The 55,568-nt window shown below is 45.2% G+C and carries 60 protein-coding genes, 1 tRNA gene, 1 rRNA gene and 1 riboswitch; of the genes, 23 read left to right on the forward strand and 39 right to left on the reverse strand.

The window, feature by feature from the left end:
- Window positions 1–75 (reverse strand): 5S ribosomal RNA (gene rrf / locus RG959_RS13565); the annotation flags it as partial.
- A gap of 256 nt (window positions 76–331) precedes the next feature.
- Here rrf and RG959_RS13570 point away from each other — a divergent pair.
- Window positions 332–1,030 (forward strand): MgtC/SapB family protein, encoded by a 699-nt coding sequence (locus tag RG959_RS13570; protein WP_342797560.1) that lies wholly within the window; start codon window positions 332–334, stop codon window positions 1,028–1,030.
- 72 nt (window positions 1,031–1,102) lie between these two features.
- Here the strand turns inward: RG959_RS13570 and RG959_RS13575 are convergent.
- The 8 genes from RG959_RS13575 to RG959_RS13610 all read right to left on the reverse strand — a co-directional run bounded on the left by RG959_RS13575 (window position 1,103) and on the right by RG959_RS13610 (window position 7,864).
- Window positions 1,103–1,175 (reverse strand) — tRNA-Ala (locus tag RG959_RS13575).
- A 92-nt stretch (window positions 1,176–1,267) separates the two neighbouring features.
- Window positions 1,268–2,623 carry a glucose-6-phosphate isomerase gene (locus RG959_RS13580; RefSeq protein ID WP_309088891.1) on the reverse strand — a complete coding sequence of 452 codons (1,356 nt, stop codon included), beginning with the start codon at window positions 2,621–2,623 and terminating at the stop codon, window positions 1,268–1,270.
- A 107-nt stretch (window positions 2,624–2,730) separates the two neighbouring features.
- Window positions 2,731–3,888, reverse strand: coding sequence for an iron-containing alcohol dehydrogenase (locus tag RG959_RS13585; RefSeq protein WP_342797561.1), 1,158 nt, complete (start codon window positions 3,886–3,888; stop codon window positions 2,731–2,733).
- Window positions 3,889–3,988: 100 nt separating this feature from the next.
- Complete coding sequence (locus RG959_RS13590; protein ID WP_251269730.1) at window positions 3,989–5,233, reverse strand: Glu/Leu/Phe/Val family dehydrogenase; 1,245 nt, start codon at window positions 5,231–5,233, stop codon at window positions 3,989–3,991.
- A 100-nt stretch (window positions 5,234–5,333) separates the two neighbouring features.
- Window positions 5,334–5,699: a S1 domain-containing post-transcriptional regulator GSP13 gene (gene yugI / locus RG959_RS13595; RefSeq protein WP_050183036.1), complete on the reverse strand. Its 366-nt coding sequence runs from the start codon at window positions 5,697–5,699 to the stop codon at window positions 5,334–5,336.
- 113 nt (window positions 5,700–5,812) lie between these two features.
- A complete protein-coding gene (locus RG959_RS13600) occupies window positions 5,813–6,997 on the reverse strand; it encodes an aminotransferase (RefSeq protein WP_342797562.1) in 1,185 nt (394 codons plus the stop codon).
- Window positions 6,997–7,497 carry an Lrp/AsnC family transcriptional regulator gene (locus tag RG959_RS13605; RefSeq protein WP_342797563.1) on the reverse strand — a complete coding sequence of 167 codons (501 nt, stop codon included), beginning with the start codon at window positions 7,495–7,497 and terminating at the stop codon, window positions 6,997–6,999. The genes RG959_RS13600 and RG959_RS13605 overlap by 1 nt, the downstream gene beginning before the upstream one ends.
- A gap of 103 nt (window positions 7,498–7,600) precedes the next feature.
- Window positions 7,601–7,864, reverse strand: a complete 264-nt coding sequence (locus RG959_RS13610) for a DUF1871 family protein (protein WP_342797564.1) — start codon at window positions 7,862–7,864, stop codon at window positions 7,601–7,603.
- Between the two features lie 52 nt (window positions 7,865–7,916).
- Between RG959_RS13610 and RG959_RS13615 the strand changes: the two genes are divergently transcribed.
- Window positions 7,917–9,086, forward strand: a complete 1,170-nt coding sequence (locus RG959_RS13615; protein WP_342797565.1) for a MalY/PatB family protein — start codon at window positions 7,917–7,919, stop codon at window positions 9,084–9,086.
- 35 nt (window positions 9,087–9,121) lie between these two features.
- On the opposite strand, the gene queE is transcribed toward RG959_RS13615, so the two are convergent.
- The 4 genes from queE to RG959_RS13635 form a co-directional block, all read right to left on the reverse strand.
- On the reverse strand, window positions 9,122–9,832 hold the full coding sequence (gene queE / locus RG959_RS13620) for a 7-carboxy-7-deazaguanine synthase QueE (protein WP_342797566.1): 711 nt from the start codon (window positions 9,830–9,832) through the stop codon (window positions 9,122–9,124).
- Window positions 9,829–10,266, reverse strand: a complete 438-nt coding sequence (gene queD, locus RG959_RS13625) for a 6-carboxytetrahydropterin synthase QueD (protein ID WP_342797567.1) — start codon at window positions 10,264–10,266, stop codon at window positions 9,829–9,831. Before queD ends, queE begins: the two co-directional genes overlap by 4 nt.
- Entirely contained in the window at window positions 10,263–10,928 is a 666-nt protein-coding gene (gene queC / locus RG959_RS13630; protein WP_315694665.1) for a 7-cyano-7-deazaguanine synthase QueC, read from the reverse strand. Before queC ends, queD begins: the two co-directional genes overlap by 4 nt.
- A 73-nt stretch (window positions 10,929–11,001) precedes the next feature.
- Window positions 11,002–11,045: riboswitch (PreQ1 riboswitch) on the reverse strand.
- A gap of 38 nt (window positions 11,046–11,083) precedes the next feature.
- A complete protein-coding gene (locus RG959_RS13635; protein ID WP_342797654.1) occupies window positions 11,084–11,287 on the reverse strand; it encodes a hypothetical protein in 204 nt (67 codons plus the stop codon).
- Window positions 11,288–11,420: 133 nt separating this feature from the next.
- Between RG959_RS13635 and kapB the strand changes: the two genes are divergently transcribed.
- Both kapB and RG959_RS13645 read left to right on the forward strand, forming a co-directional pair.
- Entirely contained in the window at window positions 11,421–11,813 is a 393-nt protein-coding gene (gene kapB, locus RG959_RS13640) for a kinase-associated lipoprotein KapB (RefSeq protein WP_342797568.1), read from the forward strand.
- 94 nt (window positions 11,814–11,907) lie between these two features.
- The gene (locus RG959_RS13645; RefSeq protein ID WP_342797569.1) at window positions 11,908–13,770 is read left to right on the forward strand and encodes a transglycosylase domain-containing protein; all 1,863 of its coding nucleotides are present in this window, start codon (window positions 11,908–11,910) and stop codon (window positions 13,768–13,770) included.
- 76 nt (window positions 13,771–13,846) lie between these two features.
- Here the strand turns inward: RG959_RS13645 and RG959_RS13650 are convergent, their stop codons facing one another.
- The 5 genes from RG959_RS13650 to RG959_RS13670 form a co-directional block, all read right to left on the reverse strand.
- Window positions 13,847–14,374, reverse strand: a complete 528-nt coding sequence (locus RG959_RS13650) for a 1,2-dihydroxy-3-keto-5-methylthiopentene dioxygenase (protein ID WP_342797570.1) — start codon at window positions 14,372–14,374, stop codon at window positions 13,847–13,849.
- A gap of 4 nt (window positions 14,375–14,378) precedes the next feature.
- On the reverse strand, window positions 14,379–14,990 hold the full coding sequence (locus RG959_RS13655; protein WP_342797571.1) for a methylthioribulose 1-phosphate dehydratase: 612 nt from the start codon (window positions 14,988–14,990) through the stop codon (window positions 14,379–14,381).
- A complete protein-coding gene (locus RG959_RS13660) occupies window positions 14,987–15,637 on the reverse strand; it encodes a 2-hydroxy-3-keto-5-methylthiopentenyl-1-phosphate phosphatase (protein WP_342797655.1) in 651 nt (216 codons plus the stop codon). The genes RG959_RS13655 and RG959_RS13660 overlap by 4 nt, the downstream gene beginning before the upstream one ends.
- A gap of 3 nt (window positions 15,638–15,640) precedes the next feature.
- Window positions 15,641–16,837 (reverse strand): 2,3-diketo-5-methylthiopentyl-1-phosphate enolase, encoded by a 1,197-nt coding sequence (locus RG959_RS13665; protein ID WP_342797572.1) that lies wholly within the window; start codon window positions 16,835–16,837, stop codon window positions 15,641–15,643.
- Between the two features lie 84 nt (window positions 16,838–16,921).
- Window positions 16,922–18,103 (reverse strand): pyridoxal phosphate-dependent aminotransferase, encoded by a 1,182-nt coding sequence (locus RG959_RS13670; protein WP_342797573.1) that lies wholly within the window; start codon window positions 18,101–18,103, stop codon window positions 16,922–16,924.
- 88 nt (window positions 18,104–18,191) lie between these two features.
- Here RG959_RS13670 and mtnK point away from each other — a divergent pair, with 88 nt between their 5' ends.
- Together mtnK and mtnA are read left to right on the forward strand one after the other, a co-directional pair.
- Window positions 18,192–19,361 carry an S-methyl-5-thioribose kinase gene (mtnK, locus tag RG959_RS13675; protein WP_483298888.1) on the forward strand — a complete coding sequence of 390 codons (1,170 nt, stop codon included), beginning with the start codon at window positions 18,192–18,194 and terminating at the stop codon, window positions 19,359–19,361.
- On the forward strand, window positions 19,358–20,389 hold the full coding sequence (gene mtnA, locus RG959_RS13680; protein ID WP_342797575.1) for an S-methyl-5-thioribose-1-phosphate isomerase: 1,032 nt from the start codon (window positions 19,358–19,360) through the stop codon (window positions 20,387–20,389). Before mtnK ends, mtnA begins: the two co-directional genes overlap by 4 nt.
- A 38-nt stretch (window positions 20,390–20,427) precedes the next feature.
- On the opposite strand, the gene RG959_RS13685 is transcribed toward mtnA, so the two are convergent.
- The gene (locus RG959_RS13685; RefSeq protein ID WP_342797577.1) at window positions 20,428–20,985 is read right to left on the reverse strand and encodes a DUF5366 family protein; all 558 of its coding nucleotides are present in this window, start codon (window positions 20,983–20,985) and stop codon (window positions 20,428–20,430) included.
- Between the two features lie 285 nt (window positions 20,986–21,270).
- Between RG959_RS13685 and RG959_RS13690 the strand changes: the two genes are divergently transcribed.
- From RG959_RS13690 to mnhG, 7 genes are read left to right on the forward strand one after another with little or no spacing between them, the layout of a single operon-like run.
- The gene (locus RG959_RS13690; RefSeq protein WP_342797578.1) at window positions 21,271–23,688 is read left to right on the forward strand and encodes a Na+/H+ antiporter subunit A; all 2,418 of its coding nucleotides are present in this window, start codon (window positions 21,271–21,273) and stop codon (window positions 23,686–23,688) included.
- Entirely contained in the window at window positions 23,675–24,097 is a 423-nt protein-coding gene (locus RG959_RS13695; RefSeq protein ID WP_242234020.1) for a Na(+)/H(+) antiporter subunit B, read from the forward strand. Before RG959_RS13690 ends, RG959_RS13695 begins: the two co-directional genes overlap by 14 nt.
- On the forward strand, window positions 24,097–24,438 hold the full coding sequence (locus RG959_RS13700; protein WP_242234021.1) for a Na(+)/H(+) antiporter subunit C: 342 nt from the start codon (window positions 24,097–24,099) through the stop codon (window positions 24,436–24,438). The genes RG959_RS13695 and RG959_RS13700 overlap by 1 nt, the downstream gene beginning before the upstream one ends.
- A complete protein-coding gene (locus RG959_RS13705) occupies window positions 24,431–25,912 on the forward strand; it encodes a Na+/H+ antiporter subunit D (RefSeq protein ID WP_342797579.1) in 1,482 nt (493 codons plus the stop codon). The genes RG959_RS13700 and RG959_RS13705 overlap by 8 nt, the downstream gene beginning before the upstream one ends.
- Before the next feature lie 5 nt (window positions 25,913–25,917).
- Window positions 25,918–26,397, forward strand: coding sequence for a Na+/H+ antiporter subunit E (locus RG959_RS13710; protein WP_342797580.1), 480 nt, complete (start codon window positions 25,918–25,920; stop codon window positions 26,395–26,397).
- On the forward strand, window positions 26,394–26,678 hold the full coding sequence (locus RG959_RS13715; protein WP_309088846.1) for a Na(+)/H(+) antiporter subunit F1: 285 nt from the start codon (window positions 26,394–26,396) through the stop codon (window positions 26,676–26,678). Before RG959_RS13710 ends, RG959_RS13715 begins: the two co-directional genes overlap by 4 nt.
- The gene (mnhG, locus tag RG959_RS13720) at window positions 26,662–27,015 is read left to right on the forward strand and encodes a monovalent cation/H(+) antiporter subunit G (RefSeq protein ID WP_242234025.1); all 354 of its coding nucleotides are present in this window, start codon (window positions 26,662–26,664) and stop codon (window positions 27,013–27,015) included. The genes RG959_RS13715 and mnhG overlap by 17 nt, the downstream gene beginning before the upstream one ends.
- 29 nt (window positions 27,016–27,044) lie before the next feature.
- Here mnhG and RG959_RS13725 read toward each other — a convergent pair whose 3' ends face one another.
- The 4 genes from RG959_RS13725 to RG959_RS13740 form a co-directional block, all read right to left on the reverse strand.
- Window positions 27,045–27,410: a DUF2188 domain-containing protein gene (locus RG959_RS13725; RefSeq protein ID WP_342797581.1), complete on the reverse strand. Its 366-nt coding sequence runs from the start codon at window positions 27,408–27,410 to the stop codon at window positions 27,045–27,047.
- A gap of 51 nt (window positions 27,411–27,461) precedes the next feature.
- Window positions 27,462–27,851 carry a hotdog fold thioesterase gene (locus tag RG959_RS13730; protein ID WP_342797582.1) on the reverse strand — a complete coding sequence of 130 codons (390 nt, stop codon included), beginning with the start codon at window positions 27,849–27,851 and terminating at the stop codon, window positions 27,462–27,464.
- A 49-nt stretch (window positions 27,852–27,900) separates the two neighbouring features.
- Window positions 27,901–29,229, reverse strand: a complete 1,329-nt coding sequence (locus RG959_RS13735) for a Na+/H+ antiporter family protein (RefSeq protein WP_342797583.1) — start codon at window positions 29,227–29,229, stop codon at window positions 27,901–27,903.
- A gap of 113 nt (window positions 29,230–29,342) precedes the next feature.
- Window positions 29,343–30,812, reverse strand: coding sequence for a leucyl aminopeptidase (locus RG959_RS13740; protein ID WP_342797584.1), 1,470 nt, complete (start codon window positions 30,810–30,812; stop codon window positions 29,343–29,345).
- A gap of 50 nt (window positions 30,813–30,862) precedes the next feature.
- Here RG959_RS13740 and RG959_RS13745 point away from each other — a divergent pair, with 50 nt between their 5' ends.
- Window positions 30,863–31,597, forward strand: a complete 735-nt coding sequence (locus tag RG959_RS13745) for a cobalamin-binding protein (RefSeq protein ID WP_342797585.1) — start codon at window positions 30,863–30,865, stop codon at window positions 31,595–31,597.
- Between the two features lie 13 nt (window positions 31,598–31,610).
- On the opposite strand, the gene RG959_RS13750 is transcribed toward RG959_RS13745, so the two are convergent.
- From RG959_RS13750 to RG959_RS13760, 3 genes are all read right to left on the reverse strand, one after another.
- On the reverse strand, window positions 31,611–31,928 hold the full coding sequence (locus RG959_RS13750) for a YuiB family protein (protein ID WP_309088832.1): 318 nt from the start codon (window positions 31,926–31,928) through the stop codon (window positions 31,611–31,613).
- A gap of 250 nt (window positions 31,929–32,178) precedes the next feature.
- Window positions 32,179–32,658, reverse strand: coding sequence for an NUDIX domain-containing protein (locus RG959_RS13755; protein ID WP_342797586.1), 480 nt, complete (start codon window positions 32,656–32,658; stop codon window positions 32,179–32,181).
- Window positions 32,659–32,719: 61 nt separating this feature from the next.
- Complete coding sequence (locus RG959_RS13760; protein ID WP_242234152.1) at window positions 32,720–33,937, reverse strand: NAD(P)/FAD-dependent oxidoreductase; 1,218 nt, start codon at window positions 33,935–33,937, stop codon at window positions 32,720–32,722.
- A gap of 272 nt (window positions 33,938–34,209) precedes the next feature.
- Here RG959_RS13760 and RG959_RS13765 point away from each other — a divergent pair, with 272 nt between their 5' ends.
- Window positions 34,210–35,163 (forward strand): NAD(P)/FAD-dependent oxidoreductase, encoded by a 954-nt coding sequence (locus RG959_RS13765; protein ID WP_342797587.1) that lies wholly within the window; start codon window positions 34,210–34,212, stop codon window positions 35,161–35,163.
- A gap of 51 nt (window positions 35,164–35,214) precedes the next feature.
- Window positions 35,215–35,856 (forward strand): SDR family oxidoreductase, encoded by a 642-nt coding sequence (locus tag RG959_RS13770; protein ID WP_342797588.1) that lies wholly within the window; start codon window positions 35,215–35,217, stop codon window positions 35,854–35,856.
- Between the two features lie 99 nt (window positions 35,857–35,955).
- Here the strand turns inward: RG959_RS13770 and RG959_RS13775 are convergent, their stop codons facing one another.
- Together RG959_RS13775 and RG959_RS13780 are read right to left on the reverse strand one after the other, a co-directional pair.
- The gene (locus RG959_RS13775) at window positions 35,956–39,204 is read right to left on the reverse strand and encodes a DUF6359 domain-containing protein (protein WP_342797589.1); all 3,249 of its coding nucleotides are present in this window, start codon (window positions 39,202–39,204) and stop codon (window positions 35,956–35,958) included.
- Window positions 39,205–39,609: 405 nt separating this feature from the next.
- Complete coding sequence (locus tag RG959_RS13780) at window positions 39,610–39,978, reverse strand: HesB/IscA family protein (RefSeq protein ID WP_342797590.1); 369 nt, start codon at window positions 39,976–39,978, stop codon at window positions 39,610–39,612.
- Window positions 39,979–40,142: 164 nt separating this feature from the next.
- Here RG959_RS13780 and RG959_RS13785 point away from each other — a divergent pair, with 164 nt between their 5' ends.
- Window positions 40,143–40,829, forward strand: coding sequence for a DUF2225 domain-containing protein (locus RG959_RS13785; RefSeq protein ID WP_342797591.1), 687 nt, complete (start codon window positions 40,143–40,145; stop codon window positions 40,827–40,829).
- Window positions 40,830–40,881: 52 nt separating this feature from the next.
- On the opposite strand, the gene RG959_RS13790 is transcribed toward RG959_RS13785, so the two are convergent.
- Window positions 40,882–41,118 carry a YuzB family protein gene (locus tag RG959_RS13790; RefSeq protein ID WP_242234037.1) on the reverse strand — a complete coding sequence of 79 codons (237 nt, stop codon included), beginning with the start codon at window positions 41,116–41,118 and terminating at the stop codon, window positions 40,882–40,884.
- Window positions 41,119–41,277: 159 nt separating this feature from the next.
- On the opposite strand from RG959_RS13790, the gene RG959_RS13795 reads away from it, so the two are divergent.
- Entirely contained in the window at window positions 41,278–42,345 is a 1,068-nt protein-coding gene (locus tag RG959_RS13795; protein WP_251269765.1) for an NAD(P)/FAD-dependent oxidoreductase, read from the forward strand.
- 39 nt (window positions 42,346–42,384) lie between these two features.
- On the opposite strand, the gene RG959_RS13800 is transcribed toward RG959_RS13795, so the two are convergent.
- Window positions 42,385–43,782, reverse strand: a complete 1,398-nt coding sequence (locus RG959_RS13800; RefSeq protein WP_342797656.1) for an NAD-dependent succinate-semialdehyde dehydrogenase — start codon at window positions 43,780–43,782, stop codon at window positions 42,385–42,387.
- A 202-nt stretch (window positions 43,783–43,984) separates the two neighbouring features.
- On the opposite strand from RG959_RS13800, the gene RG959_RS13805 reads away from it, so the two are divergent.
- Window positions 43,985–44,227: a NifU family protein gene (locus RG959_RS13805; RefSeq protein ID WP_242234039.1), complete on the forward strand. Its 243-nt coding sequence runs from the start codon at window positions 43,985–43,987 to the stop codon at window positions 44,225–44,227.
- Between the two features lie 35 nt (window positions 44,228–44,262).
- Here the strand turns inward: RG959_RS13805 and RG959_RS13810 are convergent, their stop codons facing one another.
- On the reverse strand, window positions 44,263–45,243 hold the full coding sequence (locus tag RG959_RS13810) for a 2-hydroxyacid dehydrogenase (protein WP_342797592.1): 981 nt from the start codon (window positions 45,241–45,243) through the stop codon (window positions 44,263–44,265).
- Between the two features lie 122 nt (window positions 45,244–45,365).
- Here RG959_RS13810 and RG959_RS13815 point away from each other — a divergent pair, with 122 nt between their 5' ends.
- Complete coding sequence (locus RG959_RS13815) at window positions 45,366–45,872, forward strand: phosphatidylglycerophosphatase A family protein (RefSeq protein WP_242234041.1); 507 nt, start codon at window positions 45,366–45,368, stop codon at window positions 45,870–45,872.
- Between the two features lie 23 nt (window positions 45,873–45,895).
- On the opposite strand, the gene RG959_RS13820 is transcribed toward RG959_RS13815, so the two are convergent.
- The 3 genes from RG959_RS13820 to RG959_RS13830 all read right to left on the reverse strand — a co-directional run bounded on the left by RG959_RS13820 (window position 45,896) and on the right by RG959_RS13830 (window position 48,710).
- Window positions 45,896–47,401, reverse strand: coding sequence for an FAD-dependent oxidoreductase (locus tag RG959_RS13820; RefSeq protein WP_342797593.1), 1,506 nt, complete (start codon window positions 47,399–47,401; stop codon window positions 45,896–45,898).
- A gap of 89 nt (window positions 47,402–47,490) precedes the next feature.
- Entirely contained in the window at window positions 47,491–48,258 is a 768-nt protein-coding gene (locus RG959_RS13825; protein ID WP_342797594.1) for a TIGR01457 family HAD-type hydrolase, read from the reverse strand.
- The gene (locus tag RG959_RS13830; protein WP_342797595.1) at window positions 48,255–48,710 is read right to left on the reverse strand and encodes a DUF86 domain-containing protein; all 456 of its coding nucleotides are present in this window, start codon (window positions 48,708–48,710) and stop codon (window positions 48,255–48,257) included. The genes RG959_RS13825 and RG959_RS13830 overlap by 4 nt, the downstream gene beginning before the upstream one ends.
- A 73-nt stretch (window positions 48,711–48,783) precedes the next feature.
- Between RG959_RS13830 and RG959_RS13835 the strand changes: the two genes are divergently transcribed.
- Window positions 48,784–49,050, forward strand: a complete 267-nt coding sequence (locus tag RG959_RS13835) for a DUF3055 domain-containing protein (RefSeq protein WP_342797596.1) — start codon at window positions 48,784–48,786, stop codon at window positions 49,048–49,050.
- 66 nt (window positions 49,051–49,116) lie between these two features.
- On the opposite strand, the gene RG959_RS13840 is transcribed toward RG959_RS13835, so the two are convergent.
- The 4 genes from RG959_RS13840 to RG959_RS13855 form a co-directional block, all read right to left on the reverse strand.
- Window positions 49,117–49,431 (reverse strand): YutD family protein, encoded by a 315-nt coding sequence (locus RG959_RS13840; RefSeq protein WP_251269771.1) that lies wholly within the window; start codon window positions 49,429–49,431, stop codon window positions 49,117–49,119.
- Complete coding sequence (gene lipA / locus RG959_RS13845; protein ID WP_242234047.1) at window positions 49,432–50,346, reverse strand: lipoyl synthase; 915 nt, start codon at window positions 50,344–50,346, stop codon at window positions 49,432–49,434. It lies immediately after the preceding gene.
- Between the two features lie 164 nt (window positions 50,347–50,510).
- Entirely contained in the window at window positions 50,511–51,341 is an 831-nt protein-coding gene (locus RG959_RS13850) for a phosphosulfolactate synthase (protein WP_342797597.1), read from the reverse strand.
- Entirely contained in the window at window positions 51,338–52,024 is a 687-nt protein-coding gene (locus RG959_RS13855; protein ID WP_342797598.1) for a 2-phosphosulfolactate phosphatase, read from the reverse strand. The genes RG959_RS13850 and RG959_RS13855 overlap by 4 nt, the downstream gene beginning before the upstream one ends.
- 356 nt (window positions 52,025–52,380) lie before the next feature.
- On the opposite strand from RG959_RS13855, the gene RG959_RS13860 reads away from it, so the two are divergent.
- Window positions 52,381–53,460, forward strand: coding sequence for a sulfate permease (locus RG959_RS13860; RefSeq protein ID WP_342797599.1), 1,080 nt, complete (start codon window positions 52,381–52,383; stop codon window positions 53,458–53,460).
- Between the two features lie 75 nt (window positions 53,461–53,535).
- Here the strand turns inward: RG959_RS13860 and RG959_RS13865 are convergent, their stop codons facing one another.
- The gene (locus tag RG959_RS13865) at window positions 53,536–54,792 is read right to left on the reverse strand and encodes an MFS transporter (protein ID WP_342797600.1); all 1,257 of its coding nucleotides are present in this window, start codon (window positions 54,790–54,792) and stop codon (window positions 53,536–53,538) included.
- A 132-nt stretch (window positions 54,793–54,924) separates the two neighbouring features.
- On the opposite strand from RG959_RS13865, the gene RG959_RS13870 reads away from it, so the two are divergent.
- A complete protein-coding gene (locus RG959_RS13870) occupies window positions 54,925–55,551 on the forward strand; it encodes a YitT family protein (protein ID WP_342797601.1) in 627 nt (208 codons plus the stop codon).
- The last annotated feature ends 17 nt before the right edge of the window (window positions 55,552–55,568 follow it).

Raw genomic sequence — 55,568 nt, forward strand, 5'->3', positions numbered from 1 at the left:
ACCATCGGCGCTGAAGAGCTTAACGGCCGTGTTCGGGATGGGAACGGGTGTGACCTCTTCGCTATTGCCACCTGACTTTTTTACGACATTTATTATTATAACATATTAAACAAATTTAGCAATCCATTTTTCAAAGGAACTTGTAAGCAATTTGTTTTTATTGCTAACGACAAAAAATAATATATCATAACTTTTTGTCTTTATGCAAGTATTTTAAGAAGAATATTTTCTTCTTTTTCAAACTGAAAAGAAACTCACGTTTAATTACCTATCCTGTATAATACGAAACAAACACCTAAAGACTCTCCTTTATAGGAAGGCGGCAGATTGTATGGAATGGATAATTGATACTTCTTTACTGCTTAAGCTTGGGTTATCCGGCGGACTCGGGGTCATTATAGGGTTAGAACGCGAATTAAAAAGCAAGCCGGTCGGCTTAAAAACAAGCATCGTGATCTCCGTTATCAGCTGCCTGTTAACCGCTGTTTCAGTGGAATCTGTTTATCTTTATCATGGAGCTGCCGATGTAAATGTGACCATGGATCCTTTAAGATTAGCCGCCCAAATTGTTTCCGGCATTGGTTTTCTCGGTGCAGGTGTAATCCTGCACCGGGCAAATGACACCATTTCCGACTTAACGACTGCGGCCATGATCTGGGGCGCTGCAGGTATTGGTATTATTGTCGGTGCTGGCTTTTATGCGGCGGCACTTGCAGGTGTAATCCTTATTATCCTGGCTGTAGAAATGCTGCCTGTTGTTCTTCGGTTTGCCGGTCCAAGCCGCCTCCAGGAAAAAGACCTGCACATTAAATTAAGAACTGCCTCGCATCATTATGTTGAAGAAATTTTAAAAGACGTAGAAAAAGGCAAAATTACCGTTAAAGAAATTCGTATTTTATATGATGAAAAACGCCATACTCATTTACTGGTTTTTACCGCAGGTGTACATTTCAAAAGACGAACTACGGAAGTTTATTATACCCTATCTGAAATTCCCCATGTGCAATCTGTTGAGCTTGAAAGCACATAAGCAGACTTCCTTCTTCTTTTAAACAATAAAAAAAGCCGTTCCAATCGGAACAGCTTTTCATTCATCAATGTATGGAGACTATCGGGATCGAACCGACGACCTCTTGCATGCCATGCAAGCGCTCTCCCAGCTGAGCTAAGCCCCCGCCTTTAAGATATATGTATTTCTTAGCGTCTAGATTAAATTATAAAGATTTTTTCAGTTAATGCAAGTCTTTTTTAAAAAACTTCGGGGGAATTATTCCCCGCGAAGTCGTTTTTCAAGCTCAGCTTTCTTTTCCTCAAAACCTGGTTTGCCAAGAAGCGCAAACATATTCACTTTATATGCTTCTACGCCCGGCTGGTCAAACGGATTCACACCAAGAAGGTAGCCGCTGATTGCGCATGCTTTTTCAAAGAAATAAGCTGTGTAGCCGAATGTGTACGCGTCCATAGCTGGAATAGAAACGGTTAAGTTCGGTACACCGCCATCCGTATGAGCCAGAAGTGTGCCTTCAAATGCTTTATTATTCACGAAATCCACTGTTTCACCTGCCAGGTAATTTAACCCATCCAGATCATTTTCTGCTTTTTCAATCGTTAAGGACTTACGCGGGTTTTCAACACGAACAACGGTTTCAAACAAGTCGCGGCGCCCTTCCTGCACATATTGGCCCAATGAATGAAGATCTGTTGAGAAATTGGCAGATGATGGATAAATACCTTTAAAGTCTTTTCCTTCACTTTCACCAAATAACTGCTTCCACCACTCAGAGAAGTATTGAAGCCCTGGCTCATAGTTAATCAACATTTCAATTGTTTTGCCTTTGTTGTACAAAATATTACGAACTGCTGCGTACTGGTACGCTTCATTTTCTTGAAGTTCAGACGAGCTGTATGCTTCACGAGCATCGCGCGCTCCCTGCATCATGGCTTCAATATCCGCCCCTGCTGCTGCAATTGGCAGAAGGCCTACGGCTGTCAAAACGGAATAACGGCCGCCGACATCATCAGGAATAACAAATGTTTCGTATCCTTCTTCATCCGCAACGGTTTTTAAAGCGCCGCGTGCTTTGTCCGTCGTTGCGTAAATACGGCTCTTCGCTTCTTCTTTTCCATATTGTTTTTCAAGCAGGTCACGGAACAAGCGGAATGCAAGTGCCGGCTCTGTTGTAGTACCAGATTTGGAAATAACGTTAATTGACCAGTTTTTTCCTTCCAGCACTTCGATAAGGTCACTCATGTATGTAGAACTAATGTTATTTCCGGCAAAGAATACTTGCGGGCCGTTGCGCTTTTCAGATGAAAGCACGTTGTAGAAGCTGTGGTTCAGCATGTCAATTGCTGCACGGGCGCCAAGGTAAGAGCCGCCGATACCGATTACCACTAAAACATCAGAGTCCTGGCGGATTTTTCCGGCTGCTTTTTGAATACGGGCGAATTCTTCTTTATCATAATCAACCGGAAGGTCGATCCACCCAAGGTAGTCGCTTCCCTGGCCTGTTTTTTCATGCAAAGAATGGTGAGCTACTTTTACAGCGTCTTTTAAATAATCGATTTCATGTTCTCCGAAAAAAGGCAGTGCATTTGAGTAATCAAACTTAATATGCGTCATTCTTCATTACCCTCCATCTAAACGGTATTTTTCCACTTAACTGTATACGACTGTACGCGGTTTCGCAAGGAAAAAAACAAGGAAAAACCGGGCTTAATTCTGCCCGGTTAAAGTGATGCACGTAAGATCGCAACCACGTCTTCCCGGTCCAATTTAGTAAAATTCCCAAATGGACCATTAAATAACGTTTTTTCCGCCATTTCCTCAAGACGGCTGTCATCAATATCGTAGTCAGCAAGGCGTGACGGAGCTCCGATCGATGTCCAGAATGTACGAAGTGCTTCGATCCCTTCCAAGCCTGCTTCGCGATCTGATTTCCCTTCTGGGTCTACATCAAAAACACGTACGGCGAGCTGCTTGAAGCGTTCCGGTTTCACCTCGATATTGTGTTTCATCCAATTTGGAAAAATAATCGCCAGGCCGCCGCCATGCGGTATGTCGTACACAGCTGACACTGCATGCTCAATGTTATGGGTTGCCCAGTCGCCGCGGTACCCCATTTGCAGCATACCGTTTAATCCAAGCGTACCGGCAAACATTACTGTTTCACGCAGCTTTTCATCCTGAAGGTTATTCATAAGCGCCGGTGCTTTTTCTATCAGTGTTTTCATTGTCCCTTCAATTAAACGATCCTGCACATCGGTTTCCTCTGCATTGTGGAAGTATTGTTCCAACATATGTGACATCATATCTACGATCCCATAGATGGTTTGATCAAGCGGCACCGTTAACGTCCATTTCGGATCACAAATAGAAAATTTCGGGAAGGTGTGTGGGCTTCCCCACCCAAGTTTTTCATTTGTATCCCAATTTGTAATAACGGATCCTGAATTCATTTCAGAAGCAGTCGCTGCGTGGGTTAAAATTGTTCCAAATGGAAGCGCTTCTTCCACAGTGGCTTTTCGTGTAATAAAGTCCCATGGATCTCCTTCAAACTTCGCGGCTGCTGCAATCGCTTTGGTACAGTCAATCACACTGCCGCCTCCAACCGCCAGAATAAAAGAAACGTCATTTGCCCGGCACAGTTCTGCACCGCGCTTGACCGTTGAAAGGCGAGGATTCGGTTCTACACCGGAAAGCTCCGTAATATTAAAGCCGTCAAGCTGCTCAATGACTTCATCGTAAAGACCGCTTTTTTTTATGCTGCCGCCTCCATAAACGAGAAGGATGTTTTCACCAAACGGAGCAACATTATCCCGTAATTGCATCGCTGTATCTTTACCAAAAATCCACTTTACCGGGTTCCAGTACACAAATTGATTCATTTATTTCAGCTCCTTTTCTTTTTCATTATGCGAAAGAAGCTGTTTGTTTTTCAACTGATTGACCTTGAGGCATAAAAAAACCGGCTGATGATCAGCCGGTTTATACCCACCCTCTAAACTTGGAAGCTTCTGCCGCGCGGCGCACGCCGACCATGTAGGCGGCAAGACGCATATTGACACCGCGTGTTTGCGCAACTTCATAAATATTATCAAATGCTTTCGTTAAGTTGTCATGCAATTTTTTATTTACTTCTTCTTCCGTCCAATAGTAGCCCTGGTTGTTTTGCACCCATTCAAAGTAAGATACCGTTACACCACCGGAGCTTGCCAGAACATCTGGAACAAGCAAAATATCGCGTTCTGATAAAATCTTTGTTGCTTCAAGCGTTGTTGGTCCATTTGCCGCCTCTACTACAATGGATGCTTTAATATTATGTGCATTGTCAGCGGTAATTTGATTTGAGATAGCCGCCGGCACCAAAATATCACACTCCATCTCTAAAAGCTGCTGGTTTGTAATTGTATTATCAAACAGTGTCGTAATCGTCCCAAAACTATCACGGCGGTCTAATAAGTAATCAATATCAAGACCGTTTGGATCATAAAGTCCGCCATACGCATCTGAAATACCAACGACTTTCGCCCCGGCATCATGCATAAATTTCGATAAAAAGCTTCCGGCGTTTCCAAATCCCTGAACGATCACACGAGCGCCTTTAATATCAATGTTTCGCTTTTTAGCAGCTTCGTGAATACAAATCGTTACACCTTGGGCAGTCGCTTTTTCACGGCCATGTGATCCTCCAAGTGCAAGCGGCTTTCCGGTAATAAATCCAGGTGAATCAAATTCACGAATCCGGCTGTATTCATCCATCATCCAGGCCATAATCTGGGAATTTGTATACACATCCGGAGCTGGAATATCTTTTGTCGGGCCGACAATCTGGCTGATCGCCCGAACATAGCCACGGCTGATATTCTCAATTTCACGCATAGACAGCTGACGAGGATCACATACAACGCCACCTTTTCCGCCGCCATATGGAAGATCTACAATACCAGCTTTTAGCGTCATCCACATCGACAGCGCTTTCACTTCTTCTTCATTGACTTCAGGGTGAAAGCGGACTCCGCCTTTTGTCGGGCCAGGTGCGTCATTGTGCTGCGCCCGGTAGCCGGTGAAAATTTTAACCGATCCATCATCCATTTTCACCGGAATGCGCACCGTCATCATCCGGAGCGGCTCTTTCAACAGCTCGTACATTTCTTCTGTGTAACCGAGTTTTGTCAGCGCTTCTTTAATGACATTCTGGGTTGATGTGAATAAGTTTAAGTTCTCAGCCATGTACCTTCGCCTCTTTTATTCTCATTTTTTCAATCTTGCTTTTTGCTTCCGTTTTCATTTTCATTTTACGCCGGTGCAAGGATGATTCGCAAGCAATCCGTCACCCTTTTTTTCGTTCTTCTTTCATTGATTGCTCGATCCACTCCTGCAGCTTGTCCTGAAGTGGATGAAAACCGTCTCCGTCATCATCAATACGAATACCGCGCCGATGGTTTCGGCCTCCTTCGTCTGTTGCCCGGATCGACAAGCTGATCTTGCTTTCGTCCTCATTTACCGATAGCACTTTTACCGTAATTTCATCGCCCACCGTTAAATAATCATGGACATCACGGACAAATCCATGGGTAATTTCCGAAATGTGGACAAGTCCCTGACGGCCATGATCCAGCGCTACAAATGCACCATATGGCTGGATGCCGGTAATTTTCCCGGTCACAATTTGTCCCGGTTCAAATTTTGGTTCCATCAAATCTCTCCAGTTTTTTTGTGGTTTCTTGTTTTATGCGTCGCGATATTATATCACACTTTTGATTGACATAACATTATCTGCCGGTTTTTTAACAAAAAAAGAAGTGCCGTTTACACGGCACTTCTTTTCTGCTTCTCTAAAAAGCGGCTAATTCGTTTGATGGCTTCCTGCAGCTGGCTCATAGAGGATGCATAGGAACAACGAATGTATCCTTCCCCTCCCTTACCGAACACGGAGCCCGGCACTACAGCGACTTTTTCTTCAAGCAGCAGCCCTTCGGCAAACTGTTCAGAAGTTAAACCTGTTGATTGAATGGATGGAAACACGTAAAAAGCACCGCCCGGCAAATGGCAGTCAAGACCGATTTCTTTAAACGACTGCACCATGTAATTACGACGCTGCCGGTAATCTTTTTTCATGCTTTCCACGTCCGTCATTCCGTTCTGCAAAGCTTCGACGGCTGCATACTGTGCAGGTGTAGAAGCACACATCATCGTATATTGATGAATTTTCAACATGGCCCGTGAGATTTCTTCGGGCGCGCACGTAAAGCCAAGCCGCCAGCCGGTCATGGCAAATCCTTTGGAAAAGCCGTTAATTAAAATCGTCCGTTCTCGCATTCCGCTGAGTGATGCTATCGATGTGTGTGACTGGTCGTATGCCAGCTCTGCGTATATTTCATCCGCAATTACAAGCAAATCGTGTTTTTTCACAATCGAAGCGATCGCTTCAAGATCCTCCCGGTCCAGCTGTGTGCCGGTCGGATTATTTGGATAGCAAAGCAAAACGGCTTTCGTTTTCGGGGTAATCGCTGCTTCAAGCTGCTCCGGCTGCAGTTTAAAGCCGGTCTCTCCCGTTGTGCCAATCGTTACAGCATGACCGCCTGTCAACTCTACCAGGGGAGCGTAAGACACAAAGCAAGGCTCTACCACAATGATTTCATCACCTGGGTCAATAATCGCACGCATCGCAATATCGAGTGCCTGACTTGCCCCTACCGTAACAATCACTTCTTCTTTCGGAGAATAACTTACTCGAAACCGGTCTGCCATATAACGGGCGATCTCAGTCCGCAGTTCTATTAAACCGGCATTCGCCGTATAAGAGGTAAAGCCTCGCTCTAATGAATTGATAGCAGCTTCCCGTACAGACCATGTAGTGACAAAGTCGGGCTCCCCTACACCGAGAGAAACAACTCCTTCCATTGTCGCAGCCAGGTCAAAAAATTTCCGGATACCGGACGGGCGCATTTTTTCCACAGACTTTGCAACATAACTTTTTTTAGTGAGTGTCATTATGGCGACACCACGATTCGGTTATCTTCACGCTTTGATGCATAAATCTTGCCATCATGCTTATATTTTTTCAATTGAAAATGAGTAGTTGTGGAAACGACTGAATCGAGCGTAGATAATTTTCCGGAAACAAAGCGGGCAATTTCATTCATGGACTGCCCTTCAACGGTTACCGATAAATCATAAACGCCTGACATTAAATAAACAGAGCTGACTTCTTTGAAGCGGTAAATCCGTTCTGCCACTTCGTCAAAACCGACACCTCGTTTCGGCGTGACTTTCACGTCGATCATCGCCGTTACACCTGTGAAATTGTCCATCTTCGCCCAGTCAACGAGTGTGGCGTAGTGAACAATCACCTTTTCTTCTTCCAGGCGGCGAATCGTCTCCGCGACTTCAGTTTCTGACGTACCGATCATTTTGGCAATGTCCGCTGCCTCAAACCGTGCGTCTTTTTGCAGAATTTCCAGAATTTCCACTTCTTTTTCATTCAGCTTCATTACGAATCCTCCTCAACGATATCAAAAGCTACATGGATCATTATAGCAAAAAACGAAACGATTTGTGTACTTCACTAAAAAAAACGATTATATTTGTGTTTTTTCACAAAGAGCAAGAAATGGTTTGTTTAATAGAAAGCAGTTTTTTTGCGAGATGAATAGGGTCTCCTCCCGGCATTGGAGCATCAAACGAATGCTCATAAATACGGCGAATCTCTGCCGCCAGCTTTTCAGCATCGTCCTCCTGGTGAACCGCATAAATCGCATCCGCCATTTCTGTATCGTAAAATCCTTCTCCTGCTTTATAAGGGTCAAACGTCTGCAGTACGTCTGCAAGCGCAAAGTTTAGTTGAGCAGTTTCATTCATTTGTATCACCTTCCAACTTGATGTATGTTTATTGTCAAGGAGAGTGAAAGGCATGTCAAGATTTGATGAAGTCATTGAGCGCCGCGGAACAAACGCGGTAAAATGGGATGGATTAAAAACCGTATTTGGCCGCGAAGATGTCTTGCCGATGTGGGTGGCAGATATGGATTTTAAAGCACCGGATGTTGTGATTGAAGCCATTAAACAATCAGCGGAGCATGGCGTGTACGGCTATACGATTGTACCAGACTCTACGCGGGAGGCTATCGTCAACTGGATGCAAGACCGGCATGGCTGGGCCATAAAAAAAGAATGGCTGCTGTTTAATCATGGTGTGGTTCCGTCTATTGGTGCAGCTGTTGAAGCGTTGACCGAGCCGGGAGATGGGGTGATTGTGCAGCCGCCTGTTTACAATCCATTTTTTGATATGATTCAGCGAAACGGGCGCACGCTTGTGTACAATGAGCTGCTTCTTCAAGACGGGCGTTACGAAATGGATTTCGCGGATCTTGAACAAAAAATGGTTCAAGAGAAAGCAAAAATGATGGTGCTCTGTTCCCCTCATAATCCAGGCGGCCGTGTCTGGACAGCGGAAGAGCTAGCAAAAACAGCGGACCTGTGTGAAAAGCATGGCATTATCCTTGTTTCAGATGAAATTCATTCTGATTTAACACGTGCGCCTCATAAACACGTCCCCGCTGCATCACTGAAAGAAGAATATGCTGCTTTTACGATTACACTTATCGCCCCAAGCAAAACGTTTAACTTAGCCGGCCTGCAGGCTTCCGCTCTTATTGTGCCGGATAAAACCATTCGCACGAAATTGCAGACGCTGTTTGCGAAACAAGGTCAGTTTACACTGAATCAGATGGGCATTGTCGGCATGGAAGCGGCTTATCGATACGGCCATGAGTGGCTCGATGAAGTGTTGGAATATATTCATGGAAATGTACAGCTAGTAAAAGAATATGCAGATGAACATATTCCCGCTCTTTCTGTTATGAAACCGGAAGGAAGCTATCTCGTTTGGGTAGACTGCCGAACACTTGGCCTTTCAGACAAAGAGCTGCTGGATCTTTTTCTCAAGCATGGTGTAGCTCTTGGAAACGGCGCTAAGTACGGACCGGGCGGAGAAGGCTTTATGCGGATTAATGTCGCCTGCCCGCGCTCTGCTGTGGCTGAAACGATGGAACGAATGAAAAGAGCCGTAGAATCCCTTTAATCGAAAAAAGCCAGGCCGCAGAACGGCCTGGCTTTTTATACACCCTTTTTGTTTCCCCACACAAATGTATGCAGCTGCGGAAGCACCCGCACTTGTTTAAAATCAGCATCCGGCATAACAAGGTTAATCAGCCATTCGTACCGGCCTGCTAAGTGAGCAAGCAGCCGGCTGTCATCTTCTTCATCAAGCCGGTCGTTGCCTACCTGCAAGTAAAACGGCACATTCGGAAACCGTTTATGCACACTCTTTGCATAAGCTAAGTCTTCTTCATTAAAAACAACCACTTTTAAGCTGACAGACTGGCCGGCTGTCTGCGTCACAATATGAGCCAGTTTATCAAAGTCCGTCACCATGCCAGAGCTCGGCGGCTTTGGCGAAATCGTCAGTTCATCAATGTCTTTAAACCAGGGCTGATACTTTGTTCCCTGCGTTTCAAGCGCAGATGTGATGCCTTTTTCTTTAAACAGCTCAAGGAGCCCATCAATATGCGGCAAAAGCGCAGGGTTGCCTCCTGAAATCGTTACATGATCAAACGTATTTCCTCCAACACTGCAAAGCTCCGCCCAAATTTCTTCCGGTGTCATTTTACGAATCTCGTCTTTTGCACTTCCATCCCACGTAAAAGCCGAGTCACACCAGGAACAGCGATAATCACAGCCGGCCGTCCGGACGAACATTGTCTTGCGGCCAATGACGGCTCCTTCCCCTTGAACAGTCGGACCAAAAATCTCTAATACAGGAATCATACAAAATCACCTTTTTTCGGACGGAAAACCACATAGCTTGTTGGTGTTTCACGCACAAACACCTGAAGGCATTTTGGCTTATTGGCCATTTGATCGAGTTCTTTTTGGATCACTTCCCAAATTGTGCGGGCTACCACTTCCGTTGTGGGAAAGCGTTCCGAAAGATCCTCGGAAAAAAGCCCATCTTCGTTTAAAAGAGTATGGTCAAAACGTTTGTGCACAAGTGACTTGATCAGCTGAAAATTCACTAAAAAGCCCGAATCGTTCAGCTGGTCCCCAGCAACCGTAATGTTGACGAAGTACGTATGTCCATGTATGTTCCGGCAGGCTCCCGCTTCTTCATGCGGCACATAGTGCGCTGCGGCAAAATGAAAATCTTTGTTTAATTCATAGCGGAAATCATGCGCTGGCGCTGGATAAATCTGCTGCATCATTGCACGCCGCCTCCTTTTTCCTCTATAAACTGATCAAGGCCGTTTTGACGCAGGCGGCATGCCGGGCATTCGCCGCACCCCGACCCCTTTATTCCGTTATAGCAGGTGAGCGTCCGATCCCGCACATATTCAAAAGCGCCCAGTTCATCGGCAAGCTTCCATGTTTCTTTTTTATCCAGCCACATAAGCGGGGTATGAATCACAAAATCATGGTCCATTGATAAGTTAAGCGTGACATTCAATGATTTCACAAAAGAATCACGGCAATCCGGGTAGCCGCTAAAATCTGTTTCACACACGCCTGTTACAATGTGACGGGCTCCAGCCTGCTTTCCAAGAATCGCCGCAAACGAAAGAAACAGCAGATTGCGTCCTTCCACAAATGTAGATGGAAGCTCCCCTTCTTTGATTTCAATATCGATATCAGAACGAGTCAGTGCACTCGGTGCCAGCTGGTTTAGCAATCCCATATCAAGCACATGGTGCGGCACCCCTAAATCAGCGGCAATTTCTTTTGCTACCTCAATTTCAGCATCATGCCGCTGTCCGTAATTAAACGTTACTGCAATCACATCTTTAAAGGTTTGTTTAGCCCAGAACAAGCATGTAGTACTGTCCTGGCCGCCGCTGAAAACAACAACGGCTTTTTCATTTTTTAACATATAGTCTTCCTTCTTTCTTATTCGAAAGAAATGGAACGCGAAGACACGAGAAAAAAACCGTCATCTGCCGGTTTTTTCCTTAGTTTTTTATAGAGGGAATTCGCGAACCTCTCCCGCCCTGGGGCGGAATGTCTTCTTTCATTTATTGATAACGCTTATCGCTTCGTTTTGTTGGCTCTTTGAATTTGTTCTTCCAAATGCTTTGTCCGCTCTTCTTCTTTTCTCGATATACGTTTAATTAGAAGAAACGCGCCGATTGCCATCAGCACAAACACACTCATTGAGATGGCTGCTGGAATGTACTCGCTTTTGTCTTCTGGGAAATACAAAAAATTACCAAATCCGATCAAAAGATTCATCCACACAGGCCATGCCTCCATTCATTGTTCCCGTCTATTATAGCAGGACACTTTCATAAATCCAACTGTACGATAATGTTATTTCCATTCACACAGGAATATTGATACAATAATCCATTAAGGAGGGAAAAATATGAACATTGGTGATTTAGTAACAGCCCATTATAAATCAGGCAAATATATTGGAACGATTACTGGCATCCGCCCCGGTATCTATACAGTGAAAATTTCATCTGTTTTACGTCACCCTGCCCAGGGAGATCTGCACAATCCAAACGAAGCGGATGTGCCGTTTTTTCATGAGCGCAAAGCATTAGCGCATCACGAGCAGGCGAATATTCCGGAATCAGCTGTCCACTCTTACGAAGGAGTTCCCCTGGAGTACAATGAATCTCTCATTGCAGCTGTTCACAAGCTTGAAACAAGATTAAAAGACCGGGAAAATGCTTTTTCTGCCCGCAGCCTCGAGGCACTTCAGTCTGTGAAAAAAGAATATGAACTTATGTACAAAGTTTCGTTCAAATAGCCCACTTTTGTGAAGAAGAGCCCTTTATTTCCAAAGTTATTTCCTTTATTATGGTACATATGCACGTTTAAACCTCGAAAAAGGCGGTTAGTGAATGAGAACGGTTTTAGGATATGTACTCATTATTTTACTGATTCCCCTCTCTGTTTTAACATTTTATTATGCGGATGCAGAAGCGGGAAAAGTGCAAAATTTTGATGATTACGTAGAAGAAAAGATAGTCATTAACGAAGTAGATCTGCCTCAGGCAAGCAAGATAAAAGACACAAACGGGGATATTTACGTTGAGTTATATCAGCCTAACCGAATTGTAGTCGATGGGGAAAAAATCCCTTCTTTTCTAAAAGAACTCTTTCTTCAGTCGGAAGACAAGCATTTCTATGAACATTCCGGTATTGATGCGGCAGCTGTGATTCGTGCATTCATGGTTAACGCTCAGTCAGACGAAATTGAACAAGGCGCCAGTACGATTACCCAGCAGGTGGCACGCAATATTTATCTGACACAGGACCGGACGTTAGCACGGAAAATTGCCGAAGTGCTGTATTCCTATCAGATCGAGAAAAAACTAGAAAAAGAAGAAATACTAGATTTATATTTAAACGTTATTTATTTCAACCACAACACATATGGTGTTGAAGCGGCTGCGCAGTATTACTTCCAAAAGCCGGTGGACAAGCTGTCCAAAGCACAGATGGCTTTTATTGCAGCCATCCCAAACAATCCAACTCTTTATGATCCTGAAAGAAACTTTGAAAATACGAAAAAGCGTCAGGAACGGCTGATTGATATTATGGCCCGTGAGGAATTTATTACTCCTGAAGAAGCGGAACAAATCAAAAGTGAAAAAATCACGTTAAAAGTAAGGGATCGTTTAGATAAATATCCAGACTACTCAACTTACGTGATGCATGAATTCAGAGAGCTGATTTCAGAGTCGGAAGGCTTTGACCAGCAGCTTTTAAACGCTGAGGGCGACGCCCGTGAAGCGATCCAGCAAAAGCTGAGCGACCGCGTCGCAGAAGTACTGGCGTCCGGTATTGTCATTCACACAGCGCTTGACCCGGACATTCAATCAAAAGCAGTAAATGCCGTCAATAACGTGCTGGCCGGCTCATCAGTCCAGGCATCTGCTGCCGTGATTGGCAATCAATCTCATGATATTGTAGCGATGTCCGGCGGAAAAGACTTCCAAAAAACAGATTTTAACCGCGCTTTCCAAGGATACCGCCAGCCAGGTTCAACAATTAAGCCGCTGCTTGATTATGCGCCTTATCTCGATACGTATGGAGCGGGCATCAATGACATGGTTTCAGCGGATAATTACTGCTATCAAGGCTACTGCCCATCCAATTACAGTAAAACAGAGTATGGAATGGTGCCTATCAAAGAAGCGCTGGCCAAGTCACATAATACAGCCGCTCTGCGCCTTCTAACAAAAACAGGCATGGAACGGGCTTACAGCTACCTGGATAAGTTTGAATTTGAAAAAGTAACAGAAACCGATCATAACGCTCCTGCAACAGCACTGGGCGGCTTTGATTACGGGATGACCACATTAGAAATGGCAAGCGCCTATACATCCTTTATTGATGGCACGTATACAAAACCTCATGCGATCAAACGTGTTACGGACTTTAACGGCAATACGCTGTTTACATGGGACGAAGAGCCGGTCCGAGTCTGGTCAACGGCCACTTCTTACAAAATGCGGGCGATGCTGGCCAATGTTGTAAAAAATGGTACCGGAAAAAAAGCGAACTTTGCTACGTCGTATATTGGCGGGAAAACCGGTACAACAAACAGCTATCGTGATCTTTGGTTTGTCGGGTTGACAGAAGGCTACACAGCTGCTGTATGGACCGGGAAAGACAAATACGAAAACAAGTGGGATAATATTCGCTTTATGGAATCCTATGCCCCGCACCAGCTGATCTGGAAACGCATTATGAGATAATGAAAACGCACATCCGAACCGGATGTGCGTTTTTTTTTGCAAAGAAAAACCGGACGCAGGGTCCGGTTCTGATTCATTATGCATTTGTTTCGTCGTAGATTGGCACCCAGCCTTCTGTTGTTACGAAAATACGGACGGCAACCACTTTACGATCGTCCATCAACGTAAAGTAATGGCGCGTGTTGACCGGTACAGAAATCAAATCCCCCGGCTCAAGTTCAACATTAAAGAACTGGCCGTCTTTTGCCTGGATCGCAAAAATTCCATGGCCGCTGACGATAAAACGAACTTCGTCATCTGTGTGGATATGGATTTTTTGAAAGTTTGTTAAAAGCTCATCTAAATTAGGTGTGCTGTCAGACAGGGAAATCACGTCGTGCGCCTGGTAGCCGCGGCGCTCTGAAATATCACGGATTTCTTCACCGAACACATCAAGGATTTGCTGCTTTTCTTCATCTGACAACGCATAGTTTTCACGAAGGTTTTCCGGAAGTTTGGAAATATCCCATTTTTCATAAATAACTTCCTGTGCTGCTAAAAATGCATCAATTGCATTTTTATCGGTAATACGTTCGCCTGTTTCTTGGAATTGAATGACTGCCATTTTGTTATCTTCCTTTCAACATCTGTAGTTTAATATGCCATGAAAACAAAAATTCATAGGCTTCTAAAAACTTTTTCGCTTCGAATGCATCTTTGCCCCATACCGTAATACCGTGATTACGGATCAAAACGGCACCAGCATCCTGTGTAACATAGCGGCCGAACTCTTTGGCGAGAGCCGGGATATGGGCATGATTCGGAATAATAGGTACCGTAATCGATGCATTTTCTTCCCAAATGCCAAATGCTTTAATGATTTCCTGGCCGCTGAATGTTACTGCTCCTTCTTCAGCGCACAGCTCAGAGATGACATTATTGTCCACCGTGTGCACGTGGAGGCTGCAGCCGGCAGCCGTTTTCCCATACACTTCTACGTGAAGAAGTGTTTCAGCGGACGGCTTACCGGTAAATCCTTCAATCGCTTGACCTTGAAGGTCTACAAGCAAAAAATCCTCATCCGTTTCTTTTCGCTTGTCTTTGCCGCTGGCTGTTACTAAAAAAGACTCGTCGTCTACTTTAATAGATAGATTTCCACTTGTGCCGGGAAACCAATCACGGGCAGCAAGCTCTCTTTTAACCTCCGCCAGATCATTCCATCTTAATTGTAATGCATTCATTTCACTACCTCTTTCACATGGTCGATAACATCCCAAAACGTTTCAAATGGCTTGTGAGGAAGGCCCAGCTCTTCGCTTTTTTGCAGCAGCAAATCTCTGGCAATCACAAAGCTGGCAAGCTTGGCTGCTTCAAGGTCGGTCACGGAGTCCCCGATCACAATCATCTCCTGTCCCGGCGCAATATGACGGACAATCGACGGTTTGCAGCAGCCGCACTCGTTTGTACAATGCTCGTCACAGGAATGCGGCCATTTAATATGAATATGGCTGCCTGAGAAATCAGCTTCATTGCAGTAAATATGGTCTTCCGGCACAAGGCCCTGTAAAATTGGTTTCACGAAAAAGTCCATTCCGCCGCTGACTACGTAAAGCGGAATACCTGCCTCTTTTGTATACGCGACAAACTCAGTAAATCCTTCCCGAATTTTTGCATCTGCCAGAATAAACTCTGTAATTTCACTTCTTTGAGAAGACGGAAGCAATGAAAACATTCGGCCGACGCCTTCCTTAATCGAGATTTTCTGGGAAAGGACGTCGTCTTTCAACGCATTCCATTCTGGAGGAGCGAATTTCTTCATGATGGCAATAATATTGTCATTCTTTGTAATAGTGCCATCAAAGTCACAAATAATAACGGGGTTTTGCATCATTTATTTGCTCCCCCATAAATCAAGTGCCACACGCAGCTCTTCATTTTCTTCTGCTGCCTGCTCAAGAGTCCGGCCGGCTAAAACCGCATCAATGGCCTGTCGGAATGCACGCCCGCCGCCTTCTGCACCACTCGGGTGGCCGTGAACCCCGCCTCCTGCATTAATGATCGAATCTTTTCCAAAGTCATTATACAGAACAGGAACAAGCCCTGGATGAATGCCCGCTGATGGAACCGGAAAAGCGGGCTTATGCACACTTGTCTGGAGCGCCATTTCTGCTGTTTTAAGCGCTGCTGATCGCTCAAGTGCCACCGATCCATATGGAGATGGAAACAGTGTAAAATCAGCTCCCGCCATTCGCACAAGCTTGCCAAGCATAAGCTCAGTTGAAAAGCCGTGATATGGTGCAGATGTGAAGGCGCCTGAGACAGCAGGGTGCGCCATGATCGGCACGCTGATCTTTGAATCCTCAGCGAGCTCCTGCAGCACATCAAGCCCATAAGCAAATACATTAAACAAAAACGCAGAAGCGCCAAGCTCAATGCCCCGATACGCTTTTTCTTTCAATTCGCTTGTACGTCCTGACAGGTTTACGGCATACAGCGCTTTTCGGCCGCTTTGTTCAATAACCCGTTTTCCAAGCTTTACACGCTCTTCAAACGGTGTCAGTGGATTATCAAATAAAATTTCATCATCTTTGACGATATCAATACCGCCGGCGATTTGCGCTCGCAGCTGTTCTTCCATATACGCCATATCGCGGCCAATCACGCCTTTGAAAATACTCATGAGAAGCGGACGCCCGTAAGCACCGGTCTGTTCGCGAATGCCTTCGACACCAAACTTTGGCCCCGGGAAACGACGGGCAAGATTATCTGAAAGGGATAAATCGACCAGCTGGACCGCACCGTCAAGTGACAGTTTGCCAAACACCGTCACGAGAATCGCCGGCAAATCCGCGCTGAAGTTGGCAGCAGGATAGGCAATTTTCACTTCTGCCCCGCGCCCATAAACCGTTTCTTCTCCGGTTTCCTGAACAGACAGAACACGCCCTTTATGCTGCTTTAGCTGCTCCTGTTCCAGAAGCGGCAAATCGGTCCAAGAACCAATCGTTAAACCAAGTGCGATTCCTTCTGCTTTTTTTTCAAAAGCGCCTTTTTGATCAAACAGGCGGTACGTTGCGATCACTTCGTTCATATAGCTTTTCTCCATTCTAAATACCTACTAGTTTACTAGGATTGTGTCATTTTTCAGTTAATTTGTCAATGAAGCGGACCTTCATTAAAGAGCGGAAAATAAGCCAAGGCGGCCAATGCGCCGGATGGCTTCTTGCAGCCGCGCTTCCTCCGTCAGCAGTCCAACACGGACATAGCCTTCCCCATGGGCACCAAATCCAATACCCGGCGCTGTGACAACATGTGCTTTTTCCAGCATTAAATCGGAAAACTGAACGGATGTGTAAGGCTTTGGCACTGGGAGCCAGGCGAAAAATGAACCAGCCGGAGCCGTCACATCCCAGCCGATTGACCGGCAGGCATCAACAAGTGCGTTACGGCGCTTTTCGTACCGGTTTGATAATTCCCGCACACAATCCTGCGGCCCTGAAAGTGCAGTAGCTGCAGCCTGCTGAATGGCACTGAAAAGACTTACATACATATGATCCTGCAGCAGGTTGACCGCAGAAATCACACTTGGATTCCCCGCTAAAAATGCGACCCGCCAGCCAGCCATATTATAGGTTTTCGACAATGTATACAGCTCTACGCCAACTTCTTTGGCGCCTTGTGACTGCAGAAAACTTGGCGGCTTCTGTCCATCAAAACCAATTCCTCCATACGCAAAGTCGTGTACTACACAAATATCATGCTCATGCGCAAGAGCGACGGTTTCATCAAAAAATGCCCGGGTCGCCTGTGCACCAGTCGGATTGTTTGGATAGTTCAGCAAAAGCATTTTTGCCCGTTCGAGCCGGGCTTTCCCGATGTCCCCGTAATCCGGCAAAAAGCGGTTTTCTTCCACAAGCGGCATGTAATCCATTTGAACGCCGGCAAGCGCTGCTCCCGACCAATAATCCGGATAGCCGGGGTCAGGCACGAGCATATATTCGCCTGGATTCATTAAACACATTGGCAGCTCAACGAGTCCCGCTTTGCCGCCGAATAAAATAGCGATTTCCGTCTGCGGGTCCAGGTCTACATCATACTCCCGCTTATAAAAGCCGGCTGCTGCTTCCTTTAAGAAATTCTGTCCTTGAAACGGCGGGTATTTATGAAAAGCCGGCCGCTCTGCTGCTTCTTTTAAAGACGCTACAATATGCTCCGGAGTCGGCTGGTCTGGATTGCCTTGTCCTAGATTAATAACATCGTGTCCAACGCTGACATATTGGGCGGCTTTTTTGGTAAGCGCCGCAAAAAATTGGTCGGGCAGCCCGGATAACAGCTGTGATTGTTTAAATTGCTTCATTCGTTCACCTACTTAAAATTTTCTTGCAATTTCAGTCATAAATATATATATTATTGAACAAATTGTAAATATATTTGGAGGAATGACCATGTCTTCATATGAACCCTTAACGATAGATTCTGCGGTTGCCCTCGTTAAAAAGCTTGGTTTGCTCGCGGAAACCGACACCGTTTCTGCAAATGAAATCGGAGATGGCAATTTAAATTACGTGTTTCATATAAAAGGAACAGAAAAAAGTCTTATTGTTAAACAAGCCCTTCCTTATGCAAAAGTAGTAGGAGAAAGCTGGCCGCTGACGCTTGAACGGGCTGACATTGAAAACCGTGCTCTGCGCCTGCAAGGAACATTTGCGCCTGACTATACCCCTAAAGTCTACTATTCTGATAAAGATTTAGCGATTACAATTATGGAAGATTTATCTCATTTAACCATTGCCCGGACAGGCCTGATTCATGGAGAAGATTATCCGCTGATTGCCCGCCATACCGGTGAGTTTATTGCACGCACGCTGTACGGAACCTCGGATTTCGCACTCGGTCCGCAGGAGAAAAAAAAGCTGCAGCACACATTCAGCAATCCTGAGCTGTGCGATATTACGGAAGGACTTGTGTTTACCGATCCGTTTTTTAATGCTGAGACGAATGATTTTGAAGAGAGCTTGCGTGCCGATGTGGAAAAGCTTTGGCAGGATGATGAACTGAAACTTCATGCTGCCCAGTTGAAGCGCTTGTTTTTAACAGCGGGTGATGCGCTTTTGCACGGAGACCTGCATACAGGAAGCATTTTTGCGAGCACTGCTGAAACTAAAATCATCGATCCGGAATTTGCTTTCTATGGACCATTCGGATTTGATATTGCTCATTTTACAGCGAACCTGCTTATGAATGTTCTATCCCGCGAAGAGGGTCGTCGCGAGCCGCTTTACGAGCATATTGTGACTGTTTGGGATGTTTTTAACCGTGAGTTCAGCCGTCTTTGGAACGAACAAAATACGGAAGCATTCGCAAAAACAGAAGGCTATTTAGAGTGGCTGCTGGCGGATATTTTTGAACAGGCTGCCGGCTTTATGGGACTTGAAATGATTCGCCGGACAATTGGACTTGCTCACGTAAAAGATTTGGATGGCATCGTGGATGATCAGCAGCGCCTGCAGGCGAAACGCCACTCTCTGTCACTTGGTGCTCACTTTGTTAAAGAGCGGGCTTCCTATTCATCTGCCGATCAGTTAGTTGCAGCTATAAAGGAGGCACTTCAATGAATATTCCACAATCCGTTTTCTGGGAGAACGATGCGATTCAACTGCTTGACCAGCGAAAATTGCCTCATGTAACTGAATATTTAACGTTAGAAACGGTTCCGGCTGTGTTTAACGCAATCAAGTCTCTCGCTGTTCGCGGGGCACCGGCTATTGGAATTGCGGCCGCTTTTGGTGTCGCATTGTCGGCACTCCGTCACCCATCTGATGACCTTGATGAACTAAAGGAGCAAGTACTAATCGACAGCGGCTATCTTTCACAGTCCCGCCCAACAGCTGTTAATTTATTTTGGGCATTGAATCGGATGAATGACGTGGTCGTTAAATCTGAGACAGCCGCCGCACTGCGCGAAAATGTGCTTGCTGAAGCACTTGCTATTCAAAAAGAAGACGAAAATGTGTGCCGGACGATTGGCGAACACGCTCTTCCTCTTTTCAACGACGGTGACCATGTCATGACGATTTGTAATGCAGGCTCTATTGCAACCGCGAAATACGGAACGGCGCTTGCCCCTTTCTTTCTTTCAAAAGAGCATGGAATCAACTTGTCCGTTTTTGCTTGTGAAACACGCCCCGTATTTCAGGGAGCCCGTCTCACTACGTGGGAGCTTATGCAGGCCGGTGTAGATGTCACACTGATTACGGACAGTATGGCCGCACACACGATGAAAACGAAAAACATTTCAGCGGTGATTACAGGAGCCGATCGTGTAGCAGCGAACGGGGACTCTGCTAATAAAATCGGAACCTTTGGCCTTGCTGTTTTAGCCAAATCATTTGGCATTCCGTTTTATATTGCTGCCCCCCTATCAACTTTTGATTTGGATACGCCAAATGGCGATGCCATTCCGATTGAAGAGCGGGATCCGACCGAAGTTACCGAAGTGAATGGCATGCGCATTGCACCGGAAGGTATTTCTGTTTTCAACCCAGCTTTTGACGTAGCGCCAGCCGAATTGATTACAGGTATCATTACCGAAAAAGGAATTGTAAAACCAAACAAAGAGGCCATTGCGGCACTGTTTGTGTAAAAAAAAACGAGCTTCGTTTCGAAACGAAGCTCGTTTTTTTAAAGCGGTATAGCAGCCAGCAGACCATTGTATAACTTCATAAAAATAAGAGCGAGTAATAAGCCGAAGAAAATCCAGAAGACCGCTTCAAACACGATAATCCCAATCATTTGCGGTGTTGAGATATGCGGGCTCAGCTTATAAACAAAGTACACAACATACACTATAGACGTTACCAGAAAAATAATGATCGTCCCGACAGCAGAAGAAAAGCTGACCAATGAAACCAGTCCGCCCAGAAAATAGATCACCGCGCCGAAGCGGGTTTTTTTCAGCAGCTCTCCTTCTGCATCTTTAGAGAAAAAAAGCAGCGCCAGCTCGTTTGCTGTATTCGCCAGCAGCTTAAGCGTGGCAAAAATCATAGTGAATACAACCATCAACCCGCCGATTACGACGAGATTTACTTCTGTTTTGGTAAAGATATCGAGCATGGTATTATACAAGTTTGCTTGTTTCAGCATATCTACAATAAAGGCTTGTCCAAACATCGAAAGTGATAAGCTGAATAATAGGATGGATAAGAGCGGCATATAGCCGGTTAAATACGAGTTTTTCATCAACATAATTCTCCCCTGTCACAATCAGTCACTGTTCATTATGCAAGAGGTTGGTTGCTATGACAAGTCATTTCTAATCTTTTTTTGGAAAAACCCCACAATTTCTGTCAAAATCCGCATAGTTCTTTTGTCGAACTTTTATTTTTTTTTGCTCGGAAAATGCCGTTACTCTTCATATTTATTACGAGAAGGAGCAGTTCGACTGTTCTCCCGTTTTGGGCAATGCACGAACATTTTTTTTACGTTATAATTTGAATTACGCATAAAAATATGGGAGGGATTTATTTGTCTTTGCTTCACTGGGCCATTCTCGCTCCTTTTTTGATGGCTGTATTCGTTCCGCTTATTCATAAAAGAGCAGCGGCCATCCATACCGGGTGGTTTGTACTGATTCTGCCCGTGCTTTTGTTCGGGATGTTTCTGCAATACCTTCCCGTCACAAGAGAAAACAGCTCTATTACCGAAACGGCTTCCTGGATTCCATCACTTGGAATCAACTTTACCGCATACATAGATGGCTTAAGCCTCCTGTTTGCCCTCTTGATTACCGGAATCGGCTCGCTGGTTGTGTTATATTCTGTTTTTTACTTGTCTCAATCAAAGGAAAAACTGGGTCACTTTTACGTATACTTGCTCATGTTTATGGGTGCAATGCTTGGCGTTGTCCTGTCTGACAATGTGATTACGCTGTATATGTTTTGGGAATTTACGTCTATTTCTTCTTTCCTGCTGATCGCGTACTGGTATGACCGCGAACGCTCCCGCTACGGGGCTTTAAAGTCGATGCTCATTACCGTATTCGGCGGATTGATGATGCTTGGCGGGTTTCTCGTTTTATCGCTTATGGGTGATACATTCAGTATTCGCGAATTAGCGGCTCAGGCCCTTGAGCTGAACGAAGATCCGCTTTTTGGGCTTGCGATGATCCTTGTTCTGCTCGGCGCTTTTACAAAGTCCGCACAGTTCCCATTCTACATCTGGCTTCCAGATGCGATGGAAGCACCAACGCCGGTTAGTGCGTATCTGCACTCGGCTACAATGGTGAAAGCGGGGATTTACCTTGTTGCCCGTTTCAGTCCGATCTTTGCCTTTTCCGGCTACTGGTTCTGGATTGTTGGAGCCGTCGGATTGTTCACCATGACATGGGCTTCCTTTAATGCTGTGAAACAAACCGACTTAAAAGGAATTTTAGCGTTCTCAACAGTCAGTCAGCTTGGATTGATTATGTCGCTGCTCGGCGTAGGCGCAGCATCGCTTCATGTTGAATCGCTGGATGATAACTTGTTTATCACAGCGGTTATTGCGGCGGTTTTTCATTTAATCAACCATGCAACCTTCAAAGGAAGTTTATTTATGGCGGTCGGCATTATTGACCATGAAACAGGCACGCGGGATATCCGCAAGCTTGGCGGATTAATGAGCTTGATGCCGGTTACCTTTACGCTGTCTGTCATCGGTGCTTTTTCAATGGCTGGCCTGCCGCCATTTAACGGTTTTTTAAGTAAGGAAATGTTTTTTGCTTCTATGGTTCATTTACTGGAACTGGATTTGTTCCAGATGGATACATGGGCGATTCTTTTCCCAGTTATGGCCTGGATCGGCAGTGTATTTACATTCATTTACAGTATGATGATTATATTTAAGGTCTTTACGGGTCGGTTCCAACCGGAAAAATTGGAGAAAAAACCGCATGAAGCACCCGTTGGCATGCTTGTTTCACCGATTATTCTAGCCTTGCTTGTCGTTGTATTCGGCTTGTTTCCAAATCTGCTTTCCTACAGCTTGATTCAGCCGGCTGCAGCAGCCATTGTGCCGTCTATTCTGCCGCCGGGTGGTCAGCTCGACGTTCATATTTCCTTTTGGCACGGCTTTAAGCCTGAGCTCTTTATGACCATCGGAGTGATTGTCATTGGCATTCTACTTTATAAACTCATGCCAAAATGGATCAAAATGTATGACTATATGCCTGGAAAGGTTACTCTGAATCGGTTTTACAATGCCAGCTTGTACGCAGCAGAACGCGGCTCAAATGCGATTACAAACGCGTATATGACCGGCTTTATCCGCAGCTATCTCTTGTACATTTTTGTGTTTTTCATCGGAATACTTGGCTTTACCATGTGGGCAAAAGACGCATTTCATTATGATGCTTCTACCGCTGCGCCGATTGGCTTGTATGAAATAAGCTTAATCATTGCCCTGGTTGTCACAACCATTACCATTTTACTGGCAAAATCGCGACTCACATCCATTATTGCGCTTGGCGGGGTCGGCTATACGGTATCACTGTTTTTTGTCATTTTCCGCGCACCGGATTTGGCTTTGACACAGCTTGTAATTGAAACCGTCTCAACCGCCCTGTTTCTTCTTTGCTTTTACCATCTTCCAAAATTATCGCGGCATGAAGAAAAACGGCGCTTTCAGGCAGGTAATGCCCTTGTCGCAGCCGGTGTCGGTATTATTGTGACATTGCTTGGCATTTCTGCTCACAGTTCAAAGTTTTTCACTTCTATTAATGACTATTACGTGGAGAACACATATAAAAAAGCCGGCGGCGAAAACATGGTCAATGTAATCCTCGTTGACTTCCGCGGCTTTGATACGCTGTTTGAGATTGCTGTGCTGGCTGTTGCTGCACTTGGTATTTACGGATTGATTAAACTAAGGCTTGAGAAAGGCGGCGAAACGAATGAAAACAAATGATGTGATCTTCCAAACCGTCGCCAAAGTCGTTTTTTTCATGATTATCTTTTTTGCGGTTCACTTGTTTTTTGCCGGACATTATTATCCGGGCGGCGGTTTTGTGGGCGGCCTGCTTACATCCGGCGCGATTGTTCTTTTGCTTTTAGCTTTTGATATTAAAACGGTACGACACGGGTTTCCGCTTGACTTCAAATGGCTGATCGGCCTGGGCCTCCTTTTTTCAGTCGGGACGGCTGCCGGATCTCTGTTGTTTAATGTACCGTTTTTCACTCACGCTTATAATTACTTTCAACTGCCGCTGTTCGGCAAAACATCGCTTCACACCGCAATGTTGTTTGATTTAGGCGTGTATCTCGTTGTCATTGGTGTAACCATGACCATTATTCAAACGATTGGAGAGAGTGAATAATGGAAATTTTAATGTGTATCATTGCCGGCCTGCTTTTTGCAGCCGCGGTTTACTTAATGCTTTCGAAAAGCCTGCTTCGGATTATTATCGGCACTGGGCTTCTCAGCCACGGAACCCATTTAATGCTTTTAACAATGGGCGGGCTTAAAACGGGAGCTGTCCCGGTTCTCGGGGAGCATGCCTCCACTTATACAGACCCGATTCCGCAGGCACTTATTTTAACGGCTATTGTCATTAGTTTTGGTGTTACAGCCGTGTTTCTTGTGATTGCCTATCGTGCGTACCAGGAGATTGGCACAGATAATATGGAGCAGATGAGAGGAATGGAAACGGATGATTAATTTACCTATTTTGCCAATCCTGATCCCTCTTATTTCGGCTGTGTTACTCCTGTTTTTATCAAAGCGTGTCTATGCCCAGCGAGTGGTATCCGTGGCTGCTTCTTTTGCTACGGTTATTGCAGCGGCTGTTGTTTTAATGAAAGTGAAGACGGATGGGATTCAAACGGTTGACATGGGCAGCTGGCCGGCTCCATTTGGCATTACGCTTGTGTCAGATATGCTGAGCATCCTGCTCGTTTTAACGTCTTCTGTCATTACGCTTTGTGTGGTCCTTTATTCATTCCGCTCCATTGGCAGCGGCCGGGAAGCATTTTATTACTACCCAATTGTCCAATTTTTGCTTGTTGGCGTAAATGGGTCGTTTACAACGGGTGATATTTTTAATCTATTTGTTTTCTTTGAAATTATGTTAATGTCGTCGTATGTGCTGATTGTGATCGGCGGAACAAAAGTACAGCTGCAGGAATCCATTAAATATATTTTGATTAATGTGATTTCCTCCGCTATTTTTGTTATCGCAGTTGGATTTTTGTACTCCGTTACCGGTTCGCTGAATATGGCGCACATTTCCGCCCGCCTCGCTGACATTGGCGGCGAGCCGATTGTCACCGTGCTGGCGCTTCTTTTCTTGATTGTGTTCGGTTTAAAAGGCGGTATTTTTCCGCTTTACTTCTGGCTGCCGGGTTCGTACGCGGCACCGCCTGCACCTGTTTTGGCCCTGTTCGGTGCCCTACTTACAAAAGTAGGTGTATACGCCATCTTACGAACTTACACGCTATTTTTCTATCATGACCAGCCATTTACACATGATATTTTATCTCTGCTGGCTTTGCTGACCATGGTTGCAGGTTCGATTGGCGCTCTTGCATACAAGGATGTAAAACAAGTTTTGATCTACAATATTGTAATAGCGGTTGGCGTCCTATTATTCGGCATTTCCATTATGACGGAGGAATCGATCGCCGGCACCCTCTTTTATTTTATTCATGACATGATTATCAAAGCGGCTCTGTTTATGCTGGGCGGCATCATGATTTGGATTACAGGTACATCAAAGATGGATAAAATGGGTGGGCTGATCCGCCAGTACCCGGCACTTGGCTGGACCTTTCTTACAGCATCTTTTGCACTCGCCGGCATTCCACCGCTGTCTGGTTTTATCGGCAAATTATTGATTGTCCGGGCAGGATTTGAAGCGGGTGAATATGTTGGAGCCATCGTTGTGCTTCTGTCGAGCCTGGCTGTGTTGTATTCGGTTGTTACGCTATTTATGGAGGTTTTTTGGAAAAAGCCAAAATTGCCGCAGCTTCATGCAAAAAAACAAACATCCTCCTTGTTCCTTCCGGCTGCGGCTCTTGTTGTTCTTTCTGTTTTATACGGTGTCGGAACAGAAGCGGTTTATCCTTATGTGATGCAGGCTGTTGAAGCGCTCATCCATCCGGAAATCTACATTGACGCCGTATTAAAGGAGTAGATCTTATGGCTTTTCAAATTTTACTCAATGTGTTTCTCGCATTTCTTTGGATGTTTTTGCAGGTGTCTTTCAGTGCACGGACTTTTATTATTGGATACTTGCTTGGATTGATTGTGATGGCTGGAATGCGCCGCTTTTTTAAAAGCCGCTTTTATCTGCATCGTGTCTGGGCCGTGGTCTACTTGTTCTTGCTGTTTTTAAAAGAGTTAATCAAAGCGAATTTTGACGTATTAAAGCTGGTACTCCGTCCCAAACTGGACATTCGTCCGGGTATCTTTGCACTTGAAACTGAACTAGAGTCGGATTGGGAAGTAACCCTGCTGTCGAATTTAATTACGCTGACTCCCGGCACACTTGTGGTGGATGTATCGGATGATAATAAAACCCTTTATATTCACGCTATTGATATTGAAGATGTGTCAGAAGCAGTAGATAGTATTAAAAACTCGTTTGAAAAAGCCATTATGGAGGTGAGCCGCGGATGATGGAGACTGTTTTACAAATTTCTCTTTTGCTGCTGGCCGTTTCTATGATTGGGCTCGTTTACCGGCTTGTGAAAGGGCCAACCGTTCCAGACCGTGTTGTTGCCCTCGATGCAATGGGCGTCAATCTTGTATCGATTACAGCCGTTTTGTCTATGCTGCTTGATACGCATAATTATCTCGATGTTATTCTCTTGATTGGTATTTTGGCATTTATCGGAACCGTTGCTTTTGCCAAGTTTTTAGAAAAAGGCGAGGTGATTGAATATGACCGTGATCAGTGAAGCTGTCATTGCCGTTCTATTACTTCTAGGAGCGTTTTTAACCCTTGTCGCAGCATTCGGGCTAATCCGCCTTCCAGACGTTTATACACGCAATCACGCCGCTTCTAAAAGCGCAACGCTCGGAGTGATGTGTATTCTGCTGGCAACGTTTGTTTACTTTTTTGCGAAAGACGGATTTTTCAGCTCACGGCTCCTGCTCGGTATTGCTTTCTTTTTTATTACCGCACCTGTTGCAGGCCATTTAATCAGCCGTGCCGCCTACAATTCCGGCGTGAAAATGTGGGATCAAAGCGTGCGTGATGACTTAAAGAATAAACAGGCACAAAAAAAGAACTAAAAAAGCTGTCCGCAACTGGACAGCTTTTTTTATTCATACAGCGTTTGGGCCTTCTCGCCATTTTCCTGATAAATCGTAAGAATTCCTTCATGCTGTTTCACATATTCCTTCGCTTCATCTAAAAGCGCCTGTTTTGTGCCCTCTGAACGGATGGCCCGTTTGCCATTTTCTTTTTTTAATACCCATCGGTCTCCCTCATGCTTTACTTCATAACGCGGCCGTCCTTCATCCTTTTTTCCTTCTGCGCTTCTCGCACGGTCAATGGCAATGGCAATAGAACGCCCTTCCTCATACCCTTCATCTAAAAGTGCATTGGCAATTTCGATCGCTTTATCGCGTATATGATCGGGCAGATTTTTCATCGAAGCCGGGTAATCATTTTTATTCCAAGGCATGAAAACCACTCCTTTTCCAAAATTGTTCCCGCCCTGTGAAAAAACCAAACGTTACTTTTTCGCTTTCACAGCAATCGTACAGCGTGAAAGACAAATCAGCTCCCCGTTTTCGTCCTTTATTTCAATAGACCATACCATTGTTGATTTTCCACGGTGAACGTTTAAGGCGGTAGCCGTCACAATCCCATCTCTTTTCGACTTGATGTGGTTAGCATTAATTTCAAGGCCAAAGCAGACCTCCGTGTCCAGGTCAATCATCGCTGCAGCACCAATACTTGCCGCTGTTTCCGCAAGGGCAACAGAAGCGCCTCCGTGCAGAAATCCGAACGGCTGGCGCGTGCGTTTATCCACAGGCATTGTCATCACTACACGGCCTGTTTCAATCGTCACCACTTCCATTCCGAGTGCGGCAAGCAGTGTATGATCAGTTTGAATGTTCATAAAATCCTCTCCTTCAAAAAAAGGTGCCTCTTAAAGAGGCACCTTTTTATTATAACGTCATGGCTGCAATCCAGCCGAAAATAATAACAGGGATATTATAGTGAAGAAATGTCGGTACAACTGTATCCCAAATATGGTCGTGCTGTCCGTCTGCATTTAATCCGGACGTTGGACCAAGCGTACTGTCCGAAGCAGGCGAACCAGCATCACCAAGCGCGCCGGCTGTTCCCACAAGCGCAATTGTTGCCAGCGGGCTGAAGCCAAGTTCCAAAGCAAGCGGCACGAAAATAGTCGCAATGATCGGAACCGTTGAAAAAGATGAACCGATACCCATTGTAACAAGCAGCCCGACTACAAGCATCAGCAGGGCACCAAGTGCCTTGTTTCCGCCGATTGCTGCAGCAGAGTTTTGCACTAATGTTTCTACATCACCTGTAGCTCCCATAACACTGGCAAATCCGGAAGCGGCAATCATGACAAAACCAATAAAGGCCATCATGCGCATACCGTTTGTCAGCAGTTGGTCTGCCTCACTCCAGCGAACCGCCCGAAACACATACAGGATCACAATTCCGGCGAGCGCGCCAAATACCATAGAGTCTGTTAATAGCTGTGCAGCCAGGGCAGCGACGATAGAAATGCCTGCCGTAATCAACCCAGAAGTTGTATAAAGGGGGCCGCTGACCTCTGATTCTCCTGAAGTTGACAACTTGGATTCTGCATATTCCCGCGGCTTCCGGTACGTAAAAAAGACCGCGATGAGTAAACCGACAAGCATGCCGGCAGCTGGCAGCAGCATCGCTCTTGGCACCTGGTCGATAGCCACTTCAAGTCCACTGTCAGTCACATTAGTTGCAATAATCTCGTGGAAAATCTGTCCGAAACCGACTGGCAACAGCATGTAAGGCGTTACAAGCCCGAATGTTAGCACAGATGCTGTCAGGCGCCGGTCAATCCGCAGTTCATTCATAATTTTCAATAATGGTGGAATCAAAAGCGGAATAAACGCAATATGAACAGGAATTACGTTCTGTGAAAAGCAGGCCATAATTAAAATCACAAATAAAATAAGAGCTTTCGGCAGCTTTTTCGAACGCGCTTCCTCTTTATTTCCAATAAACTTTAATACAAACGCAACAAGTGCTTCTGGAAGCCCCGTGCTTGAAACCGCAACGGCGAATCCGCCAAGCATTGCATAGCTGAGCGCAACATTTGCACCGCCCCCGACTCCTTCAGAAAACGCCGCAATGGTCCCATCCATTCCAAGTCCGCCTATTAACCCGCCGACAAGAGCACCCGTAATAAGGGAAAATACCACATTGACGCGGAGCAGGCTGAGGATGAGCATTACAATGACAGCAAAAACAACTGCATTCATCTCTTCTTATACCTCCAACACTTTAATCTGCTAAATTACTAAAGAACCGCTTAAAGATAGCAAATTGCCTGCCCGCTTGTCAATATACTTTTCTAATATAGTTAATAAACAAATTATTCAGACTGATCTGACAGTGCCAAAATCGCCAATGTCCGTGTCATGACTCCCGGTGTCAACTCTGCACTGCCAGCGATATCGAGATGCACCCAGGGCGTGCTTTCTGCAAATTCGCCGATAAAGCCTCCTCCCATAATGGCATGGCCTTCCCGTCCAGGCGAGTTGTTTAAATCCGCTACATCGCTTGTTCGAATTCTCTTTTTATCGTGTTCAGTCAGTGGCAGCTGCCAGATCATTTCCCCCGCTTCGTGTGACGCTTCAAGCACCTGCTCAAAAAACGGTTCATTATTTGTGATCGCACCTGTTTTATCTTTTCCAAGTGCAATGATTACTCCGCCTGTCAGTGTGGCCACGTCCACAATTTTACCGGCACGCTGCTGTTTGGCATACGTAATCGCATCCGCTAATACAAGGCGGCCTTCTGCATCCGTATTTTTCACTTCGATCGTTTTTCCTGACAAAGAGGTAATCACATCGTCCGGTTTAAAAGCATTGGCACTAATCACATTGTCTGTCGCAGGAATCACAGCCATAACCGGCTGGTCCGGCTGCAGCTCTCCAATAATCTCCATCGCACCAAGCACAGCCGCCGCGCCGCCCATATCCGTTTTCATGCCGACAATGCCGTCTTTCGGCTTAATAGAGTAGCCGCCTGTATCGAAAGTGACTCCTTTGCCGACAAGTGTCAGTACATCCTCCCAGGCATCTGTTGGGTTATGTTTGAGCGTAATCATTTTGGGCGGTTCAGCCGATCCTTGGGCAACAGCTAAAAAAGCACCCATGCCGATTTTCTCCATATCTTCCCGTTCCAGTACTTCCAGTTCAAAACCATACCGCTCGGCCAATTTCTCTGCATGAAGAGCAAGATCACCGGCTGTCATCATATTCGGCGGAGTAGCAGTTAAACGAATCGCTGTGTTCGTGCCCTCTGCCATCGTTTTTCCTACTTTACATGCCGCCTGGATTTCGTCCGGATCTGCCTCCGTATATACGACAACTGTCGTTAACTGCTTTTCCGGCTCGTTACCCGGCGTGCGGTATCCCGTGTATTCAAAGCGCGCTAAAAACAGTGCTTCGGTAACAGCCTCTGCCGCTTCAACGACTGTCACGTTCTCTGTGATAAAAGAATCGAGTACAATGGCAATCGATTCCAGACCGTATGGCTTGGACTGCTTGGCTGCTTTTTGGACAGATCGGTGAATGGCATGAAAATCCGCTTCCTTTTCTTTACCAAGCCCAACTGTGACCATTCGCTTAGCTGGAATATGGCCAAGAGCTGGAATAACAGAGGTATGTCCCTCTTTCGCGGAAAGATCACCGTTTTTCACTAGTTCTGTCAGCTGCCCGGAAAAAGCTTGATCGAGCGGTTCGAGCACTTCCTCAAATTTCAATGGCTTATCAAACAGGCCGATAAGCAGCGCATCTGCTTCAGTTTCCAAAAAGGGTTCGTTTTTGACTACAAACATTTTCATCACCTCACGTGTTATTATAGGGGAAAATGGATAGGAGTGTTGGAATGAGGATTGTATCGCTTTGCCCAAGCAATACTGAAGTGTGCCAGTACCTTGGTCTGGAAGAGCAAATTGTCGGTGTAGACGACTTTTCCGACTTAGAACGAACCAGGCTCGGACCTGATTTAGCTATTGATATGAAGAAGGTAGCCGCTCTTCAGCCGGATATGGTGCTGGCATCGCTCAGTGTACCAGGAATGGAGAAAAACATAGAAGCATTGGAGCAGCTTGGCATTCCGAATATCGTGACAAATCCCCATTCACTTGACGATATCGGACATTCCATTGAGCAAATTGCCGAAGCTTGTGGAACAGATGGAAGAGAAGCTCGAAGCAAGTGGATGCGGGCACTCCAGCCGTACAGGTCACGTGAGTGGACAGACCGTGTGCGTCTTTATTGGGAATGGTGGCCGAAGCCATTGTTTACACCCGGAGGCACCAATTGGCTCACCGAAATCAGTACGCTGTGCGGCGGAATCAATGTATTTGAAGATAGATTAATGCCAAGCTTACAAACCGATTGGGAAACGGTGCTGGAAAAAAAGCCGGATGTTATCCTGCTGGCGTGGGTAGGAGTAATGACCAGTAAAGTAAATATTGATGTCATTAAAAAACGGCCTGGATACGAAGAAACGCCCGTTTTTATTCTGGAAGAAAAAGATTTTTGCCGGCCATCGCCAAACCTGCTTAAAGGAATTGAAGCATTGGACGAGCTTTTACAAAACAAAAAACGACCTTAAAGAGGCCGCTTCCTTAAAACATTTGATAGCCTTTTGCACGCAGCAGCCGCATGACGAATCCGCTTCCAATAGCGCCTAAAAAACCGCACGATAGAATGGCAATATCGACCGGCTGAAGCCCGATCATCCGCCCGCTGAGAATACCGAATGATTCTCCCGGCTGAAACAAGTAATCAAGCGTGCTGATGTTGTCCACAATGGCGATCGTCACAAGCGGATAAATAAAAGCCATAATCCATGTCATGCGCAACAGCATGTTTAAAATAAACCCAATGCCAAAAAACAGAACAAAAAACAGCAAGGCAGATACAAGTACAACGGCAATATGCATGGAGCCATTCCCCCTATTTATATACCTTTAAGTGTACTGAACCGCTCTCAAAAGGTCAATGAGCGAAAAAGAGAGAAAACCCGTCATGTTATGCTTTTAACCAGACAGTAATCCTGCTTTCCATATAAAAAAGCACTGGATACGAGGGGGACGCGTACCCAGTGCTTTATAGAAGTATTTCCTTTTGAAAAGGAAATAAACTTTCCCGGTTTAGTATAACCATTCTCTTGCTTTTTATTCCCTTATCCTCTTACCCAAAAAAGCGGTATGCTGTATAGCCAAACTGCGGACCTGGATCTGAGATATCGAGAGAAGTTAAACCCGGCGCCTCAAATGATTCAATTATGCGGCGCAAAAGCACGGACGTATCGGAACTTTCTTGCAGTTCCGATACGGCCATCCAGCGCGCAGCGAATAATTCTCTCCCGCATGCTTCCGGCTCTTTTTCTTCTGCCGGCATCATATGAAAAACGACCATGGTATCACTGACATCATGTTGAATGACGCCAGACCGAATACCGGCCACCCCGCACACGGATGCTTCAATTCCTGTTTCCTCACGTACCTCTCGGACAGCGGCTTCATCTACTGTTTCGCCCGCATCCACAAATCCGGCCGGCAGTGACCACTGTCCCTTCAGCCCGCCATATGCTTTTTTCACAACAAGCCAGCGCCCGCGGCTGTCAATAACCAGACCGGCTGCCGCCAGCCATACCTTTCCCCTTTTCATCCAAACGCTTCCTTTCTTTCCATAAAAAAAGAGCCTCTTTTAAAGAGGGCTCTTTTGCTTTTTACAGGACGTTGAATTTCCCTTTTTTCAAGACGAGTGAAGGGCCGCCGACCATAAATAGCGCGCGGTTATCAATCATTTTCTTCATGAATGAAGCTTTTGTGCCTTTAAGCTTTTTGTCGAACACGACACCGATTGCATCGTTATCGCCAAGTGAGCACACTGTACCTTTAATGTTCGGTGTGAAGGATTCAAGGTTCCCTTCGCCTTTCACTAACTTCACAAGGTTTTTCGCAACCGTTTCCCCTTGCTGCATCGCGATTTGCGCTGTTGGCGGGTACGGACGGTTGATTTCCTCGTTGATCACAAGTGAACAGTCACCTAAAATGAAGATTTCGTCATGGCCAGGAGCGCGAAGTTCAGGCGTTACTTTTACGCGTGCACGCATGTTTTCAATGCCTGATTTTTCGATGATACTGCTGCCGCGGACACCTGCTGCCCAGACCACTGTACCTGCTTTGATTTCCTCTGTTTCGTTTTCGCCTTTTGCCACGATAATGCCGTCAGCTGTTGCGCCTTTGATCGGTGTGCCGATTTTGAACTCAACGCCTTTTTTCTCAAGCTGTGCAACCGCATATTTAACAAGCTCAGGATCAAAACCAGGAAGAACCATCGGTGCAGCTTCTACGCAGTACATACGCACTTTTGAAAAGTCAATATCGTATTCTTTGCAAAGCTCAGGAACACGGTTCGCAAGCTCACCAAGGAACTCAATGCCCGTAAAGCCGGCGCCGCCAACAACGAATGTTAAACGCTCATCATTTTTTTCTTCTTCATTTGCATAAGTTGCAAACTGGAATTCAATATGATCACGCAATTGACGGGATGTGTTTACATTCGAAATGGTGAAAGCGTGTTCTTTAAGTCCTTCGATACCGAATGTTTCAGATTCTCCGCCAAGGGCGATCACAAGGTAGTCATACTCTACTTCGCCTGTATCTAAAATGACTTTCTTTTCATCTGTTTTAATATCTTCTACTTCCGCGCGAATAAATTCTACTTTGCTGCGGTTGATGACTGCATCGATATCGTAGCGTACACGATCGTGGTGCATTGTGCCCGCTGATGCCTCATGAAGCCATGTTGTTTCATAGTGGTAATCATTTTTGTTGATGAGCACAATATTTGCTTCATCTACAGATAATGCTTTTTGAAGACGTGTTACAGTAATAAGACCGCCATAGCCGGCGCCTAGTACTACAATTTTCGGCTTTCTCACTGTCATCTTTATCCACCTCTACTAAAAATATTCACGAGAAGAATGTGATAATCTTCACGTATAAGTATAAAAAAATACCTCTTACTTTGTCACAAAATGTTAACAATGTGCATAACTAGTTTTATCATAGACGCTTTGACTGCTTTTTTCAAGTTATTTGGACAAGAAATTTGAAATGAGACTTCCCTTATGGAATTTTGTAAAATAAGACATAATAAAGCAAAGATGGCATATACATCAATCTTATGGCTTTTTAAAAAGGGGGATTACGAGTGAAAGACATTACGATTATCGGGGCAGGTCCAACCGGCCTGTTTGCCGCCTTTTACGCAGGGATGCGCGGTGCTTCTGTTAAAATTATCGAAAGCCTGCCGCAGCCGGGCGGACAGTTATCAGCTCTTTACCCAGAAAAGTTTATTTACGATGTAGCTGCTTTTCCGGCAGTGCGCGCGCAGGAGCTGATTGACCGGCTTGTCGAACAAATGAATCGTTTTCCAGTTGAACTTTGTCTGGAGGAGGCCGTTCAGTCCCTCGAAAAAAATCCAGACGGCAGCATTGTTCTTGGAACGGACAAGGGAAAGCATGAAACCAAAGCGGTAATTATCACCGCGGGCAACGGTGCTTTTCAGCCGCGGCGGCTTGAGCTTGATGGCGCAGATGCTTTGCCAAACGTTCATTATTTTGTCAATGACCTTTCCTCTTTTTCAGGCCGGCGTGTCGCGGTTCTAGGAGGCGGTGATTCTGCGGTTGACTGGGCCATGATGCTTGAAAAAACCGCAAAAGTCGTGACCATCATTCACCGGCGTGACAAATTTCGCGCCCACGAACACAGTGTGGACTTGCTTCACAAATCAGATGTCCAGATTATGACGCCATTTGTTCCTGTATCCTTTGACGGGCAGACTCTTGCGCTTGAGGAAGTGAAAGGCGATGAAAAGAAATCGCTAGAGATCGATGACCTCCTTGTGAACTACGGGTTTATTTCTTCACTTGGCCCAATGAAAAATTGGGGGCTTAACATCGAGAAAAACTCCATTGTGGTCAATTCACGTATGGAGACGAATATCCCAGGCGTGTATGCAGCCGGTGATGTGGCAACATACGCGGGTAAAGTAAAGCTGATTGCCACTGGATTTGGAGAAGCGCCGACGGCCGTTAACAATGCAAAATCCTATATTGATCCGGATGCAAAAGTCCAGCCGCTGCACAGCACATCCTTGTTTTAATCCTTTAATGGCGGGTAAAGGAATAGGAAACGGAAAAAAGGGTGGTTCACTATGCATGTACTTGTGATCGGTGCAGCCGGTACAACCGGCCGCCTCGTTGTCCAAAGTCTGGCTGAAAATATTCAGCACCACGTGAAAGCAATGGTGCGAAAAACCGACCAGATGGCAGACATGGAACAGCTTGGTGCCAGACCGGTTTTGGCCGACCTGGAGCAGGACTTTAGTTATGCAATGAATGATGTGAACGCAGTTATTTTTGCAGCCGGCTCCGGCTCAGCAACCGGCCCCGACAAAACTACGGCTGTTGACCGCGACGGAGCAATTAAAGCTATTGACCTGGCCGTTTCACATGGTATTGAGCGTTTTGTTATGCTCAGTTCAATGGGAGCAGGCCGGCCGGATGCAGGTCCTGAGGCTCTGCAGCATTACCTTCGGGCCAAGCATGAAGCAGATGCTCATTTAATGATGAGCGGTCTCACTTATACGATCGTTCGTCCCGGTGCCCTTTTAAATGAAGCCGGCAGCGGAAAAATTGAAGCCGCTCCCCAAGTTGCGAATCGAATGGAGTCCATTGCACGAGCTGATGTTGCCGAAGTACTCGTCCAAAGCCTGCTCGCTCCCCAAACAGAGGGGCGGATCTTTGAAATTGTCAAAGGCACTGTCCCAATTGCTGAAGCATTGAAAGCCTTATAATATAGAAAAAGCCGGCATGCCTCTGGTATGCCGGCTTTTTTGCTGCAGACGTTTCATCACAAAAAAAAACGCCTGGCAGCGGCCAGGCGGTAGTACTGCTTAAGAAGCAGCCGTTTTTTTTGTTTTCTTTTCTCGTAAATCTGTCCATTTTTTTACATTGTCCGCTCCTCTAATCTCCACTTCCTGCTTTGTATCGATTTGAACTTCTTTCACTTCTGCATCTCGCAAATCAATAACCTGCCCTTTTTTCGGCGTGGAAACGATAACGGTATTATACTTTAATCCTTCTCCTTGCAGTATAGCTGAATGCTTTACGATAATGCCTTTGCTGAAACGGGCACCTTCATCAAACTCCAGATGAATCCCCGGCTGTGCAGCCACAAACTGTTTTTTCTCCATCGCCGGCACATAAACCATTTCCGCTTCTGGATGATCTTCCGCAAAGGTCGTCCGGATAACTACCGGATCATGGTCGCTCGCCCGTCCATGCTCCTCCATAAATTGTGAATTGGTATGAACAATATCCACTTCAGTAGAAGCGGCTATATTATTCGTGACCAGGATATGGTCAAGCACCTGTGCATTTCCTTGATAAGAATACGTGAATCGCTCTTCTGCCGGTACTTTTTCAATCATGTTGGTCAGCTCATCCCCTTTTACAATAGAAAGAGTCTCGGTAAATTCAAAATCGTTAAAATCACCTAAAAGCACCAGATTTGCATTTGGATCCGCTGACTTTACATCTTCAACAAAGCCATTTACAATCGCAGCAATTTGCTTGCGCTGGATTTCACTTCCTAAATAAGGAGGCTGATTCTTTCCAAATAACGGCTCATCTCCGCCTTTTGAATTAAAATGATTGACCACTACAATGACCTTTTCACCTTTAAATGTAAATTGAGCAGCCAGCGGCTTACGGCTATTTTCAAACGCTGCGTTGTCCGGATCAATCCGGCCAGGATTAGCGGTCAATTTCCCATCTACATAGGCAACCGCTTCTGTCGCTCTTCCTTTTGCTCCTTCCGCAAGACTAACACGTTCCGGATTGTACAAGAAGCCAACACGAATGTTACCGCCCGGCTGTCCGCCGTCTTCCTTATTGATCGGCGCCACATCCGTGTACTCATAAGCCGGTCCGCCCAGCTCTTTTATAGCTTCAATCAGTACGGCGGCGCTTTGAGATGCATCCGTTGTGCCAGAATCTGCTGGCCCGTCATTGTCCTGTACTTCTGTTACACCGATGATATCCGGCGACTTCATTCCATTTACAATCCCCATGGCAAGGCGTCTTGTTTTCTCTTCGCCTGAAACCGTTGAAAAGTTTTCGAGATTGTAAGAAGCGATCGTTAGTCCATCTTTCGTTGATGTAAGGGTTGTTTCTTCTGCTTTTAACCCTCCGTCAATCACTTCAGGCACTTCGCCTGCCAGCACTTTAAAGTTACTGTAGCCGTAGCTGACGACACCCGTGACAGGACCGACAAATGAGTCTCCTGTTTTTGCCACAAAGTCTTCATTATCCAAATCAAGATGAATACGTTCTGGATTGTAGTCGTCTGCTTCAATCCGAAGAGCACCCGCTGTTGTATTGGTTTCTATATTTTCCGGCACAACCACTACTTCTCCGTATCTCTGCGGAGCGATGATTTTCGGGTTATTCACTTGAACGCGCATGCCTTCCATGCTTTCAAAAAAGTCAATGCCGTCCTGCTGTGGATCGAATATGCCAAATTGGTCGTTATCAATTACTTTCATTGGCATCATGCGATCTTTATTCAACACAACCGGTGCCGGCAGCGGCTGTCCGGATGCTTTTTTACTTACAGTACCCGCACTAATTTCCGTTACGGGGAGATCTGTTTGCAGCTTTTCCGCATATCCATCAAGCACCCATTCTTTTACCGTACCATCAACAGAGACAAGATCTCCTTGCGACAATCCATGGCTCCGCTTATAAACGAGAATACCTTCTGACGTATTTTCATCCTCATCTGCTTCTACGCTCTGCATATAAAAGTTACTGCTGTCAACGATATGGGTAACGATTCCTTCTACATCTCCAACAGCTAAACCATTGTACGGAGAAGTGTGCCCAGCTCCTTGAATATCATGGATGCGAATGTTTTCTTTTTCTATAACGTATGAAAAGGAGGAAACGGCACTGTCATTTAAGCCTTCTTTAAATGCTGCTGCTTGAATCGTTTTGTTTTCATTAATCACGATCGGTTCTGTATAAAGCGTGCTATCTTTTGTCGGCTGAGAGCCACCCAGCGTATAACGAATGTCGGCACCCTCTGTTGGCGAAGACAGTGTAACACTCGTTCCTGCTTTAACAACGCCCGCTGCCGGATTGGCCGTTACCGCTCCAGCCGTAGAAGAGTCAGGTTCAATATCCGCTGCATGACGCGGAATTAATTGATAGACGTTGTTGTAAGAGCCGACAACCCCTGTTACCGAATCGTATTTGGTGTTTATGGCAAGAAGTGATGTATCCTGCGGCCTGATTTGAAAGGTATTTCCTTCTTCATCCTTTGCTGTGTAATTGCCGCCTGAAAAACTGGAAACAGAAACGTTGTTGATTGTAACAAGCTCCCCTTCCACTTCTTCTGTAAATTGATCAGCCCTTACGGTTAACGGTGCCGGCACACCAGCCTCGCCGGTCACAGTTACACTGCCAGATGATACGTTAATCTCCAAAAGAGAATTGTAGTCATCAATGCTTCCCTTCACATCTACAACATCACCCAGTTTTACACTCATACCGGAACCATATAAAACAATACCGGCGGTTTCATCCTGAATATATACCGTGCTTCCGAAAACAGCCGTTACTGTGCCAGACGTCCACACCTTTGTGTTTTCTGCTTTTTGGCGCACGTCGAAAATCGGTTCTTTTATAAGGTTTGACGGCTCCTCAGGCACTTCTGGTTCTTCGGTTCTGTGATCCAAAAGTTCAATCGACGTTGGTGATTTTAAGCCAGGAACTGCAAAATACGCTTCAAGAGAGCCTGTCACCCGCACTTTTTTGCCGAGGTTTTCCGGATAATCTTTCAAATTAATTCCCTGCCGGAAATTTGTTGTTAATTGCACTGGTAATATTTTAGCTGGATCTGTTTCCCCTGCTTCATCCGATATACCAATATTTGTATTTTGATAACGTGCAGGATCTGTTGTATAACTGCTTCCTGATAGTGCGTAGCCAACGATATAGCCTTCGACGGTGGCTGTACCCGAGTTGTTAGCAATTGCATCCGCCACCGTGATCGATGCAGCGCTCGCCGGAACCTGAAACGGAAGCAATGTGCCAATGACGAGTACAAGAGCAAATAAAGCCTGTCCAATTTTTCTCATTTAAAAACTCCTCTCTCATGTAATGGATCGTTCGACAAAAACCACCTTCATTGTAATCTACTTTTTATTTTAAAATATAATCTTTACAGATAATTTAAAAAACTTTAATAAATAGAAAAAACAGGAATAATTTCCTCCTTATTATTGTCCGTTTCATTCATGCTATTTCCTTTTATATAAGTCTTTTTGTATAAGAACCTTCCTGCTGTCCCATATTAAAGGTAAAAAAATTTTAGGAGGCAGCAGCTTGTATAATGATTATTGGCTTTTACAATTAATCTTTGCTTTGTTTATTCTGTTCTTCGTCATCATTCCGCTTGTATCGGTTTGGTTTACGCGAAAAAAGAAATCAAGCCAATAAAAAAGCCTGGCTGCATCCGTAGATACAGCCAGGCTTTTTTATTATTAGCAGTTTTCCGGCGTTCCGGTTTCTGTTGCTGTCCGGAAAGAGGATCCGCAGCCGCAGGACGCGATGGCATTTGGATTATCAATCGTAAATCCGCCGCCCATCAGCGACTGCTTGTAGTCGACTATCGTTCCCTTCAAAATCGGGGCATCCTGTTTGGCTACCACAATCGGAATACCGTGCTGAAGAAGTTCCATATCGCCTTCTTCTGCTTCAGGCGTAAAACCCATCCCGTATGATAATCCACTGCATCCGCCACCATGAACGGCTACCCTCAAAAATGACCCTTCTTCTTCGTTTTGCTTCATCATATCTTTTATTTGAAAAGCCGCAGCTTCCGTAATTGTAACAACTTGTTGATCCGCCAAAGGAATCGCTCCTTTCATTTTCTTTTAGTATACGAGGAATAGAACAAATCCTCAACTGAACCGCTCATTGATTTTTTTATTCAAATTAATTCTTTTTACCTCCAATTCCTGTATAATAAAATAAGTAAAAAGACCTTTATTTTAGGAAAAAAGGAGGTTTTATCATGTCTGATGCCCCATTAATTTATCATAAAATGATGAAGTGCCCTCATTGCCAGCAGTCCTTTAACACAACGAAAGTTCGTAAAAGTGCTGTTAAAGTCATTGGCCAGGATACGGACTTAAAACCGCTTTATGAAGCGGGAGGGATAAATCCTCTTTTTTACAATGTGCATGTTTGTATGCATTGCGGCTATTCATTTACAGAGGATTTTACTTCTTATTTTGCACCAGGAACAGCAGAAGTATTAAAGGCTTCGGTATCTGATCACTGGGTCGAGCAGGATTTCAGCGGTGAGCGGTCGCCAGCTAAAGCGATTAAAAGCTATAAGCTCGCTCTTTATTCTGGCGTACTGAAAAAAGAAAAGCATTTAACTTTGGCAGGTCTTGCCCTTCGCACGGCATGGATCTATCGAGACATGGGCCGCAACAAAGAAGAAAAGCGATTTTTGTCTATCGCTGCCCGTGAGTATGAGGAAGCTTTTTCTGTGGAGGATGTAGTACAGAAAATGTCTGAAATTAAAGTGCTCTATCTCATCGGTGAACTGAATCGAAAGCTGGGACGCATGGAAAAAGCCGTTTCCTATTTTTCAAAAGTGATTGAACGGCAGCGCCAGTCAAACGAAAAACAAATCGTGGAAATGGCGCGTGACCGCTGGCATGAATTACGCGAGCAAATGAAAACGACTTAAAGTGTACATAAGAAAAACCGGCTGCCTTGGACAGCATCCGGTTTTTTGATGTTTAAAACAGCCACGTTTGGTCAATATGTGTATATATATTCGAAACAAGCTCGTCAGGTGTCGCTCCATCGACAACTTCTCCATTCACAAGCGCAAATGGAGATTCTGAGCAGCGTGTACAGTAGCTTAAGCAGCCATATTCGATCACATCCAAGTTCGGATCCCGTTCCAATTTTTCAAATGCTTCCTGGGAACCGCTTGCTAAGTTGCTGACGCAAAACTCAATAATTGGCTTCATTTTATCTTTCACCTCACCCGTTTATTGTACTATCATTTACGTGCAGAAAAAAGCGTGAAGTTTCGCGAAGTCTGTTGAATAATAGGGCTATCTTCGTTATACTCGGATATGAATAAATGAATACTGTACATATGAATACGAAGCAGAGGGGTCATACATATGAGACATTTAGTTTTGCTTGGAGGCGGATATGGCAATATGCGTGTTTTGCTCAGGCTGTTGCCCAATCATTTGCCGGATGACGTAACGATTACACTGGTTGATAAAGTGCCATATCATTGCTTGAAAACGGAGTACTATGCACTGGCGGCTGGAACCGCTTCCGACCATGAGGTCCGTGTATCTTTCCCAGAGCATGAAAAACTAAATATTATTTACGATGAAATTACAGCTATTCACTTAGATCGAAAAGAAGTTGAGTTAAAAGCAAAAGGCGCTCTTGCTTACGATGACCTTGTTATTGGCCTTGGCTGTGAGGATAAATATCACGGCGTGCCAGGGGCTGAAGAGTATACATACAGCATTCAGTCCATCCAAAAATCGCGTGCCACGTATGAAAAGCTGAACAACATGCCGGCTGGTTCAAAAGTTGGTATCGTAGGTGCAGGTCTTTCCGGAATCGAATTGGCGAGTGAACTTCGTGAAAGCCGTCCGGATCTTGATATTAAATTGTTTGACCGCGGACCGCGTATCTTAAAAGACTTCCCGCAGCGTTTAAGCCGTTACATTGAAAAATGGTTTACCGACCACGGTGTGGAAGTAGTGAGAGATGCAAACATTACGCGTGTTGAGCCTGACCGTATTTACAACCGTGAAGACGAATATCAAATGGACGCTGTTGTATGGACTGCAGGCATTCAGCCGAGCCTTGTTGTCCGGCAGATGAATGTGGAAAAAGACCGCTCTGACCGCGTTGTATTGACTCCTCACCATAACCTGCCCGGCAATGAACATGTTTATGTAGTGGGAGACTGCGCAAGCCTTCCCCATGCACCGAGCGCACAGCTTGCGGAAGAACAAGCAGAACAAATTGTCGATGTTCTTCAAAAGCGCTGGAGAAACGAGCCGCTTCCGGAAAAAATGCCAGAAATGAAACTTAAAGGCGTACTTGGTTCTCTTGGCAAAAAACAGGGCTTTGGTTTTGTAGCGGACCGGGCTATTACTGGACGTGTTGCCCGCTTCTTGAAATCAGGCGTTTTATGGATGTACAAATATCATAACGGATAATAAAAAAACCGGCTCCTTCAGCCGGTTTTTTTTTTGCTTTTACAATCCAAGCGAAATATATTTAACTTCTAAAAATTCTTCCATGCCGTGATGGCCGCCCTCGCGTCCAAGCCCGCTCTCTTTAAAGCCTCCAAATGGTGCCTGGGCCACAGATGGAAGTCCATCATTCAATCCGACAATGCCATATTCCAGCCCTTCGCTTATCGCAATGGCTTCTGAAATATTTTCCGAGAACACATAAGCCGCCAGGCCAAATGGTGTGTTGTTCGCGCGTTCTATCACTTCTTCGGTTGTACGGTACGTGGCAATCGGTGCCAGCGGACCGAATGTTTCCTCAACCATACATTCCATATCATCTGTCACGTTCGTTAGAACAGCAGGCGTAATAAAGTTTCCTTCCGCTTCACCGCCCATTTCAACGACTGCCCCTTTTTCTTTCGCATCTTTTAACTGGTTTTGTACTTTTTCGACTGCATCCGCATCAATAAGCGGGCCAATCGTTACGCCTTCTTCCATTCCATTTCCGACGCATAACTTCGCCACTTCTGCTTTGAACGCCTCCGTAAATTCCTGCTCAATGGATTCATGAACGTATACACGGTTGGCGCACACACAGGTTTGGCCGGCGTTACGGAATTTTGAGCCGATCAAGCCTTTGGCTGCTTTTTGGATATCTGCATTAGCTGTAACAATAAATGGCGCATGGCCGCCAAGCTCAAGCGATACTTTTTTCATTGTATCTGCTGCCTGCTTCATGAGCACTTTGCCGATTTCCGTTGAACCTGTAAAAGTCACTTTGCGCACACGGCTGTCTTCCATCCAGGAGCCAGCCACTGATTTTGAATCACCGGTTACAACATTCAGCACTCCTTTTGGAATACCCGCTTCGTGAGCGAGTTCAACAAGCTTCAGCGCTGTAAGAGGAGTGGAAGAAGCCGGCTTTACTACAGCCGTACAGCCAGATGCCAGTGCTGGTCCGACTTTGCGTGTAATCATGGCTGCCGGGAAATTCCATGGTGTAATGGCCGCGACAACGCCTACTGGCTGGCGTGAAACAAACAAGCGCTTTTTCGGATCCGAGGCGGGAATTGTTTCTCCGTACACTCGCTTTCCTTCTTCTGCATACCATAAAATGAAGCTGTTCGCATAATTCACTTCGCCAATGGCTTCCTGAAGCGGCTTTCCCTGCTCCTCCGTCATAATCCGGCCAATTTCTTCTTTATGCTCGTCAATCAGGCGATGCCAATTTCGTAATAATTCGGATCGCTCACCGGCCGTTTTTTGGGACCACGTGCGAAATGCTTCATAAGCGGCGTCTACAGCCCGCTTCGCCTCCATAGCGCCGCCTTTTGGTACGGATGCAAAGGTTTCGCCTGTTGCCGGATTAACGACTTGAATTTGTTCATCCGCTGTTACCCATTCACCGTTTATGTACATTTTCCATTCTTTCAAGATAATCCTCTCCCTATTTATGCGTATAGTGTTCTATTGCCCTGACGATCTTTTTTAAACACTTTTTCATTCTATATAGCAGTGCTGAGAATAAAACACCCTTTTCCCCTTTCTGTAAAGGAGAAATTGCATTTTCAATTTAAAATCATTATAATATATGTATCGAATCGAAAGGAGCCGATGATTCATGCAAGCACAAGAACAACAAATGTTCAGTGAAGTACAGGAAGTACTTGATAAATTACGTCCATTCCTGCTTCGCGACGGCGGCGACTGCGAACTCGTTGATATTGAAGACGGGATCGTAAAACTTCGTCTGCTTGGCGCGTGCGGCAGCTGCCCTAGTTCTACCATTACACTCAAAGCAGGAATTGAGCGCGCATTGCTCGAAGAAGTTCCTGGCGTTGTAGAAGTTGAACAAGTATTTTAATGATGAGAGCTGATCTTTATAAGATCAGCTCTTTTTTAAAATTGTAATACATCTTTGTTCACAAGCGTTTTGGGCGGGCGTTCATCAAATACCGCTTCAATATTGTCACAGCATGTCTGCATCATAGCCAGCCTTGTTTCTTTTGATGCGCTGCCGATATGCGGAAGTGCCACTACATTTTTCATCGATAAAAACGGATGATCAGCGGAAATCGGCTCGCTGTCGAATACATCCAGCCCTGCTGCCGCAATGTCACCGGCTTCGAGTGCATCTATTAGTGCCTGCTCATTGATAATCGGTCCCCGGCTTGCATTGATAAAGATCGCATCTTTTTTCATTTTTTGAAAGTGTTCCCTCTGAAACATGCCCCTTGTATCATCGTTCAGCGGAGCCAGGCAAACGACGAAATCCGCTTCCTCTAAAAGCTCGTCCAAGCTGCGGTACTGGGCACCCAGCATTTCTTCTGCTACTTCATGGCGGCTACGGTTATGATATAAAATATCCATATCAAAGCCGGCTGCTCTTTTGGCTACAGCGGTTCCGATCTTACCCATTCCAACAATGCCGATTTTTTTATGATGCACATCCGTTCCAACCAGCATCATCGGCGCCCAGCTTGTCCATTTTCCTTCTTTCACAAACTCAGACGCTTCTGTTACCCGGCGTGCTGTTGCTAAAAGAAGCGCGAAGGTCAAATCTGCCGTTGTATCCGTTAATACATCCGGCGTGTTGCAAATGGCAACACCATGGCGGCTGGCCGCATCCAAATCAATATTATCAAAGCCAACGGCCATATTTGCGACCACTTTTAATCGTTCAGCCTGTGAAAGCAATTCCTCATCCACTGCATCTGAAATTACGGTTAACAATGCATGAGCAGAGGCTGCTTTTTCGAGCAGAATTTCCCGCGGCACAGCTCTGTCCTCCTCTGTCCATGTTTCCACCTGGTAAGAAGCAGACAATCTCGCTGTTATTTCATCCGGCACTTTTCTCGTTACGTACACATACGGCTTCACACAGCGTCCCCCATTTCCGATTATTCTGTCTTATTGTATCATTTTCAACTTGAGTATGTCACAATGAAAACGGGTATAGGAACAGCAGTAATACATATAATGATAAAAAAGGTGTGTGGAAGATGAGTATTGAAAAGAAACGCGTCATGAGCATGTCTGAACAAACGGCCCGCCGCTGGATTGCCGAGCGCGGCGTTAAAGTGGATGATATTGCGGAGCTTGTTTTATATTTACAAAAGCCTTACCATCCTAATTTGAAGCTGGAAGAAGCAGCAGAGCATGTAGAAGCTGTACTGCGTAAGCGTGAAGTACAAAACGCGATTCTGACCGGCATTCAGCTTGATATGCTGGCGGAGAAAAACCAGCTGGCGGAACCGCTTCAATCCATTATTAAAACGGATGAAGGACTGTATGGCCTGGATGAAACAATTGCCACTGCCATTATTAATGTTTATGGAACAATTGGCTTAACAAGCTATGGCTATATTGATAAGCAAAAGCCAGGTATTCTGGAGTTTTTAAATGATAAATCAACCGGACAGGTACACACATTTTTAGATGATATTGTCGGCGCCCTTGCCGCTGCTGCGGCGAGCCGTCTTGCCCACCGTGCTGCCCATACCGAATAAGCCGCCTTTTACAGGCGGCTTTTTTATTTCTTTTTCAATGGCTGAACAGCCGGCCCTTCCAGCACTTTGCCGTCATAAGAAAATCTAGAGCCATGACATGGACAGTCCCATGAGCGTTCGGCATCATTCCAGGCTGTTTCACATCCCATATGCGTACACGTGATATCGACAAAATGGCACTTGCCCTGTTCATCCTTGTACGCTCCGGTTTTTTCGCCGTCTACGGTTACGATGCCTCCTTCGCCAGGCTGTAGAGAGTCGGCCGTTTTGTCTGCTCCTTTTAACTTTCCGCTGATCAGTTCTTTTGCAACGGCTGCGTTTTGAGAAATAAATGTTTTAATATCGGTCGGCTTCCCTTTGGCACGCTTCGGATCGTAAACATCAGCGTACCGGCTGCTGCCCTGTACAATCAAATCGGTTAGCAGCGCGGCGGCCACTGTTCCGCTCGTCATTCCCCACTTGGCGTATCCGGTTGCCAAATAAATTTTTTCACGTATCTGCCCGATATAAGGAACTTGATCCAGTGTGATTAAGTCTTGTGCGGACCAACGATAAAGGACTTCTTCAGCTCCAAAATGCTTTTTGGCAAACGCAGCCAGCTCTTCGTAATGATGAGTCGTCTCCTGTTTGCTGCGCCCGGCTGGATGATTTTCCCCGCCAATAATAAGCAACTGCTCTCCATTTTCCATTCGCGTATACCGGACAGAGCGCGATGGCTGATCCTGGCTGATATACATGCCGCTCTGGAGCGTGTGATCCCCTTTTACCCCAATAGCATAGGACCGTTCCGGATGCAGCTTGGCAAAATAAGCACCGTCAAAGTCATTAAACGGATAATGCGAAGCCACAACGACATGATCCCCGGTAATGAAATGTCCGTCTGTTGTTTTAACCATCCGTCCATCCATGGACTCTGCCCGTGTATCTTCAAAAATGTGAACCTGCCCCGCCATATCCCTCACAAGCGCTTCTAAAAACTTCACAGGATGAAATTGTGCCTGCTCTCTCATGACGAGCGCTTCTTCCACATGAAAAGGCAGATTCATCCCTGCAGAGGCGCCGGCCAAGCCTCCATTTATGCCGATCTTCTGGTAAGCGGCTGCTTCTTTTTCAAGCGCCGGAAACATTTCATCGGTTGTAATATACGTGTAAGCATCTTGTTTTGAAAACTCACACTCAATATCCAGCTCTTTGACCGTCTTCTCTATAAAAGCGATTACTTCCTCGTTTGCTTCGTAATAAAGTCTCGCTTTTTCTTCTCCGAAGGTACGAATCAGCTTATCATAAATAAGACTGTGCTGAGCGGTGATTTTCGCGGTTGTAAACCCGGTTGTCCCGTCCGTTAATTTTCCTGCCTCAATCAGAACTACTTTCTTTCCTTCTTTAGCCAGCTTCCATGCCGTTAAAATGCCGGTAATCCCACCACCGACAATGACAACCTCTGCTGTTAAATCGGTTTGCAGCGGAGTAAATGACCGTGGTGCTTCATGGTCTTTCCAATAAGATATGGTTTTTTTTGGAATGTTCATAAGAGCCTCCCTAAAAATAGTCATATGGACTCCGTACCCTTATGTGCTCATTTTTACCCCAAAAAAAAGAAACAGCAATGTGCTGTTTCTTACAATTCCCACTCATTTAAATTTTTTCGTGTGTAAGTCGGCTGGATGTCATACCGCTCCAAAAACTCCGGCTGCGTTACACCTGTATGCACAAGCAGTGTATCAATTCCAATGTTAATGCCGGCCAGGATATCTGTATCATAATAATCCCCGATCATAATCGTTTCTTCTTTTGACGTGCCAATAACTTCCATAGCCTGTTCCATAATAATCGGCTCCGGCTTTCCGATAAAGACCGGCTCTGTTTCAGTTGAAACAGACACCACCGATGTCAGCGAGCCGTTTCCAGGCAGAAAGCCACGTTCTGATGGAATAGCAATATCGCCGTTTGTCGAAATAAAGCGGGCGCCGTTACGCACAGCCAAGCAGGCACCTGCCAGCTTTTCATATGTAATACCGCGGTCAATTCCTGTAACGACGTAATCAGGGTGTTCATGCGTCACAACTTCAAGGCCTTGCTCTGCAAGCGCCTGCAGGATTCCATCTTCTCCGATCACATACACCGTTGCTCCCGGTTTTTCATCATGGATAAATTGCGCCGTTGCACGCGAAGTGGTAAATACATTTTCCGGCCGTGTATGAATACCCATTTTCACTAATTTGTCCGCCACCTGTTCCGGCGTACGGGATGAGTTGTTCGTCACAAACAAATAAGGAAGGCCCGCAGCATTCAGGCGGTCAACAAACTCTGCTGCTCCCGGAATAATTTGTGTGCCGGCGTACATTGTGCCGTCTAAATCGATTAAATAGCCTTTATAACGCGTCATTTCTTTTCTCCTTCTTCCGGTAAAAATGCAGAAACAGGTCCAAGCTCATGTTCCAAATAAGCACGGACGCGGTTTGGAAAATCGGCTAATTCTTTTTTATTGGCGATAAATACCGCCGCCAGTTCATCATGCGAAATAGAGATATATTCGCGGACAAGCATTTTCCGAAGAGCGATTACATCTTTTAAAGGAGCAGATTGTTCTGGCAGAATCACGTTTTCATCGTCCAGAATATCAATAATGTCATCGTAACTTCCTGGATCACGCATAATAAAGCCGTCGATCATTGCATTGCCAACGTCAATGATCGATTCTACAACCGTTTGGGCGATTCTTTCAAGTGCCGCCCTTTCAATGACTGTTCCCCAGGTTGGCTGAGAATGGAACAAATCGAGCTGCTGCTCCATAAAGCGAAGTGTTGCTTCTATTTTCTTGCGGTCAATAAAATACACAGGCCATCCATCCTTTCCGCTTCTATTGTATCATGTGATACAATGGTTGAAAATGTAGAGCGGAGGACAGCACATGAGTGAACGTTTTTTTCTTTATGACGAAAAAGATACAACGGTAACGCGATTTGTCAGCTTTGCCGGCGAACACAGCCGATACGACCTGGCCCTTCTGCAGACGGACCGCTATTACGGCAAATCGGTTGTTTTAAACCTGCAGGGAAATACATATGCCATTATCGGCCGCGATGACCTGGAAGAGCCGGGCTATATTGAATATGCGTTTAATATGGGTGAAGAAGAAGCGGCGGAGTTAAAAGAATTTTTATATGAAGTGATTTAACGCTTAAAACAACATGGCGCGATTCATATTGAATCGCGCCATACAAATAGGCAAACACGCCGTCTGTTATTTTCCTTGAGACTCGGCTGGTTTTTTCGGTGCTGCCGCAACGGGCAGCTTTTTTAAAATAAAATAGCCGCATCCGAAGTTGCAGTATTCCAGCAAATAATCACGTATTGTCGAAAACTTGTTGTCGTAGGACGCTTTTTTGTTGTCATCTTCGAAAAACCCTTTAAGCCGAAGCTGTCCATATCCCCAGTCGCCGACAATGTAATCATACTTCGCCAAAATATCGCTGTAGCGGGCCCGGAAGGCTTCTTCATTAAATCCTTCTGTCCGTTCCTCGACAATTTCATAGTTTTCATTTTGAATCGTAATCATTTATTGGGCCGCCTGTGCTTCGCCCTCGGCGTGTTTCGCTTTTGCCGCAGCATTAACCTGCTCATCCGCATGGTAGGAAGAACGAACCATTGGACCCGCTTCGCAGTGGCTGAACCCTTTTGACATGGCGATTTCACGCAGCTCGGCGAATTCGTCTGGATGGTAATATTTTTGTACCTTTAAGTGTTTTTTCGATGGCTGCAAGTATTGCCCAATCGTCATAATATCTACGTTGTTCGCACGAAGGTCGTCCATCACTTCAATAATCTCTTCTTTTGTTTCCCCGAGACCAACCATTAAGCTTGATTTTGTCGGGATATCCGGTTGCATTTCTTTCGCGCGGCGTAAAAACTCAAGCGAGCGGTCATACTTTGCACGCGCACGAACACGCGGCGTTAAGCGGCGGACCGTTTCGATGTTATGATTTAAAATATCGGGCTTGGCATCCATCAGCATTTGTAAGTTCTCTTCAATCCCGCCCATATCAGAAGGAAGCACTTCAATCGATGTGAATGGATTTTTCCGGCGAATGGCCCGAACCGTTTCAGCAAATACATAAGCACCGCCGTCTTTTAAATCATCACGCGCAACAGCTGTAACAACGACGTGTTTTAAATTCATTTGTACAACCGAATCCGCTACGCGTTCCGGCTCCTGCAGGTCAAGCTCTGTCGGAAGACCCGTTTTTACAGCACAGAAACGACAGGCACGTGTGCAGACGCTGCCAAGAATCATAAATGTTGCTGTACGGCGGACAGCCCAGCACTCATGAATGTTTGGACACTTGGCTTCTTCACAAACCGTATGAAGCTGCTTTTCGCGCATCATTTTCTTTAATCCTGTGTAATTCTCGTTTGTATTCAGCTTTATTTTCAACCATTCTGGTTTACGCAAGTATTCCTCTTTCGTACTCATTTTTCCATCTCCAATCGGCTTACACTATACCGCTACTTTATCATAATTATCAAGTGCCCGCAAAAGGTGATTTCTTCAAAGAAGGAGAAAATACGGCCGGCTGTTAAAATAGAAATAAACGAAAAAGCTGCATCCCTTATGTTAACAGGGATGCAGCTTTTTCTTTATATAAAGAAATCGATACTGTCAGAAGAAACCTTATTTATCTTATACTCTTTTGTCATTATACATCGCTCATTTAAAGAAAATGTGTCGGACCGCAGCCCAAGCCGTAATGTTTCAAGCGGGATCGCATCAGAAAATGGAATATTAGCAAGGTTCACGTTCGGACCGGCTATTTGGATAAAAGCGGTCTGCAATTTTTTTGAGGGTGCTTCAAAAATCATTTTTTGCAGATCCATTCCCGTTTCTAGTATTTTATCCACGATTTCCATGCGCATTTCCCCATTACTCCGGCAAATTCCGCTTGTGCCGCTTTCACGCGCTTCGGTGATCACTTTGGTTGAGCCGGCTTCAATATCTTCAAGAATCCATTCGACCCATTGAGATGCGTTTTGATGCAGAGATTTGTCACTGTCTTTGGCTCCTACTTCACTAAACACAGTAAAATCCTTAGCAAACTCCTTTATATAAGCTGTTTTTTCCCTGTTGGTCATGTCAATTGTGCCGTTTGAGATTTCGATGTACTGGCATCCATGCTTTTGAATAAATTTCTCAAAATCACTCAATTTCTTTTGGCTGACAAACTTCTCAAATAACGTGCCCCCAAAAAAGAAGTTCACTTTATTTTCCTGCAGGCAGGCAATTTTCTCTTCCAGGTGCTTCGTGACAACCGCTGTTCCCCAGCCAAATTTCACAAAATCAATGTATGCTTCTGAACTATTGATCGTGTCTTGAAAAAGCTGCAATGGAACCCCGTTATCGATCAGAACGGTGAGCCCATTTCCTCTTGGTTTACTGCTTCTTTTCGGCAGGTTCAGCCCTGTGTCCCTCATATATTCACCCTCACAATTCTTGGTAAATTATTTTTCTGGTTTACTTCCATCACAAAACCAGTGTCCAGCTCTTTCACACACAGGGCAATATCGGCACTTTTAAATTCCGGCCGGTTATCGTCAAAAAACTTTTGTGCCGGCTCTGCTTCTCTAATTCTCGAAACTGTTTCAAACGCAGAGCAGCCTTCCTCTCCTTCAATAATAGCTTTCATGTATTCGGCACAGGCAAGATCCTCATCGCCAATCGGATGAGAAGCGATTATATTAATGTCCGCGTTTTTCCCGACAAGCTGGCGAATGTATTGAGCGGTTGTTTTCGCATTGGAAAAGCCCGTTACAAATACATGGCTGGCGTTTAATGCATGTAACGCTGCTCTTACTCCATTGGTCGTTTTTTGAACGAGAATTTTCCCCTCCACGTTCGCTTCAAGAAGGCTGGCTGGAGAGTTATCAAGATCAAATCCAGGGATGTAGAGCCCCTTCTCTTCACCAGCCAGCATGTATGTGGGATTTTTTTCTTTTGTTTGAAGTGCAGAATTGATTGTTTCTGCCAGTAAAATTTCCTCTGCCCCTTTTATAAACGCGTAGTGGGCAAAAGTGAACGCACGAATGACGTCAATCACAACATTCACATCGGCACAGCTCAGTTGGTGAGAGTGGCCTTGATAAATTCGGACTGCCATTATCTGCTCCTCTCCTTTTAACGTTTTCCCTGCCTGCTGACAAACCGCTTACGTTAGTATTCATTTGTCTCTCACCTTATCAGCATATAGCTAATTTATTCGTCTATTTTTCAGATGGTTCTTGATTTTTTGCTCCTTTGGGCATATGCTCAGCCTGCTTTTTCCTTTCGAACTCTTTTTTTAAATGCTGAATAAACTGCTTTTAGGAATTCACCTATTTATTGGTTTTGTTTGAGGAAGGAGTGCAGCCAGCTGCAGGCACAGCTGCTTGTTTAGGAATGACCCGTACAAGATGCCAGTCCAGTGAGAAAATAGAAGGCGGGCGTTACCCGAATGGATAGGAGCGGAACAGGAAAATGATTACCTTATTGGCTTTTCTGGCAGCCCTTTTCTTTGCACTCAATATCGGTGCAAGCGGAGCCGCTGCCTCCATGGGCATTGCCTATGGTTCTGGAGCGTTAAAAAACAGGCGGATGGCATTGGTTATTTGCGGAATCGGCGTGCTGCTCGGAGCGGCTTTAGGCGGCGGCGAAGTAGCTAAAACCCTTGGTTCAGGGATTATTCCACAAGAATTGATCAGCATTCACATTTCCTTGATCATTCTTTGCTCGGCCGCTATTTCACTTTTTATCGCCAATATTTCTGGGATCCCGCTTTCCACAAGTGAAGTGACGGTAGGAGCGATTGTTGGCGTTGGGATGGCGTATAAACAAGTATTTATCAGTACGTTGTTGACGATTATGATGTATTGGATTCTTATTCCAATTGCGGCCTTTTTTTTCGCCTGGCTTTTAAATAAAGGGGTAAAACAAGCAGAAGCCCGGCTGTTGTTTTTAAAAAAGCCGAAATGGATCAAAATTTTGTCCGTATTAGTGATCTGCACAGGATTTTTGGAAGCTTTTTCAGCTGGTATGAACAATGTCGCCAACTCGATCGGTCCGCTCGCTGCTTCCGGGCTGATCTCTATCCAAAACGGGATTGTGATCGGCGGACTATTTACCGCAGCGGGCGCACTGCTGCTCGGTTCAAAAGTGATCGAAACAAATGGGAAAAAGCTGACCGACCTGAGTCTGCTTCAAGGAAGTGCGGTTTCAGGTCTCGGCGGGACACTCGTGATTATTGCTTCTCTATTCGGCATTCCTGTTCCACAAACCCAGGTGACCACATGCAGTATTCTGGGTATAGGCTTTTCGGAAGAAGGCGCAAAAATATTTCAAAAAGGCATTATCAGCAGACTCTTGAAGGTATGGCTCGTGTCTCCGCTTTTTTCTCTGGTTATTTCCTACAACCTCGTTAAGCTATTTTTGGATTTTGATCTTTATGCCGTCATCGTGGGTGCTTCTGTTTTTGCAGCTACGGTTGGCTCAATCAGCTTAATTAAGCCGATCGGCCTTGCAAAGCCTGCTTTTCTAAAAGAAGGAAACAAAGTTAAATAAGCCGGATCGTTCAAAAATAAAGAAAGGACCGGAACACATATAGATCGTCCGGTCCTGCCAAGACAGGAAAAGTCTTCAGTTTTCGATTTCCTTTACCTGAATAAATTTCATGACAACAAATAGCATAATCAGCCCTAGTACACCTGCTGTAATATACCCTGCATTTAAAAATTTTGCCATCACGATAGACATTAAAGGCGGTCCTGCTGCTACCCCGGCAAACCGGGCTGCACTGTAAAAAGAGGTAATGGTGCCTCTTTCTTCTTTTTTGATGTTTTCTGTAATAATGGCGTCCAATACAGGCATAACAGCTCCAATCGCCATTCCCAGGATGCTGGTTACCACTAAAAGAAGGATCAACTGCTTGCTGACAAAGCCAACAAACACCACACTAATAGACGTAACAATCAAACAAACAATAAGGATTTTCCTCATAGTTGGCAAATTCCCTTTGATTTTGCGCCCAACTGTAAACGCTACAATACAAAGCAGGAAAAGCGGAATCGCTAATATAAAACCTTTTTTTATGTCAAAAATTTGATGTACTTTCTCCAAAATGTCCGATAGGTAAAATAACACACTGAATAATACCAAAAACACATAAAATCCTAAAAGAAAAACGGTAAAAAGCCATTTCCCTTCTTTTTTAAGGGTCTTTTTCGTATTACTCACAAATTCCTTGAATTTTTTCGGCTTTTCCTGCTTTCCTTTTGGCACTTTCACAAAGAAAAAAATTAATGCGATCGAGATTAAACTAAAAGCAGAAATCGCAAAGAAGGGTAAAAACCACAAAAAGGCGGCCAGTATAGATCCGAGGATAGGACTTAACACTTTTCCAAATGTATTCGATGTTTCAATGGTCCCTAAACAGGCACTTGTTTTTTCCGCATTGTCCTTGTAAAGATCTCCCACCAGCGGCAGGATAATAGGCATCGCTCCCGCTGAACCAATCCCCTGCAGAATCCGGCCTATAATAATCCAGGTGTAGGGATCCGCCATTTTCCAAGAGGCAAATCCGGCAATAAGTCCTCCGATCAGGGCAAGAACCAAGCTGGGCAAAATAACTTTTTTTCGTCCAATTCGGTCCGATAAATATCCCGCCAGCGGAATTAAAAAAACAGCAGCAACCGAATAACTTGTAATAATCATACTGGATTGAAAAGAGGAAATACCTACCTTTTTTTCCAGTATTGGCAAAACAGGAATCAGCATAGAATTCCCTAATGTCATGACGAGCGGAATGGAAGCCATACTTACAACACACCATATACTTACTTTCTCAGCCTGTTTCCCCACATGCACACCCCGTTTAATGTTTTTGTGACAGCTCATTAAATGTATGGTCTCCTTGCGTATTCTTTTTATACAGTGCCGCATACACTTTAAAAAGGAGGACGAGCACGCCATTTTATACGTAATTGGGGATGATTTTTTCTGAAAACCAACAATAAAAGTTATGCTCCATTGACCTTCCGCGCTTTAGTCAGAAAGTATTTTTTAGTCAGTGTGGGAGCGGTTATGCAGGGCTTCGCTATGGGCGTATTTTTATTCCCTAACTTTATTCCTTCCGGCGGCGGTGCCGGGCTGACTGTACTGCTGAATTACTGGCTGGATATCCCAATAAGCATTGCGCTGTGGCTTGTTAATTCTTCCATGCTTTTATTCGCTGTTCACTATTTAGGGGGCATGAGTGCTTTAGGTACACTGCTCGGCATTACGATTACCTCTATTTCGGTCAACATTTTTAACGTATACCTAGAATCACCATTTTCAAATGTATGGATTGATTTGTTTTTTGGTTCCCTCTTTTTTGGTACAGGCGTATCCATTTTATTAAGGCAGGGAGTATCAAACGGAGGCGTTGGCGTCATCGCTTTAATTATTGCCAAGTACAGGCGTGTGAATCCCAGTAAACCGCTTTTTTGGATTAATGGTTTTATTTTCTTGATCACAGCTTATGCCATCGCTTGGGAAATTGTCGCCCAAGCCCTTATTTGTCAATGGATGTCTACAAGAACCATTGGCTGGCTGTATACCGTTCCCCGTCCCAAAAATATCCTGACTTTTGATTTTATCTGGCGTAAAAAATAAATCATTCTTCATAAAAA

This window comes from Domibacillus sp. 8LH, from assembly GCF_038806185.1.
Taxonomy (GTDB): Bacteria; Bacillota; Bacilli; order Bacillales; family Domibacillaceae; genus Domibacillus; species Domibacillus indicus_A.

Coding starts and splice junctions, on each gene's coding strand:
- RG959_RS13605 (WP_342797563.1), bottom strand. CDS start 7,497: ATGAAGCTGAATGAAAAAGAAGTGGAAATTCTGGAAATTCTGCAAAAA.
- RG959_RS13795 (WP_251269765.1), top strand. CDS start 41,278: ATGAGACATTTAGTTTTGCTTGGAGGCGGATATGGCAATATGCGTGTT.
- RG959_RS13635 (WP_342797654.1), bottom strand. CDS start 11,287: ATGAATCTTTTGATCGGATTTGGTAATTTTTTGTATTTCCCAGAAGAC.
- RG959_RS13730 (WP_342797582.1), bottom strand. CDS start 27,851: ATGAACATTCAAACTGATCATACACTGCTTGCCGCACTCGGAATGGAA.
- RG959_RS13670 (WP_342797573.1), bottom strand. CDS start 18,103: ATGAAGCAATTTAAACAATCACAGCTGTTATCCGGGCTGCCCGACCAA.
- lipA (WP_242234047.1), bottom strand. CDS start 50,346: ATGAGTACGAAAGAGGAATACTTGCGTAAACCAGAATGGTTGAAAATA.
- RG959_RS13610 (WP_342797564.1), bottom strand. CDS start 7,864: ATGAATGAAACTGCTCAACTAAACTTTGCGCTTGCAGACGTACTGCAG.
- RG959_RS13835 (WP_342797596.1), top strand. CDS start 48,784: ATGAGTGAACGTTTTTTTCTTTATGACGAAAAAGATACAACGGTAACG.
- RG959_RS13755 (WP_342797586.1), bottom strand. CDS start 32,658: ATGAAAAGGGGAAAGGTATGGCTGGCGGCAGCCGGTCTGGTTATTGAC.
- RG959_RS13715 (WP_309088846.1), top strand. CDS start 26,394: ATGATGGAGACTGTTTTACAAATTTCTCTTTTGCTGCTGGCCGTTTCT.
- RG959_RS13645 (WP_342797569.1), top strand. CDS start 11,908: ATGAGAACGGTTTTAGGATATGTACTCATTATTTTACTGATTCCCCTC.
- mtnA (WP_342797575.1), top strand. CDS start 19,358: ATGAATATTCCACAATCCGTTTTCTGGGAGAACGATGCGATTCAACTG.
- RG959_RS13725 (WP_342797581.1), bottom strand. CDS start 27,410: ATGCCTTGGAATAAAAATGATTACCCGGCTTCGATGAAAAATCTGCCC.
- kapB (WP_342797568.1), top strand. CDS start 11,421: ATGAACATTGGTGATTTAGTAACAGCCCATTATAAATCAGGCAAATAT.
- RG959_RS13695 (WP_242234020.1), top strand. CDS start 23,675: ATGAAAACAAATGATGTGATCTTCCAAACCGTCGCCAAAGTCGTTTTT.
- RG959_RS13710 (WP_342797580.1), top strand. CDS start 25,918: ATGGCTTTTCAAATTTTACTCAATGTGTTTCTCGCATTTCTTTGGATG.
- RG959_RS13735 (WP_342797583.1), bottom strand. CDS start 29,229: ATGAATGCAGTTGTTTTTGCTGTCATTGTAATGCTCATCCTCAGCCTG.
- RG959_RS13705 (WP_342797579.1), top strand. CDS start 24,431: ATGATTAATTTACCTATTTTGCCAATCCTGATCCCTCTTATTTCGGCT.
- RG959_RS13685 (WP_342797577.1), bottom strand. CDS start 20,985: ATGAAAAACTCGTATTTAACCGGCTATATGCCGCTCTTATCCATCCTA.
- RG959_RS13650 (WP_342797570.1), bottom strand. CDS start 14,374: ATGGCAGTCATTCAATTCCAAGAAACAGGCGAACGTATTACCGATAAA.
- queD (WP_342797567.1), bottom strand. CDS start 10,266: ATGATGCAGCAGATTTATCCAGCGCCAGCGCATGATTTCCGCTATGAA.
- RG959_RS13570 (WP_342797560.1), top strand. CDS start 332: ATGGAATGGATAATTGATACTTCTTTACTGCTTAAGCTTGGGTTATCC.
- RG959_RS13855 (WP_342797598.1), bottom strand. CDS start 52,024: ATGGCAGTCCGAATTTATCAAGGCCACTCTCACCAACTGAGCTGTGCC.
- RG959_RS13775 (WP_342797589.1), bottom strand. CDS start 39,204: ATGAGAAAAATTGGACAGGCTTTATTTGCTCTTGTACTCGTCATTGGC.
- RG959_RS13590 (WP_251269730.1), bottom strand. CDS start 5,233: ATGGCTGAGAACTTAAACTTATTCACATCAACCCAGAATGTCATTAAA.
- queC (WP_315694665.1), bottom strand. CDS start 10,928: ATGTTAAAAAATGAAAAAGCCGTTGTTGTTTTCAGCGGCGGCCAGGAC.
- mtnK (WP_483298888.1), top strand. CDS start 18,192: ATGTCTTCATATGAACCCTTAACGATAGATTCTGCGGTTGCCCTCGTT.
- RG959_RS13840 (WP_251269771.1), bottom strand. CDS start 49,431: ATGATTACGATTCAAAATGAAAACTATGAAATTGTCGAGGAACGGACA.
- RG959_RS13865 (WP_342797600.1), bottom strand. CDS start 54,792: ATGAGCTGTCACAAAAACATTAAACGGGGTGTGCATGTGGGGAAACAG.
- RG959_RS13750 (WP_309088832.1), bottom strand. CDS start 31,928: ATGCATATTGCCGTTGTACTTGTATCTGCCTTGCTGTTTTTTGTTCTG.
- RG959_RS13790 (WP_242234037.1), bottom strand. CDS start 41,118: ATGAAGCCAATTATTGAGTTTTGCGTCAGCAACTTAGCAAGCGGTTCC.
- RG959_RS13700 (WP_242234021.1), top strand. CDS start 24,097: ATGGAAATTTTAATGTGTATCATTGCCGGCCTGCTTTTTGCAGCCGCG.
- yugI (WP_050183036.1), bottom strand. CDS start 5,699: ATGGAACCAAAATTTGAACCGGGACAAATTGTGACCGGGAAAATTACC.
- queE (WP_342797566.1), bottom strand. CDS start 9,832: ATGATTCCTGTATTAGAGATTTTTGGTCCGACTGTTCAAGGGGAAGGA.
- RG959_RS13665 (WP_342797572.1), bottom strand. CDS start 16,837: ATGAACGAAGTGATCGCAACGTACCGCCTGTTTGATCAAAAAGGCGCT.
- RG959_RS13580 (WP_309088891.1), bottom strand. CDS start 2,623: ATGACGCATATTAAGTTTGATTACTCAAATGCACTGCCTTTTTTCGGA.
- RG959_RS13585 (WP_342797561.1), bottom strand. CDS start 3,888: ATGAATCAATTTGTGTACTGGAACCCGGTAAAGTGGATTTTTGGTAAA.
- RG959_RS13815 (WP_242234041.1), top strand. CDS start 45,366: ATGAGTATTGAAAAGAAACGCGTCATGAGCATGTCTGAACAAACGGCC.
- RG959_RS13770 (WP_342797588.1), top strand. CDS start 35,215: ATGCATGTACTTGTGATCGGTGCAGCCGGTACAACCGGCCGCCTCGTT.
- RG959_RS13600 (WP_342797562.1), bottom strand. CDS start 6,997: ATGACACTCACTAAAAAAAGTTATGTTGCAAAGTCTGTGGAAAAAATG.
- RG959_RS13860 (WP_342797599.1), top strand. CDS start 52,381: ATGATTACCTTATTGGCTTTTCTGGCAGCCCTTTTCTTTGCACTCAAT.
- RG959_RS13805 (WP_242234039.1), top strand. CDS start 43,985: ATGCAAGCACAAGAACAACAAATGTTCAGTGAAGTACAGGAAGTACTT.
- RG959_RS13740 (WP_342797584.1), bottom strand. CDS start 30,812: ATGTTTGTAGTCAAAAACGAACCCTTTTTGGAAACTGAAGCAGATGCG.
- RG959_RS13850 (WP_342797597.1), bottom strand. CDS start 51,341: ATGAGGGACACAGGGCTGAACCTGCCGAAAAGAAGCAGTAAACCAAGA.
- RG959_RS13785 (WP_342797591.1), top strand. CDS start 40,143: ATGTCTGATGCCCCATTAATTTATCATAAAATGATGAAGTGCCCTCAT.
- RG959_RS13745 (WP_342797585.1), top strand. CDS start 30,863: ATGAGGATTGTATCGCTTTGCCCAAGCAATACTGAAGTGTGCCAGTAC.
- RG959_RS13825 (WP_342797594.1), bottom strand. CDS start 48,258: ATGACGCGTTATAAAGGCTATTTAATCGATTTAGACGGCACAATGTAC.
- mnhG (WP_242234025.1), top strand. CDS start 26,662: ATGACCGTGATCAGTGAAGCTGTCATTGCCGTTCTATTACTTCTAGGA.
- RG959_RS13660 (WP_342797655.1), bottom strand. CDS start 15,637: ATGCAAAACCCCGTTATTATTTGTGACTTTGATGGCACTATTACAAAG.
- RG959_RS13800 (WP_342797656.1), bottom strand. CDS start 43,782: ATGTACATAAACGGTGAATGGGTAACAGCGGATGAACAAATTCAAGTC.
- RG959_RS13820 (WP_342797593.1), bottom strand. CDS start 47,401: ATGAACATTCCAAAAAAAACCATATCTTATTGGAAAGACCATGAAGCA.
- RG959_RS13615 (WP_342797565.1), top strand. CDS start 7,917: ATGTCAAGATTTGATGAAGTCATTGAGCGCCGCGGAACAAACGCGGTA.
- RG959_RS13655 (WP_342797571.1), bottom strand. CDS start 14,990: ATGAATGCATTACAATTAAGATGGAATGATCTGGCGGAGGTTAAAAGA.